Genomic DNA, 57,671 nt, shown 5'->3' with positions numbered 1-57,671 from the left:
GAAAACAAATCCGGGAATCGCCATCAAAGTGGTGCTGTTGACTCCAGTGAACATTCTCTGGATAACCGTATTCAATGAAAAATCCACCATATAGAGACCAATAATGCTGGAAACCGCTAAGCTGATAGCAATCGGCACCCGCAAGAAAGCAAAAACAAAAAGTAAAACGATTACGACTACAGCTGCTTCCATTCTGCATCTCCTCCGCCCGTCACATTTTCTTTCTTAACAAAGTATCGATAAGCTTTTTCACAAAAACGAATAAACAGCAGGGTTCCTGCAATTGGCATGATCAGGTAATTGATCCAAATCGGGAAGCCGACATCAATGGTTTTGATATCTTGGCTAAAAGCTGTCGTCACCATATCCATACCAGTCCAAATAATGAATAGGCTGAAAGCTACACCGATTAGCAAAGTGATGACCTGGGAAAAATGGCGCATTTTGGGACCGAACCGATCGTAGACTACATCTATCGCAATATGTTTATCTTCTTTTAAAGCTGATGAAAAGCCAATAAAAATGGCCCAAACTAAAAGCATGGTATAGATTTCCGTCGCCCAGCTTTGGGAACTGCCCATAATGTAGCGCATGAAGACCGAGTAGAGACTAATACCGATGCCAAATAAGAACAAGATAACGGAGAAAGCGCTTTCAATACGATTCAGATATTTCATTTGAATCCTCCTTAACCACTTTGTATTTTGGATACGAAAAGAATTAGTCAAATCATAATACAAGTCTTAATCAATAACAAGTAAAATTTTGAATTAAAAGAAAACTTAAATATGGATATCGGCCGATTAATCGACTTTTAGATAGAGTTATATGAATTATTATTTATTAAAGAAACCTTAATTTTATTTTTTTTAATAAAATTAGAAAATTTAAATTTTTCTTTACAATAGTTTTCTTCTATGCTAATTTTGTTGTGAGTTGTATCCAAAAATCATTAAAAGGAGCGCAGCTTAAAATTTTTTGTGTGTCAGGTGAATAGGGCTGAAAGAAAGGAAGGTGCGATTCAGAATGAAAGCCCTTACAAAAATTTTTTAAGTATGTTACAGAATCAAAAAACAATAGGGGGTTCTTTTAGATGAAAAAGTATATTTTATCCTTACTTCTTTTAATGGCTGTACTGGTATTGGCTGCTTGTGGCAGTGATGAGGCTGACAGTGGCGGGGAAAGCGGGGCTGAAGGTGTCGAGGAAATGACGATTAAGTTTTCTCACGTTGTAGCTGAAAATACGCCGAAGCACCAAGGTGCACTGGCTATGAAAGAGTATATTGAAACAGAATCAGATGGGGCAATCGAAGTGGAGATCTATCCTAATAGTTCGTTGTTTGGGGATCAGGATGAGTATCAAAACCTGGTGTCAAATAACGTGCAGTTCATTGCACCGGATTTAACAAAATTTGTCGGTAACAATCCACAATTCAATGTGCCAGCTCTTCCGTTCATGTTCGATAACGATGAAGAGGCAATTGCATTTTGGGACGGTGAAAAAGGCCAGGAGATTTTGGGGAGTCTAGAAAGCGATGGAGTGCTTGGCTTAGCCATGTGGCCGAATGGCGGTAAACATATCACTAATAATGAACGGCCAATCGATTCACCTGATGATTTCCAGGGATTGAAATTCCGTACACAGGGTGGACAGGTATTGGAAGCTATTTATTCTGCACTGGGAGCTGGGTCTGAATCCATTCCGTTTGGCGAACTTTATACAGCACTGGATCAAGGCGTTGTAGAGGGACAGGAAAATACGTTCAGCAATATCGAATCCAAGAAGTTTGATGAAGTTCAGGAATACATGACAATCATGAACCATACGCGAGTAGATTATGCTGTTTTCACCAATACGGAATTCTGGGAGAGCATGAATGAAGAAACGAAAGAAATTGTGGAGGCAGGGTTGGAAGTAGGAACAGAAGTGGCACGTGAAGAAGCCACAAGTCTCAATGAAAAAGCTCTTGAATTGATTCGCGAAAGAGGGCTGGTCGAAATCATTGAGTTAACACCTGAACAGATTGAAGAGTTCCGTACAGAACTGGAACCGATCTACGATGAGTTCGAAGATGAAATCGGTGCAGATGTATACGAAGCGGCACGTGAAGCAGCTGGAGAATAATACTTAAAGAGAACTAAAAAAGTTGGCTTTCTCCATAGCCAGCTTTTTTCAGTTTAAAGTTTGGCTAAAGACAAAAAACGCTTTGAAAGAGGAATTTTTTTCAAAACAGAAGTGCTTAAGCAAACCAATACCTTACAGACAGGAGAATGGATATGAACAAAGAGAAGTTTGAACAGGGACTGGAAATACGCAGAAGTGTATTAGGAGCGGAATATGTAGATAAATCGATTCAAAATGCGACGGAATTTAATATGCCGATGCAGGAGTTGGTGACAGAGTATTGCTGGGGAGAGATTTGGGCACGTCCCGGGTTGCCAAAAAAGACGCGGAGCATGCTGAATCTCGCCATGATTACGGCGTTGAACCGGCCGCATGAACTGAAGCTGCATGTCAGGGGAGCCATCAATAACGGCTTAACAAAAGACGAAATCCAGGAGGTTTTCCTGCAAGCTGCCATTTATTGTGGCGTGCCGGCTGCAATTGACAGCTTTAGGACAGCAAAAGAAGTATTTGATGAAATGGATAAAGAGCAGTAACCCGAACTTTCTTAAACAAAAAGGATCCGCGACAGGAAAATTACAATCGTTACGGACAAGGCACTGAAAATAGTTGATGCAAGAACAGCTTGAGCAGCAAATGCGGTTTCATTGTCATATTCCTGTGCAATGATGGCACTGTTTACGGAACTTGGAACGGCAGAAGCGATGAACATCGCTTGAGCTGTGATGGCATCGACGTTAAGGAATTGAATGATGATAAAGGCCAGAAGCGGACTGATAATAAGTCTGACTCCTACGCTCAAATAGACCGTGAGCATATTTTTAGTGAAATTCAATTGAACGACCTGCGCGCCCAGAGTCAAAAGTGCCAATGCAATCAAGGCATCTGCAATATAAGAGCCTGGAGTATAAAGGAACTGCGGAAGTGTAAGATCGAATGCATTCAATATCAGACCGAAAAACATCGCATAAAGCACCGGCATTTTAAAATAAGGGACGGTAGCTTTGATCTTTGATTTGTCCAACCGCTGCAAACTGATGATCCCGTAGGAATAGACCAGCAGATTTTGAAAAGTAAGCACTAAAACCTGGACTGCCATGGCAATCGGATCCTGGCGAAAAGCCAGATCATTTACGGAAATGCCGTAATTGCCCGAGTTGTAGAATAAAGAGCTATGGGAAAAAGCAATATCCAGTCCTTTGCTGAAACCGAGGAACTTACTGATTAGTTTGGATACAAAATACAAGAATAAAGACAAAAAAATAAAAAACGCCAATACTTTAAAGAACATTTCCCACGCTAAATCAGTTTCGTAGAGGCGGATAAAAATCAGGCCTGGCACCAAATAATAAATATTGATTTTTGCCAGCGTATTCAGATCAAAGCGGAACTTTAAATGCAAAAATGCCCCGAGTCCTATCAAAATGAGGATGGGGACAATGATATTTAAGAAAATATTGAAAATCTCCATGACACTTTCTCCTTTCAAACTTAAGGTAGTTCTTACTGATTATTGTTTCTGTACAATAATACACTATTAAGAAAATTATACCAATCAATTATAGAGCTGAGGAGAATCGAAATGAATCTGCCTAAAAAAGTGCAAATAAACGAAGTGGTATTAAGGGATGGATTGCAGCTGGAAGACAAGGTGCTGACCGTAGACGAAAAAAAGATTTTGTTTGATCTATTGGTGACAGCCAATGTCCAATCATTGGAATTTGGTTCTTTTGTCCATCCGAAATTGGTGCCGCAAATGGCAAATAGCGGAGACTTGTTCGAGCTGATTTCGAAAGAATACGATCATCTGAAGCTGATTGCGCTGATTCCGAATTTAAAAGGGGCAAGAAACGCGCATGAAAAAGGCGTTGCAAAGGTGAATTTCGTCTTTTCAGCAAGCGATACGCATAACCAGCAAAATGTTCAAAAAAGTACAGAAGAGTCCTTGCGTGAGCTTAAAGAAATTCTTAGTTATTGCGAAGAGCATGCGGTGTTGTTGAACGTATCGATTGCAACAACTTTTGGCTGCCCGTTTGAAGGTGAAGTGAAGAAAGATAGAATCCATTGGATCCTTGAGCAACTGATGCCATTGAAGATAGAAACCATTACCCTGGCGGATACTACAGGCATGGCGAATCCGCAGCAGGTTTACGATTTGGTCTCGGAGCTGAGAAACAGGTTTCCAGAGCAAGCGTTTAATCTTCATTTCCATAATACAAGAGGTATGGGACTTGCCAATATGCTGAGCGCAATGGAAGCCGGCATCACGAGTTTCGATGCTTCCTTGGGCGGTCTGGGCGGCTGTCCATTTGCCCCAGGAGCAACAGGGAATATTTGTACAGAAGATGTGGTCCATATGCTTCACAGCATGGGAATCGAGACCGGTCTGTCGTTGGAAGGATTGCTTTCCGCTTCTCGGACGCTTCAACAATTTGTAGGCCACGAAACACCAAGCTACGTCCTCAAAGCAGGGCCATACGACCGAAAATATCCAGCTCCAGTAAAGAAATAGATAGACAATTTAAACTTAAGAATCACTATTTTACACAGCGCTTCGGACGCTTTGGGCATCCCTCACACGATAAGCCGGGAATAACACCGTCTTATCGCTCCGCCCAGCCCGTGGACGCGGCAAGTACAGCTATAAAAACCTGGAGGATGCCACTATGACCAATTGGGAAACCTTGATCTTAAATGAAGAACACAGCGATGAACATGTCTATGTGATCGAATTGAACAGACCCGAAGCGATGAATTCGCTTAATACGAAAATGGCGGTCGAATTGATTGAATGCTTGACATCACTGGAGCAGCAAAAAGGCTTGCGTGTGCTGGTGCTTACCGCAAAAGGAGAAAAAAGCTTTTGTGCGGGAGCGGATTTAAAAGAACGGAAAGGAATGACCAATGAACAATGGAAACAGCAGCATGACATTTTTGAAGCTGCCTATGAATTGCTGCGGAACTTCAAGTTCCCTGTGATTGCAGCAGTCAACGGCTTTGCTTTAGGCGGTGGCATGGAAATGCTGCTGAGCTGCGATTTACGCTATGCGGCCGGACACGCCAAAATGGGGTTGCCGGAAGTAAAGCTGGGCATCATCCCAGGTGTGGGAGGAACGCAATTACTGCCGCGTGCCATTCCGGTCGGTTTGGCAAAAGAGATGCTCTTTAGGGGCAACCAGGTGGATGCGCATAAAGCACTGGAAACAGGGATTTTGAACGGCGTTTTTTCGACAAAGGAGCTGATGCCAAAGACGCTGGAAATTGCCAGGGAAATTGCGCAAAATGCACCGTTATCCTTGCAGTCCATAAAGAAATCCATTTCTACAGGGCTTCATACGGATATCAACACAGCGTTGTCGATTGAATTGGATCAATATTATAAATGTGCAAATTCAGAAGATCGCCTGGAAGGAGTTTTGGCCTTCAATGAAAAAAGGAAACCAGACTGGCAAGGGAAATGACAAGCAGCGAGGCATTCGAATCAGCAGTGGAAGGAGCAGCCAAAATGGAGTTAAGCAGACAATTGGCAAGATACAGCTTGGATCTTTCATACGATGATCTGCCGGAAAGAGTCGTTTCGTTTACAAAACTGTGCATTCTTGACTATTTTGGATCAGCGATTGCGGGATCAGATAAAAAACCTGTTCAAATGATCAGTGATCTTGTGGACGAGATGGGAGGCTATGAACAAGCAAAGCTGTTTACCGGGGGGAAATCCAGTGCCATTAATGCGGCTTTGGTAAATGGAGCGGCGAGCCATGTGATGGAACTGGATGATATCCATAAAGGATCGATTATCCATGCCGCCACAGTAGTCATTCCGGCAGCGTTGGCGATTGCCGAGTGGAAACAATTGAGTGGAAAAGAACTCATCACTGCTGTCGTGGCCGGATATGAAGTTTGTTTCAGAATAGGAGAAGCAGTATCGCCTTCCCATTATTATTACTGGCACAATACAGCTACTTGTGGCACTTTTGGCGCCGCTGCCGCTGCCGGAAAACTGCTCGGTTTATCGGAAGATGAGATGGTCAGCGCCCTAGGGAATGCAGGTTCTCAGGCAGCAGGACTGTGGGAATTCATCGTAGATGGTGCCATGACCAAGCAGCTGCATACCGGAAAAGCGGCAATGAACGGGACGATGGCGGCTTTGTTGGCGCAAAAAGGTTTTACGGGACCAAAGAAAATTCTCGAAGGTGACCGTGGCTTTTTCAACGCCATGAGTGAAGAGCATGATGTTTCAAGAATAACGGAAAATCTTGGACAAGAATTCAAGATTCTGGAGAACTCTTTTAAAATTCATGCATCCTGCCGGCATACACATCATGCCGTTGATTTATTGATCGATATATTCAAGGAACAGCATCCCGCATTGGAAGACATCGAATCGGTAGAAGTAGATTCCTATCAAGTCGCACTTAATATTACGGATGACGTTGATCCTCAGACAGAATATGCGGCTAAATTCAGTCTCCAATTCTGCTCAGCCTTAGCCTTGTTGAACGGCCGTGCAAGTTTGGAGGATTTCAATGGGGACAAACTATGGGATGAAGAGATTCGATCGTTGGTGAAAAAAGTCAATGTCCACATGGATCCTGCAATTGATGGCAGCTATCCGAAACAATGGGGAGCGGCAGTCAATGTCCTGTTAAAAGGTGGGGAGAAGATCCAAAAGCAAACCGATTTTCCAAAAGGAGACCCTGAAAATGCAGTTACTTCAGAAGAACTGCTTGAAAAATTTATGGGGATAGCTACGAAGCTCCCAACCAAAAAGCGGCAAGCTTTGGCAAAGAGTTTAATGGAATTGGAGTCGATAGGGAATATCAGCGACTTAATGGCTACATTGTAATGAGGATTGCCATCACCATTGAATGAAGAGCTATATAAGTTGAACTAAAGAAACTAGCTTTTACACAACGCGTCGCCGTCGCCTATCCCCTGGACGCGCCGGCGCTGGTTTGCAGAATATCCGCAGGCGAATATTATCTAGAATGAAAAAGAATTCACGCAAAGAGGGCGTTGCTATGGAACATAATGTTGAACCATCAACAAAAGTCGCAAGCCTGCACAGGCAATTGCAAACTTTTAATCCAACTGAACTGGAACAGGCTGCTTATTTACTATCGCTTTTGCAGGAGCCACAGGCTGATTCAGCCGATAATGCCGTACCGATGCATTTGCTTGGCCGGTTTTTAGGGATGGTGCAAAATCAGGACGGAACGACTGAAATGGCATTGGGGTTCCAGAATGAAAATACCTATGGCGTGGCGCAAGGCGGCTCTATCTATACATTGGCTGACGTCGCAATCGGCTTCAGCATTCTGCAGAATTTAACAGGAGGAGAAAAAGTCTTTACTTTGGAGCTGAAAGTGAATTTTATTGAAAAAGGCCAAGGTTCCCGTTTGATCGCTACTCCCCTTATTTTAAGGCAGGGCAGAACCACGGTCGTTTCTGAATGCACCGTTCATGATGATTCTGGGAAATTGGTGGCAAAAGCGCTGGGCACTTTTTATATCAGTGGATCATCAAAAAGACAGGAGGGAGACAGTTGAAGGAGATCACTTACGAAAAAATTGTGAAAGAAGTAAAGACTATGTGCATGGAGTCTAATTACAACCTTGGGGAAGATGTTTATTCGGCGTTTAAGCAAGCGCTGCAGACAGAACGTTCGGAAACCGGCAAAGAAGTGCTGACGCAGCTGATTGATAACGCAGATATTGCCAAGGCAGAAAGAGTGCCGATGTGCCAGGATACCGGAACTGCAGTCTTTATGGTCGAAGTGGGGCAGGATTGCCACATTACCGGAGGCAGGTTGATGGATGCCATCAATGAAGGCGTAGAAAAAGGATACGGGGAAGGCTATTTAAGAAATTCCATGGTCTACAATCCGATGAACCGGAAGAATACAGGAAACAATACGCCAGCCATTGTCCATATCGATTTGGTTGAGGGAGAAGAATTGACGCTCCATATGACCGCTAAAGGCGGCGGCGCAGAAAATATGAGTGCATTGAAAATGCTGAAACCATCTGATGGCATGGAAGGGGTCAAGGAATACATTTTATCAATCGTTAAAGAAGCGGGACCGAATGCCTGTCCGCCACTGGTCGTCGGCATTGGAATCGGCGGAAATTTCGAGCGCTGTGCTTTTTTAGCGAAAAAATCATTGTTCCGCCCTTTAGGTGTGCGACACGAAGATCCGGCAGTTGCAGAGCTTGAGCTGGAATTGATGGAACAAATCAACCGGCTCGGCATCGGCCCGCAAGGCATGGGTGGCAGCACGACTGCCCTGGACGTCAAAGTGGAACTGGAGTCCTGCCATATTGCGGCGTTGCCGGTGGCCGTCAATTTGAATTGCCATGCCAGCCGCCACCAAACGATTTTGATGAAATGAGGTGAATGCCATGCAGAAGAAAATCCATCTGCCTTTACGGGATGAAGACATTGAATCGCTTAAAGCTGGAGACCGTGTATTGCTTTCTGGTGTCGTTTACACCGCGCGGGATGCGGCTCACAAGCGAATGGTGGAACAGGAAAAAGAAGGCATACCGCTGCCTGTTGAACTAGATGGACAGGTTTTGTATTATACAGGCCCGACTCCAGCAAAACCCGGTGAAGTGATTGGTTCTGCGGGACCGACGACGAGCGGCAGAATGGATCTTTATACGCCAACTCTTCTTGAAAAAGGCTTGAAGGGAATAATTGGAAAGGGGTATCGAAGCGAAGAAGTCATCGCTTCCATGTTGAAACACAATGCGGTTTATTTTGGGGCTGTTGGGGGGGCTGCTGCTTTGATTTCCCGCTCGATCAAAAAGGCTGAAGTGGTTGCCTACGAAGATTTAGGGACAGAAGCCATCCGGAAATTGACCATTGAAGATTTTCCGGTGTTTGTCATCAATGATGTCCACGGTGGTAATATCTACAAGGATGGAGTCGCGAAATACAAGCAATGAAGGGGAACGATAGGATACCCAAAAGGGGGCAGGCAAAGATGAAAGCAGGAATTATCGGATTGGGCAATATGGGCGGCCGAATGGTGAAAAGGCTGCTCGAACAAGGAGTGGAAGTTGGGGTTTTTGATCTCAATAAAGACTTTGTCCGAAAATTTGTAGAGATGGGGGCGGAAGAGGCAAAAAGCCCCGCTGATTTAGCAAGGAAATATTCATGCGTTCTTACGGTCTTGCCGAATGTTTTCATTGTAAAAGAAACGGTGACAGGTTCGGAAGGGTTGATGGAGGGCATGAATGCCGACAGCCTGCTGATCGAGATGACTACATCCATCCCTTCTGTAACAAAAGAACTTAATGCTTTATTAAAGGAGAAAGGGCTGAGGATGATTGATGCGCCGGTTAGTGGGGGCGTCAAAAAGGCGGAAGAAGGAACTTTATCCATCATGGTCGGTGGCGAAGAAGCAGATTTTGAAAGAGCAAAACCGCTGCTTGAATGTATGGGAGCCAATATTTTTCATGTCGGGGAAGCGGGAGCGGGGCACACAATCAAGGCATTGAATAACATGATCTCTGCAACCACTTTAGCTGCCACTGGGGAAGCGATGGCGCTTGGGGTCAAATTGGGCCTGGATCCGGAAAAAATGCTCAATGTTATCAACGCGAGCACTGGCAGAAGCTTTTCAAGTGACTTCAAATTTCCCAATCAAGTGCTGACGCGAAAATTCGAAGTCGGCTTTACTTTGGATTTGATGGTCAAGGATCTGAAAATCGCAATGGCAATGGCGGAAGAAGAAAAGGTGCCGATGTTCATTTCAAGTGCATCGTTCCAGCTTTGGAAGCATGCTTGGTCTCAGGGTGGCGGGGACCAGGACCATACAGCGATAGTGAAGTATATTGAAGAAATGTTCTCTGTTGAAATCAAGGGATCCTAATGTTCCTAATACTCGAAGGTGGTCTTTAATGATAAAATACAATTATTCTTTCCTGCTTTTAAAAGGAAACGTATTTAAGGGGTGCCATATGGAGAAATTTAAATTAACAAACCAGGATCGGGCCACGTTACAGTATAAAGTGACAAATAAACTGAGAGAATTGATCCTTAAAGGCGAGTTCAAGATGGGTGAGCGCTTGATGCAGGAAGAGTGGGCCCAAAAATTAGGCGTCAGCCGAATGCCGCTTAGGGAAGCATTGCACCAACTGGAAGTAGAAGGTTTGGTCAGGATTGAACCAAGAAGAGGCGCAGTGGTTACACCGATTTCAGTCGAGGATATTGAAGAAATCTACCAATTGAGAGCCCTTCTGGAAGGACAGGCCGTTGTGAAATCACTTCCTTATTTGGGAAATGAAGAAATACAGGAGCTTGAAGATCTCTATAATGCAATGATCAAGCTGAAAGCTGACGAAAGCGATGTTGAAGTCTTTATGAAGCTGAACGCTGAGTTCCATCGGATCTTAAGGGAAAGTTGTCCATGGAGAAGAATCCAGGGATTTATCGAAACTTTATGGAAAGGGATCCCTCCCTATACCCCGAGCCTCTTGTCGAATCACTTGGCGGATTCGCACGAAGAACATCGCTTGATGTTGGAATATGTAAAACAGAAAGATGAAGTCCAATTAAGAAAAGTGACAGAAAAGCATATTCTGAGAACCAAAGAAAATTTAATTGAAATGATGATGAAAGAATAAAGCTTCGATTTATATGAAGTTCGACAAGAAGAGAGGGGCAAACTGTATGAAACAAATGGAATTAGCGGTTATTCCAGGAGATGGCATCGGAAAAGAAGTTGTTCCTGAGGCATTGCGGGTCCTGGATGTGATAGCAGAAATTCACGGTGGCTTAAAATTCAACTCGACCCACCATCCGTGGAGCTCGGAATATTATGTGCAGCACGGGGAAATGATGCCGAAGAACGGCTTAAGCCAAATTGCACAAAGCGATGCGGTTTTTCTGGGAGCTGTCGGAGATCCTTCGTTAGTGGCTGACCATATTTCACTGGGCGGCTTGCTGCTGAAAATCCGCAGGGAATTTGAGCAAGTCATCAATATCCGCCCTGCCAAACAGCTGAAAGGCATCGTTTCTCCTTTAGCAAATCCGCGGGATTTCGATATTATGATTGTCCGCGAGAACAGCGAAGGCGAATACAGCAGTATTGGCGGCAGAGTCCACAGTGGCGAAGATGAAATAGTCATCCAAAATGCGGTATTTACTAAAAAAGGGGTTTCCCGCGTCATCCAATATGCATTTGAATTGGCCCAGCAACGAAACGGCCGCGTGACCAGCGCCACCAAGTCCAACGGAATTGTTCACTCCATGCCATTTTGGGATGAAGTCTTTAAAGACGTAGCAAAGAATTATGGAGATGTCCAAACCAATAGTGAGCATATTGATGCGCTATCTGCCTTCTTTATCACCAAACCGCAGACGATGGATGTTGTAGTGGCCAGTAATTTATTCGGAGATATTTTAAGTGATATCGGAGCTGCCATAATGGGAAGTATCGGAATAGCACCTGCAGGAAATATAAACCTGAACGGAAAATACCCATCCATGTTCGAACCGGTTCATGGCTCAGCACCAGATATTTTTGGCAAAGGAATCGCTAACCCCATCGGCCAGATCTGGACCGCAAAAATGATGCTTGACCATTTCGGAGAGTTTGAAATGGGCGCACTGTTGCTGGAAGCCATTGAATCCTCTATGCAATCCGGCATCAAGACAGCCGATATTGGGGGCAGTTCTTCCACCTCAGAAGTGACTGATGAAATTATTGCCAACCTTCAAAAAAAATAAGCATGTAGCGTGTTCTGAGTAGGGACACGACTGTCATTTTGAAAGAACTAAATTTTCTGAAAACAATTTACAATTCCCGGATTGTTTAGTAAGATGAGAATTAAATTAATATTGTATCCAATATCCAATGATTGGAGAGAGAGCAATGAATGCAGCACGCTCCTATTTGTTTGTGCCAGCTACAAATCCTTCCATAATAAAGAAAGCGGTCTCATCAATGGCTGATATTGTCATCGTGGATTTAGAGGATGCGGTAGCCTTGTCGGAAAAACAAGCTGCAAGAAGAGTAATGAAAGAAGCTTTGGCAGCCCATCAACATGAACAAAAGATCATTGTCCGCATCAACGGTTTGGACACCGATTTGTGGGAAGGCGATTTAGAAATAGCAATCACAAATGGAGCCGCAGGAATTATGATTCCAAAAGCGGAAGATCCGCAGGGAATTCAAAAAGTCTCCAATAAGATACGTGAAATTAGTGGGGATAAAGATGAAACGTTTGAAATGATTCCATTGATAGAAAGCGCCAAGGGCGTGCAGTCCGCATATGCTATTGCATCCGCAGATTCTCTGGTTTCGGTCTTGGCTTTCGGGTCAATCGACTTTTCACTGGATATCGACTGCGAACTGACGCCTGAAGGGCTGGAATTGCTGTATGCCCGTTCCCAATTGGTAATCGCTTCGAAAGCAGCCGGCATTGGTTCGCCGATTGATGCCGTTTACCCCGATTTAAGGGACGAAGAAGGACTGAAAAAGCAAACGGGTTTTGCGAAACAGCTTGGCTTTAAAGCCAAGCTCATCATCCATCCGAAACAATTGGATGTTGTCCACCAAGTATTTTCGCCGTCGAAAGAAGAACTCACACTGGCCAGTGAGATCGTCGAGGCATTTGAAAAAGCTGAAGAAAGCGGCATCGCTTCCATAAAAATAGGCGGACAGTTTGTCGATTATCCTGTCTATAAAAAAGCTAAACGAATCCTGCGAAATAGAGGCTCTTAGGCAATCTTCCCATTAAAAATGATGAGGTGAGCATAGTGGAAATAGTGAAAATCGATGTAAAAACAGTGCCAATCAGCAGTCCCATCCGGAACGCTTATATAGACTTCAGCAAAATGACGACTTCGGCATTGGCGATCACCACAGATGTCATCCGAAACGGAAAGCCTGTAGTCGGTTATGGGTTTAACTCGAACGGACGGTATGCCCCTACTTGTCTGCTGGAAGAACGCTTTATTCCAAGGCTGTTGGAAGCGGATCCAAAAGACACTGTGACAGACGACGGATCTAACCTGGATCCCCACAAAACACATAAAATCATCATGGCCAATGAAAAGCCGGGCGGTCATGGCGAGCGTGCAGTTGCGGTGGGCGTTATCGACATGGCTGTTTGGGATGCCGTGGCAAAAATCGAACAAAAGCCTCTATACCAGCTGTTGGCGGACCGTTATGGAACAGGGGAAACTGATGACAAGGTTTATATTTATGCGGCGGGCGGCTATTATTTCCCGGATAAAGGATTGACTGAGTTACAGGATGAGATGAAAGGCTATTTAGCACTAGGGTATCGTGACGTGAAAATGAAAGTTGGCGGCGCCTCATTAAATGAAGATTTACAGCGGATTGAAGCGGTTTTGGATATTTTGCCGAAAGGCAGTGGCTTGATGGTTGATGCCAATGGCCGTTTCGATTTGGGTTACGCCATCGAATTTGGTGAAAAAGTGAAGGGCTACGAATTGATTTGGTATGAGGAAGCAGGAGATCCCTTGGATTATCATTTGCAGGCTGAACTTTCCAAACGCTATCCTCATGCGATGGCGACAGGTGAAAACTTATTTTCACTCCAGGATGCGACCAATTTAATCCGCTACGCAGGGATGAATCCGGAAAAAGATTTTTTGCAATTCGATTGCGCACTCAGTTATGGGTTGGTTGAGTATCTGAAGATTCTCGACATGCTGAAAGAACATGGCTGGTCTTCGCGGCGCTGCATTCCACATGGCGGCCACCAGCTGTCCCTTAATATTGCGGCGGGTCTGAAGCTTCACGGCAATGAATCGTACCCGGGTGTCTTTGAACCTTTTGGTGGATTTGCGGATCGTTACGCAGTGGAGGATGGTTATGTCCGGCTTCCTGAAGTACCAGGAATCGGCTTTGAAGAAAAAGCCAATTTGTATGAATTGCTGTTGACGATTGGCAAATAGGTTTAGTTGGATTGATGGGAGGTGCAGAAGTGGCAGGGAAAATGGAGTTCAATCAGGAAATCGCGACAGAATATGATAAAGGAGTACGGCGGACATTACCGACCTATGACCCGATGCTGCGCTTGTCACAAACCTTTCTTCACAATGCGCTTAAAGAGCAGACAGAAGTACTGGTGATTGGCTGTGGTGGTGGAAATGAATTGAAAGCTTTTGGTGTACCGAATCCAGGATGGCGGTTTACAGCGGTCGATCCTGCAAAAGCCATGCTGGAAGCGGCTAAGATTAAAGCTTCACATGCAGGAATTGAGGACCGCATTGAGTGGGTGAATGGCACGGTAATGGATGTGCCGACAGAAAAGCGATTTGGTGGTGCGACCTGCATTTTGGTTTTGCATTTTGTCCCTGAAATAGAAGAGAAAAGGGCATTGTTGATGAAAATTAGAAGCCATTTGGATCCAGGAGCACCTTTCGTACTGGTCAGTAAATTCGGAGACCCGGACGATCCTGAATTTAAAGAACTGGTGGCTCTATGGAAAAACTACTGGATGGATATGACCAATCTGCCGGAACAGCAAGTGGAGGAACTGATGAAGGGGACTTTGACCGAATCATCAATTTCTGAATGCGAAATTCGTGGATTGCTGAAAGACTCGGGGTTTCACCGTGTTGCCAACTTCTTTAGAACCAACCATTTCGGCGGTTGGATCTGCTATGCGGCTTAAGAATGAGCAGAAACCAATTCTCTCTGTGTTAATGGAAAGTGGTTGGCTGTAAAAAGGGAGGGAAGGGAACATGAAAAGCAATCCGGCGGCAAATAGGAGAACACTCCTGTTTATAGGCATTGCAGTTTTAGGTTTCCTTGTTGCCTATTTTTTATTGCCAGATGAATTTTCCTACGAGGCTAAAGTGATGACCAGCATCATTACGCTCGGAATTATCTTATGGTCATTGGAGCCGATACCGATTGGGTTGACGGCATTGATCATTCTATTGCTGATGCTGTTGTTCGGTATTGCGGATATATCGATTATCTTCAGTGGATTTGCGTCACCGGCAACTTATTTGATTGTTGGGGGCATGATGCTTGCTACCGCGGTCAACGAAACTGCCTTGATTAAACGAATGAGCTACACGATCCTGAAGAAATGGGGCAGCCGCTCAGCCGGCTTGCTCGGTAGCATCATTATCATTCAGCAGATCCAGGCTTTTTTTATTCCTTCCACCGCTGTACGGTCTGCGCTGATTCTCCCGGTTTCAACCATGATCATTGAAACGACCCATGCCGAGCCGGGTGGGAACTTGCGGAAAATGATCATGCTCGGTGTCGCTTTCGGTGGCATCATCAGCGGAACATCTGTTATGACTGCGGCAATCGGCAATATTTTGACAGTGGAACTGCTCAATCGTTTTGCGGGAATCAATATCACGTATTTTCAATGGTTCTACTACACATTTCCTATCTGGCTGATATTGATTCCGGCAATATGGCTCATGCTGTTGAAAGTTTTTCCATTGCCTGAAGAACAGCAATACTTTCCGGCAATCAAAGATGAAATGACGGAGAAGCTCGAGGAATTAGGCCCCATCAACGCACGGGAAATCCGCTGTTTGGCCATACTGTTGGCGATTGTGATTTTTTGGCTGACGGAACCTCTTCATGGATTACATCCGAGTGTTCCAGCACTGGCAGGGGTAGTGTTGATGACCTTGCCCGTTGTTGGCGTAGCTGCCTGGGAGCCTGTTGTGCGCATCAACTACAATACCGTTCTGTTGATCAGCGTCACCTTATCGATGGGCTATACATTTGTGGATTCAGGGGCAGCAACCACCATCAGCCAATATTTGAGTGTCGATTGGTTTATGCAGCTTATTCAAAATCCATTTTCAGCTGTGGTGATCGTCATTGTTCTGGCTCAGATTTTCCATAAAATGATTTCCAATGTCGCCACTGCCGTTGTTGTCCTGGTGCCGATTGTTATAAGCGTTGCCCAAAATGCCGGCATTGATCCTCTGGCAATTGCTTTTACAACAGGATTGACCTGTCTTTTCGGATTTGTCCTAATTGTTGAATCCATGCCGAATTTGATCGCCCACAGCACTGGAATGATTTCACAGAAAGATTTTTTGAAGCCTGGCTTATACGCCACCATCATTTCAATGGCAGCAACGGTTCTTGTAGCTGCTACCTGGTGGAACTGGATTGGGTTAATTTGACCAGGTTTTTAAATCGACGCTATTTTGTTGTGGATATTCCGCAAACCAGCTCCGCTTTCGGGCCCACAGGATGTGGGTCATGCAGTTGTCGCGACAACTGCCCAGGGCTTACTGCCCGATTGGATTTTGCCACTTCGCTTCTCCGCGGAAAGCGTCCGCCTGGAGCGATCTCTTCTCACTAGCTTAGATAAATAATTGTTAATTCACTAAGAGAGTCTAAAAGGAGGAATTTATATGTTGCCATTGGAAGGCATAACCGTTGTTTCTTTGGAGCAGGCTGTAGCAGCGCCTTTCGCGACAAGGCAGCTAGCGGATTTAGGCGCCCGGGTCATTAAAGTGGAAAGGCCAGGAGTCGGAGACTTTGCCAGAAACTATGATAAAACGGTTAAAGGGATGGCCAGCCATTTTGTCTGGATCAACCGTTCCAAAGAATCATTGGCGCTGGACCTGAAGCAGGAAGAAGCCAAAGAGGTTTTGCATAAACTGTTGGCAGAAGCAGATGTGTTCCTTCATAATCTTGCACCTGGCGCAGTGGATCGCCTTGGATTTAGCGCAGAGGAACTGAAGGTCAAATATCCGAAGCTGATCATTTGTTCCATCTCAGGGTATGGCACTTTCGGGCCGTATACTAATAAAAAAGCCTATGACTTGTTGATCCAATGCGAAGCAGGCTTGGTCTCCGTCACAGGAACAGAAGATACCCCATCCAAAGCAGGAATTTCCATCGCGGATATTGCGGCAGGAATGTACGCCTATACAGGTGTGTTAACCGCCATCATTTCACGCTATAAAACGGGGAAAGGTGCAATCATTGAAGTATCGATGCTTGAAGCATTGGCCGAGTGGATGGGCTATCCTCTCTATTATTCCGCATATGGAGAAAATGAACCGCCTCGAACCGGTGCGAGCCATGCCACAATTTATCCTTATGGCCCTTTTAAAGCAGGAGATGGCAAAATGGTCTTTATGGGCATTCAAAATGAACGCGAATGGGGCGAGTTTTGTGAAACTGTACTGAATAACTCAGAGCTGGCTTCTGATCCGTTGTTCAACAGTAATTCTCAGCGTGTGGTTAACAAAAACGCATTGAAAAGCATCATCGAAGACGTTTTTCAGGCAATGGATTCTGGGCAAGTGATCGAGCGGCTGGAGCTGTCGCGGATTGCCAACGCACGACTGAATACCATGAATGAACTCGTCGAGCATCCACAATTAGCAGCTCGCAACCGCTGGCGTGAAGTGGATTCGCCGGTAGGTAAATTAAAAGCGCTCATTCCACCCGTCACATCAGATGAAGTTGATACGGTTATGAAGCCGATTCCGCATGTGGGCGAACACACAAACTCCATTCTGTCAGAGCTGGGATTTTCTCAAGAGCAAATAAGCAAATTGACCACCTAACGAAAAGACGGCATTCGAAAGGGGAAAATGACAATGGCAAAGTTAACACCAGAGGAAAGAGAGCATTTACGGCAGGAAGTGGGGAAGTTATGTTCGGAATTTCCGAATTCCTATTGGAGAAAGCTGGATCTTGAACGGGAGTATCCGTATGAGTTTGTGGATGCATTGACCAAAAGCGGCTACCTGTCTGCATTGATTCCTGAAAAGTATGGCGGCAAAGGCTATGGCATGACAGAAGCGACAATTATTCTTGAAGAAATCAACCGTTCCGGAGGCCATGCTGCTGGCTGCCACGCCCAGATGTATACGATGGGCGCCTTATTGAAACACGGCAGTGAAGAACAGAAGCAGCAGTATTTGCCGGGCATCGCGGACGGTTCGATCCGGTTCCAGGCTTTCTCGGTGACGGAAGAAAAGGCAGGATCCAATACGACTGCCATCGAAACTTTTGCTAAAAAAACAGCAAATGGCTATGTGGTCAATGGCCATAAAAACTGGACAAGCCGGCTGCTGCAGTCGGATTTGGTGATGCTGCTGGCACGCACCACACCAATAGAAGAAGTAGGCGAAAAAAGGGCAGCAGGGCTCAGCCTGTTCCTGGTGGATTTGCGGATTATCCGGGAGCAGCAGCCGGAATCCCTGGTCGTTGAACCGGTCCGTGCCATGTTCAATTACGCAACAAACCAAGTCTGGTATAAAGATATGGAGATTCCTGCAGAATGCCTGATCGGAGAAGAAGGCAATGGTTTCCGTTACGTGCTCGACGGCATGAACGCAGAGCGGACTTTGCTGGCGGCAGAAGCGATCGGTGACGGTTATTTCTTCATCGATAAAGCCACCAGCTATGCCAACGAACGCGTGGTCTTCAACCGAAAAATCGGGGAAAACCAAGGCATTCAGTTTCCCATTGCCCGGGCTTACGCGGCGATTAAAGCGGCTGACTTGATGCGCTATGAAGCAGCAAGAAGATTTGATGAGGATGAGAAATTTGGTGAGCAGGCCAATCTGGCGAAATTCCTGTCGAGTGAAGCAAGCTGGCAGGCGGCCAATGTCTGCCTGGATACGTTTGGTGGCTATGGCTTTGTGGACGAATATGACGTGGAGCGGAAATTCAGGGAAACCCGGATGTATCAAGTAGCGCCGGTCAGCAACAATATGATTTTGGCCTATCTTGGGCAGAATGTACTGAAGATGCCACGCTCTTACTGATGTCCATTCCAACGGACGCCTTCTTATCATTAGTCAAGGATCTTTATCGAAAAAGCAAGGAGGTCTTCTGGATTAGTAAAAAAAAGATGATGGTGTTTTCCATAGCTTCAGAAGACAGCAGCACGCCGTTGCTGGCAAAAACTTCTTTGGAATAAATTCATAATTATTACAACACAAATATGTTCTATTTTGAAAAACTGCACGAATTGATCAACTTCATCGAATTGTGAAAATATTTTTCGGTTTTCTTAGAGCCATGAGGCTTCTGGGTTTATGAAAGATGGAAACGCTTGCAAAGAAATCTAAATATTTTTTCTATATTGACAACGAATTTTTGACTGTATATGATGGAGTCAATTCAAATATACAGATTAACTATGTTGATGGAGATACACTTCATGCAGAGAAATCTTAAGAGAGCTGATGGTTGGTGGAAATCAGTGGTTTCGGCATTGGGCAGCACTCCTGAATAGGTGGATTGAATACCCCAGTAGGTCCATTCGCTTCATGTCCGTTACGCATGTGAACCAATGAGGCTGTCAGTTTATTGACAGTGAATTAGGGTGGTACCGCGAAATGGAAGACTCTTCGCCCCTTGCATCTTTATGTAAGGGCGAAGAGTCTTTTTTTGCGTCTTTATACAATCACTGCCCGCAAAAGCGGGAAATCGAGAGGGGAATGAGTTTCATTATGCTGACAGACCAACAAATTTTACGAATCCCAGGACCAACACCAATTCCACCAAGTGTGCAACGCGCGATGGCACAGCCGATGATCGGGCACCGAGGACAAAGTACATCGGAAATGATCAGTGACATCAGACCAAGGTTAAAACGTGTTTTTGGAACCAAGCAGGAAGTGATCATCTTAACAGGCAGCGGGACTGCAGGACTGGAAACAGCTGTAGTTAATACGGTTGCTCCTGGAGAAGAAGTAATGGTTCTCGTAACAGGCGCATTCGGAGATCGTTTTGCGAAAATTTGTAAAGCATATGGAATTCAGACTCATGTTTTCGAAGTGGAGTGGGGCCAGGCGGTTGACCCGGAAGCGGTGAAAAACTTCCTTATGGAGCATCCCGAGATCAAAGTGGTCTTCTCGACCTTCTGTGAAACCTCTACGGGCGTCCTGAACCCAGTCAAAGAGTTGGCTGCTGCCGTTAAAGAGGTATCGGATGCCTTGGTCATCGTCGATGGCGTATCTTGTGTAGCAGGTACGGAAACCCAGATGGATAAATGGGGGATCGATGTAGTGGTCACCGGTTCACAAAAGGCCTTTATGCTTCCGGCAGGTCTTGCATTCATTGCAGCAAGCGACCGGGCATGGAAGAAAATCGAAGCCAACCCACAGCCGCGCTTTTATTTGGATCTCAAAAAACACAGAGACAATATTTTAAAAGATACAACGCCTTTCACTCCTGCATTATCGATTTTATTCGGTTTGCAGCAAGTGCTTGTATTATTGGAAGAAGAAGGACTGGAAGCAGTATACGCAAGACATCACCTGATGAAGGATATGACCCGGGCGGCTTTCAAAGCATTGGGCATCCCATTGCTGACTTCCGATAAAGATGCATCACCGACAGTGACAGCTGTGAAACCGGATGACTTTGATCCGGAAGAGTTCCGTAAAGTGATGAAAAAAGAATTTGCTTTGGAAGTGGCAGGCGGCCAACAGCATTTAGCGAAAAAGATTTTCCGCATCGGCCACATGGGCTATTGCTCTCCGGCAGATATGCTGCAGACTTTGGCAGCCATGGAAATCGGCTTGATGAAAGTAGGAAAAGAAATTGAACTCGGCAAAGGAATTGCCGCTGCACAGCTAGTTTATTTGACAGAAGGGAAGGGAAACAAATGACTTTTCACGTCTTGATCAGCGATCCACTCAGCGAAGAAGGAATTTATCCCCTGCGTCAGGCAAACGGCGTAAACATCGTCATGGAAACCAACTTGACGCCGGAACAATTGGGCGACCGCATTGATGGCTTTGATGCTTTGCTTGTCCGGAGCCAAACGCAGGTGACACGGGAGTTGATTGAAAAAGCTTCGAACCTGAAAATTATTGGACGTGCAGGTGTCGGCGTCGACAACATCGATCTGGAAGCTGCTACCGAGCATGGCATTATCGTCGTCAATGCACCGGATGGCAATACGAATTCGGCCGCTGAACATACAATGGCGATGCTGATGTCTATGGCACGCAAAATTCCACAGGCGTTCCACGCGTTGCGCAATCAAAAATGGGACCGTAAATCGTATGTGGGCGTCGAGTTGAAGAATAAGACGCTTGGAGTAGTCGGTTTTGGCCGGATTGGCCAGGAAGTGGCAGCTCGTGCAAAAGGACAGCGAATGAACATCATCGCTTACGATCCTTTCCTGACTGCTGAAAAGGCAGAAAAACTGGGTGTGGAATTTGGATCAGTGGAGGATGTGCTGAAAGTGGCGGATTTTGTTACTGTCCATACGCCATTGCTGAAAGAAACCAAGCATTTGATTAATAAAGAAGCATTCGCCATCATGAAAGACGGCGTACAGATCGTCAACTGCGCACGCGGCGGGATCATTGATGAAAGCGCATTGTTCGACGCAGTGAAATCAGGGAAAGTAGCCGGTGCAGCGCTTGATGTATTTGAACAAGAGCCGATGGTTGATTTTCGGCTATTGGATTTACCGGAAATTATCGCAACGCCTCATTTGGGCGCAAGTACTTTTGAAGCGCAGGAAAGTGTAGCAGTGGATGTCAGCATGGACGTGGTCAGCTACTTCACGACAGGGACTGTCCGAAATTCAGTGAATTTGCCATCTGTACCAAAAGAAATCATGAAGAAAATCGAGCCTTATTTTGATTTGTCAGAGCGTTTGGGCGCATTTTTGACTGATTTGACCGGTGCGGCTGCAGAAGAAGTGACTGTACGCTATGCTGGGGATTTGGCCAATATGGAAGTGGGGCCATTGACGCGCAATATGCTGAAGGGCATGCTGAAGCGCCATCTTGGCAAGCACGTCAACGATGTTAATGCGATGTATATTGCCAATCAAAAAGGGATTGTCGTCAGCGAACAAAAGACTACGGAATCGAAAGGGTTCACGAGCCTGATCACCGTAGAAGTGAAAACTGCAAAAGGCACAAGAAAAGCAGCCGGAACCTTGTTGAATGGACAAGGTGCACGTATTGTCAAAGTGGATGATTATTTGGTGGATGTCGTGCCAGAAGGCCATCTGCTGTATGTTCGCCATAATGACCGCCCGGGCGTCATCGGACGTGTCGGAACTTTGCTTGGACAAGAGAATGTCAACATTGCTACTATGCAGGTAGGGCGTTCGATTGTCGGTGGAGATGCCATCATGATGCTGTCAATTGATAAGCCTGCGCAAACAAGCAGCTTGGAGCAATTAGCAAAACTGGATGAAATTCAGGGAGTCACACCCATCAATCTATAAGAAACACAAAAGAGGTCCTCACAGAGAGGACCTCTTTTGTGTTTCAGGCTGTAGATAAAGTCTTTCCGAAATGGATAGCGGTGCATAACCCCAACTGCTCTGGCCACTTCGCTTTCCGTGGGCTCAGCTTCTCTGCTCCCACAGGAGTCTTTGTAGCCAGCCCGGTTTGAAGAACACGGCTTAAATGAAAGAGAGAAACTTGCTAGTCGATTCCAAAAGGAAAATAGTTCCGAAAAATCTAGTAATCCCGTCACTCAAGGATCCCGAGCGCAAGGCGGCGAAGGGCAAAGATGTGCTCCTGCATCGCTGCGCTAGCTTCGTCGCAAAGACTGGTCTCGCAGGCTTCGACCAATGTCTTTCCTGCGGAAGAACACCCCGCAGGAGCTTGCGACGAGGAGGCTCAGCGCTTCGTCCGCGGAAACATACTAACATTAGTAGCACAAACCATGGCCATGGTTTGTGCTACTATTTTTTTGTAGAAGTGGAGTGAAGTCGTGCGGACGCGGGGATCTGAGAATCCGAAACAGGAAACAGACTCGCTTCACACCCTTATCCGAATCAGGTTAGTATGTTGGGTCCCGAGAGACCGTATAAGAAAGTGGAATCGATAAGGCACTGTGAAGGCTTCTATGAAAACAGAACAGGAGGAAAAGGATGAAGTATGTGATTGCGTTTGACGTCAGTATGGGAAAAAGCGCCATGGTGGCCTTATCGCAAGAGCGAGTGGAATTTCAGGTGCTTAGGTCATTCCCTGGAATTGGGGATCAAACTGCTGTCCAGATCATCGCAGAACTTGGTGACATCCGCCGCCATCAGTCGGACAAACTCCAGTACCAGGACAAAATCAATAAACGGGGAAACAAGCGGCTGCGGACCATCCTGTATTTTATGGTGATGACCATGATTTCCCTCCGCAAAAAAACGCACAACACCATTGCCGACCATTACGACCAATTAAAAAAGCAACCCAATGGAAAGCCCCATCAGGTTGCAGTGATCGCCTGTCTGAATAAGTTCGTGAAAGTTGCATTTCACCTTATTCGCCACGGGCTTCTTTACCAGTACGAATCTGGCAAGGCTTCGTAAACACAATTCCTTTTCACTATAGCACAGACAACCTGGTGAAAAAAACAGGAATCACCAGGTTTTTTTGGCATGCCCTTTTTGGCACGATCAGATAGCTTGTAGTGCAGGTGCATGACTCCTGCGAGCCCGCGGAAAGCGTGCACCGGAACGAAAAGCAACCGTTCCTCAGCCCACTCCCTCTATTTTTTAATAAACTACGAGAAAAAACTTGACTGCAGATAAGAAAGCGTCCGTCTGGAGCGCAGGATTCGGTATAAATCCCATGAAATGTGTAATCATTCTGTAAAAGTCATAAATATTCTTTTGTGTTTAAATTTGTTCCAGCAGCTGAAGCAATTCCTCCAAATGCTGAACTTCGTATGTCGGGATGATGGATTCGTGTGGAGCCTTCTCTTCCCGGTTGACCCAGACAGAGCGGATTCCGGCTTTTTCAGCACCGATAATATCGGTCATTAGGTTATCACCGACCATCAGCACCTCACCTGCGGCAAAATCGAATTTTGATAAGGCATGGTGAAAGATGCTCGGATCTGGTTTCCCTTTTCCAAATGCACCCGAAATTACGATGTGATCAAAAAAAGGCGCGATTTCCGGTGTGATCTCAAGTTTGGTCTGCTGCAGGCTTGGCGACCCATTGGTCAATAACAGCAATTGATAATGGCCTTTTAAGTCTTCAAGTACCTTTAAGCTTTCTTCATACAGAATGGGGTTTCTTTTCCGTGCTTCAGGAAAAAACTCAGCAAGCTGGCCGGCGATTCCCGGGTTGTCGATTCCAATTTTTTTCAGTCCGAGAGTCCAGGCTTCCCGGCGATAAGCCGGAACAATGGTTTTCATCTGCTGGAAATCTGTTCCTTTATCGTCAAAGGTTCCCCATAACCCTTCGAAAGGGTTGATGCCGATCATTTTGGTGAAATCATATGTATCATAGCCTGCATAGAGCTCAGTTGCTGCAGCTCTCACTGCTTCTTCCAGGCCGGAACAGTCACGGGCTGTTAATTCTTCAGCCAACTGGCACGTTTCCTCGAATGCTTTCTCAACACTCTTCTTGTCCCATAACAAAGTATCATCTAAATCGAAAAAAATTGCTTTGACCATCGGTGTGAGCTCCTCATGATAATATTTTTACTTTGCTCCAGTGTACTGGAAAAGCCAGTAAAAACATAGGGTGTTCAGAGTTCTGTCACTGAAAAGAACAATGCCTGAGTGATATGATATGAGCAAGGAGTGAAAACAATGACGATAAGCAATTCGACGATGCTTTTAATGGAAGAAGCCACTGACTATATAGGAATTTGCTACGACGAATTGGGTAAGAGCGACCACCAGAAAGCAGGCAGGCTGCTTGAAATCAAAAAGGAAATCGAATACACAGGAACTTATACGCACAGCTTCGAGGAATTGGAGCACGGAGCACGCATAGCCTGGCGCAACAACAATCGCTGCATTGGCCGGTTATTCTGGAATTCGCTGACAGTCTTTGATGAACGGCATCAAACTACAGCAACTGGAATATTTGATGCTTTGGTTCAGCACATCAACTTTGCAGCAAACAACGGAAAAATACGCCCTACCATTACTGTATTCCGCGCCGCACAGGAAAATGAAGACTCCATGCGTTTATGGAACCATCAGTTGATCCGTTATGCTGGATACGAAACTGCAGGTGGCATCATCGGCGATTCCAGTTCAGTGGAGCTGACAATGCTTTGCCAGGAACTTGGCTGGCAGGGAGAGGGAACCGCTTTCGATATTTTGCCCTTGGTCATCCAATTGCCAGGAGAAGAGCCTTTCCTCAAAGAAATTCCGCGGCAGTCGATTACGGAGGTCGAAATTGGCCATCCCGAAATTCCAGAGTTTTCACAGCTGGGCATCAAGTGGTATGGGATTCCAATCATATCAGATATGATGCTGGAAATTGGCGGCATCCAATACAGGATGGCACCTTTCAACGGATGGTATATGGGCACTGAAATTGGCGCCAGAAACCTGGCAGATGAAGACCGGTATGATTTCCTGCCTGCTGTAGCAGAACTGATGGGGTTGAATACGCAGTCGAACCGTTCCCTATGGAAAGACAAAGCTTTAGTCGAATTGAATATCGCTGTGCTGGAATCGTTCCAGGAAGCAGGTGTGACCATCGTCGACCATCACACGGCAGCCAAGCAATTCAAGAATTTCGAGAAAAAAGAAGAAGTGGAAGGGCGCGATGTTACGGGAAACTGGGCATGGTTAATCCCGCCGATGTCTCCGGCCACAACTCATATTTTCCACAAGCCCTACAAGAACAAAGTGGTCAAACCTAATTATTTCCATCAAAAAGCTCCCTATCAATCCTAAGGAGGGGATAATGATGAAAGAATTCAAAGTGACCTACTTTTTTGATGAGGAACATTATATCCGCCGTTTCATCCACGTGGAGTCGCAGGCAGAAGTGGAAAAGTTGGTGCAAAGTGAGCGCGATCAGCACATTTCGTTTCATGACAGCCGTGGGATCTATCATGAGCTGAATACACAGGATGTCCGGGTCATCCAGATTTCAGAATATCATCGGACGGATAAAGTATAAGGCGCAAAGGGTGGTATCCATTGCCAGCAGCTGGTTCTAATCAAAAAGCCTGTATATGAAATTAGCGGAATAAAAACAGATTAGTTTAGCGAAAGCGGGATGGGAGAAACTTCGGTTGCTCTCATCCCGCTTTTACTAATTGATAGAAAGTCTGTTGCCCAATTCCGCTGTCCCCACCCAAGCGAAAGGCTTTACTGAATAGTAAGCAGCGTGTTGTTTTCTCTGTTCTTATGAGAGATATCTCTCGTTTGAGGATAATCAGTTCAACTTATATAAATTGCGATTGTTTCTGCACCTTCACCGTCTAACCTGTTTATCTGTAATTCAGAGTATTTTGCAGACGAAAACTGCAGGTTTTGTCTGCAAAATACGTTACATCCGAAAGATATGTATTATAATAGTACATAGTGAACTTTATAGAGAATGAGAATTTATAGAGAGAAGGAAATTTAATGGGACGCAAATGGAACAATATTAAAGAGAAGAAAGCATCAAAAGATGCCAACACAAGCCGGATTTACGCGAAATTCGGACGTGAAATATATGTAGCTGCCAAACAAGGAGAGCCGGATCCAGAATCGAATCGGGCCTTGAAAGTAGTTTTGGAACGTGCCAAGACATACAGTATTCCAAGAGCGATTATCGACCGTGCAGTGGAAAAAGCCAAAGGCGGATCGGAAGAAAGCTATGATGAATTGCGTTATGAAGGATTCGGTCCGAATGGTTCGATGGTAATCGTAGACACGCTGACAAACAACGTCAACCGTACAGCTTCAGATGTCCGCGCGGCTTTCGGCAAAAACGGAGGCAACATGGGAGTCAGCGGATCTGTTGCTTATATGTTTGACCATACGGCAGTGTTCGGCATCGAAGGCAAAACAGCTGACGAAGTGCTGGAACTGATGATGGAAGCGGATATCGATGTCCGTGATGTCATGGAAGAAGAGGACAGCGTCATCGTCTATGCTGAACCGGATCAATATCACCTCGTGCAGGAAGCATTCAAGAATGCTGGCATCACGGAGTTTACAGTAGCAGAATTGACGATGCTCGCGCAAAATGAATTGCCGCTGCCGGAAGACGCACAGGAACAATTCGAAAAAATGATTGATGCCATCGAAGATCTGGAAGACGTACAGCAGGTTTATCATAATGTGGATTTAGAGGGATAATAAAAAGAGGCGCTTTGAGTAATTCAAGGCGCCTCTTTTTTTGCGAAAAAAATATTCTGATAATTAGGAATTTGACTTGTAATTCAAAAAAAGAATGACTATACTAACTTTGAATCATTAGTAGAAGTGTTTTGACTAATTATGTAAGGGTTTTCATTTAACTTTAAGTAAGTATTGGATGAATCATTGCCGAAATTCAAAATTCTGTAAGAATTTGAACTAGTCGATAGTCTGCAGAAAAATCTAAGAAAATACTTTTAAAAAAATTGGAGGAAAAACAAATGCTAAAAGAATTATCACCGAAAGCCGAAGATTTACAGGAGAAATTACTGAAGTTCATGGATGATTATGTTTATCCAAACGAAGCGACTGTCGAAAAACACTTGCAGGAAGCAGCAGACCGCTGGACGATTCCGCCGATCGTCGAGGAGTTGAAGGAAAAAGCGAAAGAACAGGGCTTATGGAATTTATTTTTGGATGATCCGGAATATGGAGCTGGCCTTTCGAATTACGACTACTCGCATCTATGCGAAATCATGGGCCGTTCGTTGATTGCGCCGGAACTGTTCAATTGCAACGCACCAGACACCGGCAATATGGAGGTCTTCGTCAAATACGGAACAGAAGAGCAGAAAAAGCAATGGCTGGAACCTTTGCTGCGCGGGGAAATCCGTTCCTGCTTCTCGATGACCGAGCCGGCTGTGGCTTCTTCCGATGCCACCAATATCCAAAGCAGCATTGTCCGTGATGGCGATGAGTATATCATCAACGCGAAAAAATGGTGGACCACCGGAGCAATGGATCCCCGCTGCAAAATTGCGATTGTCATGGGAAAAACAGATTCAAATGCGGCAAAGCATAAGCAGCAATCAATGATTTTGGTGCCTTTTGATACACCGGGTGTGGAAATCATCCGTCCACTGACGGTATTCGGCTATGACGATGCCCCCCAGGGACATGCCGAGGTTCACTACACTAATGTCCGTGTACCTGCTTCCAACATGCTGCTGGGCGAAGGGCGTGGCTTTGAAATTGCGCAGGGCCGTCTTGGGCCAGGGCGCATCCATCATTGCATGCGTGCCATCGGAGCAGCCGAGCGTGCGCTCGAGCTCCTGTGTAAACGCGCTGACAGTAGAGAAGCGTTCGGTTCCACCTTGGCTGAAAAGGATGTTATCAGAGAAATTATTGCTGAAAGCCGGATTGAAATTGAGCAGGCACGTTTGTTGACCTTGCATGCGGCCCATAAAATCGATATAGAGGGTGCAAAAGCGGCACGCAAGGAAATTGCGATGATCAAGATTGCAGTCCCACGGGTTGCATTGAATGTCATCGATCGTGCAATGCAAGTTTTCGGCGGTGCCGGCTTGACCGAAGATTTCCCGTTGGCCGCACATTATGCTTATGCCCGGACACTTCGGTTGGTTGATGGGCCGGACCAGGTCCATCTGCGAGATGTCGGCCGTCTGGAACTGAAGGATCAGTTGAAAGAAAGTTCGATTATGAAATAGAGAGCATATATAAAAAAAGTGCCCATTAACATAAAGGAGATGGTGGATATGAGTCTCCGAGAAAAAAAGGCAGCCCGGAAAAAAGAAGAAATCCTTCGCTCTGCCAGCCTGGTTATTGCCCGGAACGGATATCAAAATGCGACGATGGAGGATATCGCAGCTGAATTGCTTATGACAAAAGGGTCGCTTTACTATTACTTTAAAAATAAAGAGGAACTGCTGTATAAATGCCATGAACTGATTTTATCGTGTGCTATGGAGCGTATAGAAGGACTGTTTTTTGAAAATCTGTCTTCTAAAGAAAAAATGAAGCGAGCAATCAAAATACATCTGGATATTGTAATCCGGGAAAAAGAAGTGTTCAATCTTATCGGTAAACCGGAGCAGATATTTTCTGAAGAGAATATTCGGAAAGTCCTTAAGAAACGAGATGAGTACGCCAGCATTTTTGACAAAATCATCGATGAAGGTGTAGCCGGAGGGGAATTTTCCATCAATCAAAAGAAGATGGCCCGGATGATGATTTTGGGTGCCGCCAATTGGGTACAAGTCTGGTATTCACCGGAAGGAAAATACGGAAAAGAAGAGGTAGAAGAGATTTATGCTGATAATTTATTGAAAATATTATTGTGACACCATGATTGCCTTAATCCTATGGAAGTTTGGTTATTATAGCCTTTTTGCTTATTTGTTAGAGGGATAAGGAGGGATAACTTGAAAGCAATCATCGTTAAAGAGACTGGTTCGCCTGAAGTATTGAAACTGCAGGAAGTGAAAAAACCAAAACCTTCCGCAGACCAGGTGCTGATCCGGGTTGAAGCCATCAGCGTCAATTTTGCGGATATCAAGGCTCGCCAAGGGCAGTATCATGGAGTTGCAGCAGATGCCGCTTTTACACCAGGCCTGGATTGTGCAGGAGTAATTGTGGAAATCGGAGATCAAGTGACCCGGTTCCAGCTTGGAGAGCGCGTCATGGCATTTCCGGCAGGCGGTTCCTACGCTGAATTTGTTGTGGCGCCTGAGAATTTAACGTACGCGGTACCTGATGACATCAGCAGCGAAATGGCCGCGGCATCATTGACCGTCGGCATCACCGCTTATAATGTCATCCGAAAGATGGCGAGGCTGGAACAAGGTGAAACCATTTTGATCCATGCAGCAGCTGGAGGCATTGGATCAACCGCAATTCAATTGGCCAAGCTTTTCGGGGCTTCCAAGATTATCGGGACTGTCGGCAGCGATGAAAAGATAGACAGAGCTAAATCTTTTGGGGCCGATGAAGTGATCAATTACCGGTCAGTGGATTTCGTGGGTAAAGTTAATGAGTTGACGGCAGGAAAAGGGGCAGATGTCATTCTGGATACGGTGGCAGGCGAGAATTTTGATAAGAGTTTGAAATGCCTGGCCACATTCGGCCGGATCGTCTCTTTCGGGCATGCCAACGATGGATCGGTTCCAGGAATCGCAAAAACGGATCAGCTCCACTCAAGATGCCGCTCAGTCATTGGATACAGTACCGGCACGTATCGTAAGAACCGCCCTGAATTTCTTAGAGAAGGTGCGGAAAAGATCACCGAGTACCTGCTGCAGAAACAGTTGAAGACTGTCATTTCCAAAAGCTTCGCATTGGCGGATGCTGCGGATGCACATGTACATATCGAGAGCCGGTCAAGCATCGGCAAGGTATTGCTGATTCCTTGAATCCGGCATGTGCCGATCTATTAAAACTTAGTTTGGGATAAAGATGGTTCTATAGAGCTGCAACTCTGAAAATGCAAATAAGGAAGGGGAAGTCGAAGTATGAATAATGTCTACTTAATAGATGGAGCAAGAACTACTTTTGGAGGATTTCACGGAGGCCAAGGAATTGCGGTGGTGATTGAACATGCTTAAACTGCCTGTTATTGTGGCGCCGATGTTTTTGGTGTCAACACCCAAAATGGTCATTGAATCATCAAACGCAGGTGTCATCGGGTCCTTTCCTTTGCTGAATGCGCGACCGATTGAGGCCTGTGCGGAGTGGTTGAAAGAAGTAAAAGAATCACTTGGAGAAAAGCCATGGGCAGTCAATTTTATCTGCCACCGGGGATCGAACAAGCGATACGAAGAAGATTTTGAGCTGATCCGCCATTACGAACCGCCGATTGTCATCACCTCTCTTGGTTCGCCGGGCGATGTCATCGAAATCGTCCATGCTTACGGCGGTCTGGTCTATTCGGATGTCGCCAATATCCGGCACGCGAAAAAAGCGGCTTCTAGTGGAGTGGATGGGCTGATTCTTGTCTGCGCAGGAGCAGGAGGGCATGGCGGCACAATCAACCCCTTCGCCTTTATTGCGGCTGTCAAAAAATTCTATAGTGGAACGATTATTTTATCGGGCTCTTTATCCACGGGAGCGGATGTGGCTGCAGCTAAATTGATGGGAGCCGATTACGCTTATATGGGTACGCGTTTTCTGGCAGCTGAAGAAAGCAGTGCGCCGGAAGAGTACAAGCAGATGGTCATCGATTCGTCAGTGGAAGACGTTCTCTATACCGATTCTTTCAGCGGCGTTCCGGTCAACGTGCTGATTCCAAGCTTAGTAAAGCAGGGAATCGATCCGAAAACCTTAAAGCCCAAGGATGAAATTGATTTGTCGCATTTGGTCAATGCCAAAGCCTGGCGGGATATCTGGTCAGCAGGCCACGGAGTCACCACCATCACCAAACGAGAGACGACAAAAGAAATCGTGGACCAATTGCTTGCTGAATATGAGGAAGGGGTGGCTGGGCTTGTACGAAACGATTAAAACCGAGCTGCAAGACGGAATCCTGACGCTGACTTTGAACCGTCCTGAAAACATGAACGCTTATACGGAAAAAATGAATGAAGAGCTGCTGCATTTCTATAAGGAAGTCAACCACGATGACAGCGTACGCGTCATTGTGGTGACGGGTAGTGGCCGGGCATTCTGCGCGGGCATGGACTTGTCGGAAGGAGGCTCGACTTTCTCTACTGATCAATCTTCCGACGAGTACCGGGACCTTGGTGGCCAGGTCAGCCTTCAGGTATACGATGTCAACAAACCGATTATTGCCGCCATCAATGGGCCGGCTGTCGGAATCGGCATGACGATGACACTGCCGATGGACATCCGGATCGTCAAAAAAGACACCAAAATCGGCTTTGTCTTCGGCCGCCGCGGCATTGGTCCAGAGGCCGCTTCCGGTTGGTTTCTGCCAAGAGTTGTAGGAATCGGCAAAGCGCTCGAATGGACTTTGACAGGCCGTTACATACCGACTGCCGAAGCGGTGGCAACCGGATTGATGCAATACGAATCGGAAGATCCGTTGGCGAAAGCCTATGAAATTGCGCGGGAGATCGCGGGAAATACAGCTGCAACTTCCAATAGCTTCACCCGCCAGCTGCTGTGGAAAATGCTGGGGCAGGAGCATCCGCATGCATCACATTTAGTCGAATCTAAATTCCTCCACTGGGCTGGCCAGAATGCGGATGCTGATGAAGGCATTGGGTCCTTTGTCGACAAGCGCAAAGCCGAATTTCCGATGAAGGCGAGTGAGTTGCCGGATTTTTTTGAAGAGCAAAATTAACGGATCAACTATTCATAGACTGGATCAAAATGTCATGGGAATGGCTTTTGGGTCCAGCTTTTTTTTATAGAAGAGCCCAGGCAACTTGTCCAAAAGCAGAATATTTTACATTGTATACCCCTGGTGGTATATTAAGGTTAATCAAATTGTTGAAGGGGATTGATGAGATGTTATTACGATATTTCTATGATGAAAACTTAGCTCATGCTTCATATGTAGTAGGCTGTCAGGCGACCGGAGAAGCGGTAGTAGTAGATCCGATGCGTAATATTGCTGTCTATGAAGAGCTCGCTGCAAAAGAGAACCTGAACATTGTCGGGGCTCTGGAAACGCATATACACGCTGACTTTGTTTCCGGTTCGCGCGAATTGGCAAATCGTTTCGGAGCGACATTGTATGTATCTGATGAAGGTGATGCAGATTGGAAATATCAGAATATCGATCACTTAGATCATCAATTATTGAAGGACGGCGACCAGTTTAAGGTCGGAAATCTGGTATTTGACGTGATGCATACACCGGGCCATACGCCTGAAAGCATTTCATTCCTATTGACGGACCGTGGTGGTTCCGCTGATAAGGCGATGGGTATTTTCACGGGAGATTTCGTCTTTGTCGGAGATGTGGGAAGGCCAGACCTGCTCGAAAAAGCGGCAGGTATGCTAGGAACTGCTGAAGCCGGGGCAAAAGAGTTGTTCAAGTCACTCGAACGCTTTAAAAAGCTACCCGATTATCTTCAAGTCTGGCCGGCACATGGAGCAGGGAGTGCCTGTGGTAAAGCGCTCGGCGCCGTGCCTTCAACTACTGTCGGTTATGAAAAAATGTTCAACTGGGCTTTGCAATACGACGATGCCAAGGCATTCCAGAAAGAATTATTGGATGGCCAACCGGAACCGCCTTATTATTTTGCGGTCATGAAAGCTGTTAATAAAACAGGGGTGAAATTATTGAAAGATCTCCCTGAACCAAAAGTTGTCGGGTCAGTCAAAGAACTCGAGGCGTTGCTTGCAGAGGGCCATCAAGTTCTGGATTTGCGCCCTGCACCTTCATTCAGCAATGGCTATATTTCAGGAACCGTCAATATTCCATTCAATAAATCGTTTGCCAATTGGGCAGGATGGATTGTGGATTACAAAAAACCGCTTTATCTGCTGCTGGAGCCTGAATCCCTGAACGAGGTGCTTGAGGCCCTGCATTCAATCGGGATCGATGATGTAGCGGGCTACGCGGATGCTTCAAAGGCAATCAACGAAGCAGCGCAGCTGGATTCATATAAAAATGTCTCTCCGGAACAGGCAAAACAAATGATCGAGAACGGAGAAGGCTACGTACTGGATGTCCGCAGCCAAACTGAGTATGATGAAGGGCATATCGAAAAATCCGACCACATTATGGTCGGTACCTTAAAAAATCGGTTGGAAGAAGTCGATACCGACAAAACTGTAATCGTCCAATGTGAGGCCGGCGCTCGTTCTGCGATTGCGGCCAGCATTCTCAAAGCAAAGGGTATCGACAACCTGGTGAATCTTACAGGCGGCTATTCAAAGTGGAAAGAAGAAATGCCGGTTTAATTGAGTTCACTGCTTTGAATGGTGTTTAACTTTGTTTTGCATAAGAGCAGCAGTCAAAAATTTAGGTTCACTCTATATATGAAGGAGAAATAAAATGATAACAAGTGTAATGCTGGCTGGCTTCCCGATTTCTATAGCGGTTTATGGTGCTTATAAAAGGTTTGTTCCAGCTCTTGGAGTAAAGCAGGAGCGGCTCAATCACTTGGACGGCGACTCCTATGCATTACTGGATGTCCGTGCCTATAATGTGTCCAATAAAAAACCGGCTCCTGAAGCTTTTAATTTACCCATCTCATATTTCACAAGAGGCTATGGAGAAATACCGAAAAAGCCCATCCATCTGATCGCCGAAAACAAGTTAGAAAAAAACTTGGCAGTCCGACTGCTTCGTCGAAAAGGATTTAGCGTGGCAAGCTATAGTTTAATGGGAGAAAAAAGCCCTGATAAACTGAATACAGCATGTTGTTAACCTGAAACCTGTGTAAATGGAAACTCATTTACACAGGTTTTTTCTATTTTAAAATAATTTTTTATTTGGAATACCCAGTAGATTTTGTGAATTAATTAAAACTTGTAAAAACGAGATACTTTCCTATAAAATAGTTTTTATGTCTAGAAACGAAAGAGGGAAATGAATGAAAAAGCCTGGATTAACTGTAAAAGTACTGACTGGACTAGTTTTGGGAGCCATCGTTGGGTTGCTGATCAACCTATTCGCCCCCAATTCATTTAACGTGTTAAATACATATTTATTTGTGCCGCTTGGCCAAGTATTTTTAAGTTTGATTAATATGCTGGTTGTCCCGCTTGTTTTGTTTTCCATTATTCTTGGAACAGCCGGACTTGGCGATCCTGCCAAATTGGGACGGATCGGCATTAAAACGGTCAGTTATTTTCTGGTGACCACCACTATTGCGATTGTGATCGGCTTGTCGTTGGCGGCTGTTATTCAGCCGGGACTTGCCGGAAACTTTGATCTGGAAACTGCAGCGTTTGAGGCAGAAGAAGCACCATCTGTTGGCGAAACTTTGTTGAATATGATTCCAACAAATCCAATTGCGGCTTTAGGGGAAGGCAATATGCTGCAGATTATCGTGTTTGCTGTCTTTATCGGTTTGGCATTGACGGCTCTTGGTGAAAAAACCAAAGGACTGGTACATTTGTTTGAACAGGGCAATGACGTCATGATGTACCTGGTAGGCATTGTCATGAAATTTGCTCCTTATGGGACATTCGGTTTAATCGCCACGGCGGTAGGGTCTCAAGGATTCTCAGCGATGAAAGCGATGGGCTCCTATATGCTGGTTATTGTAGCGGCTCTTTTGGTCCACGCGGTCTTCACGTATGGAGGAACCATTAAATTTTTGGCGAAGAAAAGCCCAATCTGGTTTTTCAAAAACTTTGCACCTGCGATGAGTGTCGGCTTTAGTACGTCAAGCAGTACGGCGACTTTGCCGATTTCGATGGAAGTGGCACAGGATAAATTAGGTGTACCGAAATCTGTCAGCTCGTTTGTGCAGCCTTTGGGTGCTACGATCAATATGGACGGAACAGCCATTATGCAAGGGGTTGCAACAATGTTCATTGCACAGGCTTATGGCATTGAATTATCTGCGGTAGACCTTGCAACGGTCGTTCTGACGGCTGTGCTGGCAAGCATCGGTACGGCAGGCGTTCCGGGCGTTGGATTGATCATGCTTGCCATGGTATTGGGCAGTGTGGGCCTCCCCCCAGAAGGCATCGGCCTTGTAATCGGTATCGACCGTCTACTGGATATGACGCGTACGGCAGTAAATATCTCTGGAGATGCGGCATGTGCAGTTTATGTGGCGGAAACTGAGAAAGATAGAGATTTGCGAATGGAAAATATGAACGCTTAATCAAAAAGAAGTTCTCGCAATGCTGCGGGAACTTCTTTTTGATGTCAAGAAAAGAAACAGTTATATTTGCTTAATCAATTGGGAAAATTCTGCATTGACAAGTAATAGGCTCCATTATATATTATATGTAACCGGTTACACACTGAAGAAAGAACGGAGTCGTTTTTGATGACCACGATTAAAGATGTAGCAAAAAAAGCAGGGGTCTCGGTGGCTACGGTTTCCCGATTTTTAAATGATAGCGGATATGTCGGCGCAGAAGCCGCCAAAGCAGTGACCGCTGCAGTAGAAGAACTGAAATACGAATTGAATCCGGTCGCGCGTTCGTTGAATACCAAGAAATCGAACTTAATCGGCTTGATCCTGCCGGACATTACTAACCCTTTTTTTCCAGAACTTGCAAGGGCAGTTGAAGATGTTGCTTTAACATATGGTTACACTGTGGTGTTATGCAACTCAGATGAAAATCCTGAAAAAGAGAAAAACTATATCGAAACCTTGAAGAAAAAATACATTGCGGGTTTTATCGTGACTTCCAATCAGTTGGATGCGCCGCATTATGCCAATGCCAATGTGCCGATCGTGGCACTTGACCGGACCATCAATGAAAAAATTCCAACCGTATCCTCCAACAATAAAGAAGGCGCGGTTATGGGTACGAATGCCCTGCTTGAAAGAGGGTGCCGAAATGTCCTTTTTCTCAGAGGTCCTGCAGAATTGAATCCGGCGAACGATCGATATGACGGATTTATGGAAGCCATTCAAAATACGGATGCACATTATCAAGTAGTCACTTGTCCTTTTCATTTTGCCGATTCGCAGAAAATTGTGGAGCGTGCGCTGAAGGATGACCCATCAATCGATGGCATTTTTGCCAGCAGTGACGTTTCGGCGGCGGGTGCTTTAAAAGCAGCAAGCACAATGGGCAAGCATGTACCGGATGAACTGCAGATTGTCGGCTTTGACGGAGTGGCCATGGGAGAGATGCTGTCACCAGGATTGACCACTGTTGCACAGGATGTTTACAAGATGGGCGCAATAGCGACCCGCGTTCTGATTAAACAAATTGAAAATAAGAAAATCGATCAAAGTTTTTATGAAGTTCCCGTAAAATTGGTCATTCGTGGAACAACAAGGAGTGTGGCGGAATGATTACAGTAGTTGGCAGCATCAATATGGACTTGGTTGTCCAGACAGAACGTTTCCCAAAACAAGGTGAAACGGTGTTAGGCAATCTCTATACGACGGTTCCAGGAGGAAAAGGAGCCAATCAGGCAGTCGCAGCTGCCAGGCTCGGAAGCGATGTCCACCTGATCGGAGCAGTTGGCCAGGATGCATTCGGGACTGAGCTATTATCAGGGTTGAAGGATGAAGCAATTCATGTGCAGGATGTTAAACAAATTGACGGAGCAAGCGGCATTGCAAACATTCTTTTGTCAGAAGGAGACAATCGCATCATTGTAGTTCCTGGTGCCAACCACAGGGTTACAGTTGAAGAAATTGATGCTTTTGCAGAAAAATTAGGGGCCAGTGATTTGGTCGTTATGCAGTTGGAGATGCCGATTCCGGTTATTCAACGGACATTGGAAATATGCCATCGAAATGGAGTTCCTACTATCTTGAATCCGGCACCGGCGAATGGATTTACAACTGATTTTCTCCCATATTGCACGTATCTGACACCGAATGAAACAGAAGCGGCAGAAATTTTCGGCGAGAATTGGGAGCAGGCGCTGCTTGATTATCCAAACCGTCTTGTAGTGACACTTGGGGAAAAAGGTGCAAAGTTTTACGACGGAGAAAAGCACGTCATCGTTGAAGCATTCCCAACAAAAGCAGTGGATACTACAGGAGCAGGCGATACTTTCAACGGTGCACTTGCAACAGCGCTGGCGGAAGGACAGGCTTTCGACAGAGCAGTACGATTTGCAAATGCAGCAGCATCCTTATCCGTAGAAAAATTCGGGGCACAAGGCGGCATGCCCGACCGGACAGCCGTTAGTGAGCGAATGGCAGGTGGGCACTCATGAAAAAGCATGGCATCATCAACCGTGACATAGCATCAGCCTTGGCTTCATTCGGACATACCGATCTGTTGGTCATCGGTGATTGTGGTTTGCCGATTCCAAAGGGTGTTCCCTGCATCGATTTGTCCTATAAAATAGGCAAGCCAGCCTTCTTAACGATACTGGAAGCCATACTGGATGATTTTGAGGCGGAAGCAGCATTTATTGCCCAGGAAATAACTGATGGCAACCCGGTAGTGGAAAAAGCAATTATGGAAAAAATGAAAGCGGATTATATTACGCACGATGAACTGAAAGATCTCAGCAAACAGGCAAAACTGATCATCCGTACAGGAGAAGCGACACCTTATGCTAATATTGTCCTTCGTTCCGGCGTTATTTTTTAAAAGAGGCAGGTGATTCTAATGATCAAAATGACCGATATCTCCAAGTCGTTCAGTGGCAATAAAGTCTTGAAAAATGTCGACTTCACTTTGGAAAAAGGTGAAATCCATGCATTGATGGGTGAAAATGGTGCGGGAAAGTCGACTTTGATGAAAGTCATGTCCGGAATCTATACACGGGATTCGGGGATTATCGAAGTGAAAGGCCAAAAAGTCGATTTTACTTCCCCTAAACAAGCAGAGGAGGCAGGGATTGCAGTCATCCATCAGGAACTGAATATCCTGCCTCACCTGTCGATTGCGGACAATTTGTTTCTGGGGCGTGAAGAGACGATAGGCCGTACGGGAATATTGAAAACCAAACAGATGGAAAAAAAGACGCACCAAATTCTGCTGGACCTTGGACTGGATGTGGATCCCTCGGACCCTGCAAGCACATTGTCAGTCGGAAAGCAGCAAATTGTTGAAATTGCCAAAGCGATTTCGGTAAATGCGGAAGTGATTATTATGGATGAACCAACTGCGGCGTTGACAGACCGTGAAATCGACAATTTGTTCAAGACCATCCGTGAACTTCAAAAACGCGGTGTATCCTTCATTTACATATCCCACCGGATGGAAGAGATTTTCTCGCTGTGCGATCGGATTACGATTTTGCGTGACGGCGAATTTGTTGGAGAGCGGAAAATCAGTGAAACGTCTTTTGATGAAATTGTACAAATGATGGTTGGCCGGGAACTTGGAGATCGTTTTCCGCAACGGAAATCGACGATTGGCGAAATCAAACTGGCTGTTAAAGGTTTAAACCGAAAAGGTTGCTTTGAAGATATTTCTTTTGAACTTCGGAAGGGTGAAGTGCTGTCGATTGCTGGCTTGATGGGGGCAGGACGAACAGAAGTGGTGCAATCGCTGTTCGGCTATAAAAAATTGGATAGCGGCAGTATTGAATTTGATGGCAAACAAGTCAAAATTGATACGCCGAAAAAAGCCAAGGAAATGGGCATCGGCTACGTAACTGAAGACCGCAAGTCAGAAGGGTTGATTGTGGATTTTTCAGTGGAAGAAAATGTAAGCATGACGAACTTAGCTGCCATCTCTAAAAATGGATTGATTTCCAAAGACAAGGAACGTAAGCTTTATGACACGATGGTCAAACGCCTTGGAATTCGGACATCAGGTCCTCACCAGGCAGCCAAATCCCTGAGCGGCGGCAATCAGCAAAAAGTGGTCATCGCGAAATGGCTGGGCATCGAGCCGGAACTGCTGATTTTGGACGAGCCGACACGCGGCGTCGATGTCGGGGCGAAAAAAGAGATTTACTCGATTATCAACGAACTGGCTGAACGCGGAGTAGCGATTCTGATGATTTCTTCGGAATTGCCCGAAGTCATCGGCATGGCTGACCGTGTCCTGGTGATGCACGAAGGAAAAATAACCGCGGATTTATCGAAAAATGAAATGACGCAGGAACGAATTATGCATTTTGCTACAGGAGGTGAAAAACTTGCAGTTGAAGAACAATAATCAATCGGTGCTTCAAAAGATAGCTCCATTTATCGGTTTGATCCTTATTATCGTGATTATTACTATTTTAAACCCCGGCTTTTTATCCGTATCCAACTTAATGAACGTACTTCGGCAAGTTTCTATTAATGCGCTGATTGCCTTCGGAATGACTTTTGTTATATTAACAGGAGGCATTGACTTATCGGTTGGAGCGACTCTCGCATTGACGGGAGCTGTTTCGGCAGGAATGATGGCAAGCGGGATGGACCCGATTTTCGCCATGCTGCTTGGGCTTTTGCTTGGAGCTGTACTCGGAGCAATTAACGGAATCATTATTGCAAAAGGGAAAGTGGCACCATTTATCGCAACATTGGCGACAATGACCATTTATCGAGGTCTGACACTGGTGTATACGGATGGGCGTCCAATTTCAGGACTAGGCGACAGCTTGACTTTCCAGATGCTTGGCAAAGGGTATTTCTTTGGAATTCCGATCCCGGTAGTGACCATGATGGTCAGTTTCGGAATTCTGTATTTCATTTTGAAAAAGACGACGTTCGGTCGTCGTGTCTATGCAGTAGGCGGCAACGAAGAAGCGTCGATCCTATCGGGAATCAATTCAGACCGCATTAAGATCTATGTTTACTCACTGCTCGGTTTATTGGCCGCATTGTCAGCATTGATCTTAACGTCGCGGCTGAATTCAGCTCAGCCGACTGCTGGTGAAATGTTTGAACTGGATGCCATCGCTGCTGTAGTACTTGGCGGCACAAGCCTTACCGGTGGCCGTGGATGGATTGTCGGTACCTTGATTGGTGCCTTGATCATTGGAGTACTGAACAACGGTTTGAACCTGATCGGGGTTCCTTCCTTCTTCCAGCAAGTGGTGAAGGGTGCAGTTATATTATTAGCGGTTCTTTTGGACCGTAAAAAAACAACATAAGGGGTGCAGAAAAATGAAAAAAATGCAATTGGGGTTCATGTTAGTAGCAATGATGATTTTAGCGGCTTGTTCGATGGAAGCTCCAGAATCAAGTTCTGAAGAGGAAAGCGGCGATGGCGGAGAAGCAAGCGGCGACTACACAATCGGTTTTTCTATTTCCACTTTGAACAACCCGTTCTTCGTTACATTGAATGAAGGTGCTGAAGCGAAAGCTGAAGAGCTGGGCGCTGATTTAATGGTAGTCGATGCACAGGACAACGCTTCAAAGCAGGCAAGTGACATAGAAGATTTGATCCAGCAGGAAGTGGATTTGATTATGATCAACCCTGTCGATTCTGAAGCGGTTGCAGCTGCAGTAGAATCAGCCAATATGGCAAACATTCCGGTCATCACAGTAGACCGTAGTGCTGCAGGCGGCGAAGTGGTTTCCCATATCGCATCCGATAATATTGCTGGAGGAGAAATGGCTGGAGAGCATTTGGTATCGCTTGTTGGGGATGGCGCGCAAGTTGCAGAACTTGAAGGCGTTTCAGGATCTTCGGCTGCACGTGAACGTGGAGAAGGCTTTAATAATGTCGCGGCTGACAGCCTGGATGTAGTAGCTAAGCAAACAGCGAACTTTAACCGGGCAGAGGGCTTGTCTGTTATGGAAAACATTCTTCAGGCGAATCCTGACGTTACAGGAGTTTTCGCTCATAACGATGAGATGGCTTTAGGTGCTCTTGAAGCGATTGAAGCTTCGGGCAAAGACATTACAGTTGTCGGTTTTGATGCTACTGACGATGCCGTTAAAGCTGTAGAAGAAGGCCGCCTGGCTGGGACGATTGCACAAAAGCCTGAAATGATCGGTGAAATGGCAATTGAGACGGCAGTACAGTCACTAGATGGAGAAGAAGTTGAAGCATCGATTCCGGTGGAGTTGGAATTGGTTCAGTAAGCATTCAAAAAGACAAGCATGCGTTATGGATATTTCAGGCTGTAGACCCACTCGAGCGATTCGAATGGGTCTACAGTTTTATTAGGGATTGGGGTGAAGAAATTCAGTGTGGTACTTCGCTCTAACAGACCGGTGAGCACGCCGGTGTTGGATAGACCGAAAGAAAGATGGATGAGCGGGTCTGTTGCAGTCGCTTTTTTCTTTTTCTGTTATACTATTGTCAAAAGCAGGAACAGGAGGCTAGCATATGAAGGATGTATGGATAGTGAAGTACGGTGAACACACGATCCGAGTCGTCAATACATGGACCAATGAAAAACTATTTGTAGACGGAGTTTTACAGGATGAGCAGGTCGGTTTGCATTTTACTTCCCGTCTGTTTGGAAAAGTGAAAAGTGAAGATAATGAATATGAAGAAATCAAGGTATCGATCGGAGCTTGCTTCTGCAGAATGCAATGCCGGATTTTTGTGGGAGACCGCTTAATTTACACGACAGAACTGCAAACGGGCGGATGAGCCTGTAGTGTTGAGAATCAGATTTAATTCGCTTCATAAAAAAGCTCAGCAGAAAATTGATTTTTCTGCTGAGCTTTTTTATGAAGCCGCCGGCAAGCAGAAGCTGCTGAAGCATAAGTCGATGACGCACAACGATTTGTTGTAGCACCTTGCAGGATTCGCGTTTTATAAGAGCCAGCACCAATGCTTGATGGGTGCTGGTATTCTGTCAGAAATTTCTGTATGTTTATTATAGATAATTTTTACAAACAGAAAGTTTTCCATAGGTAAAGCCAATCATTCGATTTGATATGCCGTTTCTATTTCCTTTTTTAACAGAAGACTATGGCACTAACCCCATGTTATTCGGAAGAGCGAACTTTGAAAAACAGCTTTATCCAGATATTCTGAGGAGAAGGGGGTGACTAAATGAAGATTTTTGACACACATTGCGACGCGCTGCTGAAGCTGCAGGTGACGAAACGAAATGCGCTATTCAAGGGAGAATTGCTGGACTACCGGAATGGTGCGGAATTGGAAACCAATTTTGGGCGGCTCCAGGCAGGAGGTGTGAAAGTTCAATTTTTTGCCATCTTCGTCCATCCGGAATTGCCATCCGATGAAAAGTGGCAGCATGCGCTGGAGCAGGCAGATTTGTTCTACAGTGAAATCCTGGAAAAAAACCCGTTGATGAAGCATATAAAGAATTGGAAGGATATTGATTTATTAAAGCCGGCCGAAATTGGCGCTGTTTTGACTTTGGAAGGGGCGGATGCGTTCGGCAATGATCTGGCGAAGCTGCGCCACCTCTACCGGTTAGGGGTGCTGTCGATTGGATTGACCTGGAATAATGCCAATCTGTGTGCCGATGGTGTCGGTGATCCAAGAGGCGCAGGGTTGACAGTGCTGGGGAAAGAAGTCATCCGCCTGAATAATGAATATCATGTGTTTACCGATGTCTCCCATTTGGCCGTCAATGGATTTTGGGACGTCATGGACCTGGCAAAATATCCAATTGCGAGCCATTCCAATGCGCGTACCCTTTGTGATCATCCGCGCAATCTCGACGATCAGCAAATCAAGGCAATGTTCGCAAATAAGGGAATGATCGATGTGGTGTTCTGTCCAGAGTTTATCAATCGAGACAGTGAGAGGGCGACGATAGCAGATTTGGTCCGCCACATCGATCATCTCTGTTCGCTCGGTGGAATTCACCAAGTCGGCATCGGATCGGATTTTGATGGCATATCCTCACATATTACGGAACTTAAAAATGCCTCGGAATTCCCCAATTTGATCAATGAGCTGCAGAAACATTATACAGAAGCGGAAGTTGAGGGGTTTGCGTACCGTAATTTTCTGGAAAACCGTCCCGGAATGTAAAGGAGAAGAAGTATGGATAAGACGACAAAACAGAAAGTAAAAAAGTCTTCGGAAAAAATGTCGATAAGTATGTAACCAGCGGCAGCCACGCCAAAGGAGATGATTTGTTTTTGCTCGTCGAATGGTTCCAACTGGAGAAGACGAGAACTGTGCTCGATATTGCCACTGGCGGGGGACACGTGACAAAAATTCTGGCTCCTCGTGCAGGAACGGTGTTTTCTACAGACCTGATAATAGCGATGCTGGAAAACACGGCAAAGCATCTGTGCGGCAGTTTCAACAATATTCACTATGTGGTGGCAGATGCCGAAGCATTTCCTTTTTTGAAGGAAACTTTTGATGCGGCCATTTGCCGGATTGCACCACACCATTTTCCGAATCCAGAACGGTTTATCTCGGAAATGTCACGTGCCTTAAAGAAGGGCGGCCAATTCATCCTGATCGACAATGTTGCTCCTGCTGATCCGGAGTTGGCAGAATTTATGAATACCACTGAAAAACTGCGGGATGACAGCCATTCACGATGCCTGACCAAAGAAGAGTGGGCAAGGCTGCTGAAAAAGAATGGGATGGTGGAGCGGAAGTCTGCGGATCTTCGGAAAACATTCGACTATCCATCATGGGTAACACGCACAACCGAAAATGACGGGCAAGTGGAACGAGTTTCCCAGCATTTGCTGGGTGCTGATGAAAAAACCGCTGAGTATTTCTCGATAGAAGTCTTAGATGGAAAAGTCCAACACTTCACAATTGATGAATGGATGGCGCTGTACGAGAAAGCTGGACATGAGTAAGCTAAAAAAAGCCCCTTCACCAAACGAGTGAAGGGGCTGCGTATTTAATATTTGTTCATTGATGACTCTGTATTCTTCGCCTCTTTTTGATTGGCTTCGCTTTGTGCGACAGGGTCAGAGGAGGTTTCTTTTTTTGCCATTTTTCGTCTATGAAGAATGGCGTTTATTTCAGCGCCGATAACTAAGATCAGACCAGTAAGGAAGAACCACAGCATCAGTACGATTAACCCGCCAAGACTTCCGTATGTAGCGGAATAACTGCCGAAATTAGAAACGTAAATTGAGAATCCTAATGATACGACCTGCCATAAGACTGTTGCGATTATAGCTCCGACAATAACTTCCTTGAATGGAAACTGCTTATCGGGAGCGAATTTATACATAAATGCCAAGACAATGCTCATTACTGCAATGGAAATGACCCAGCGCAGAACTTGGAAAATGATTTCAGTTTCCTCAGGAAGACTGAAGAAAGATTTGATCATATCAATAATCGTACCACCGAAGATCGGTAGGATGAGGGCGACGATGACAGCAACTAACATACCCAGCGTTAAAATGATGGCTGTTGCTTTCAGTTTAATGAATGATCGAGTTTCTTCGATGCCATAAGCTTGGTTGGTGGCATTGATAAAGGCGGTCAACGCGTTGGAAGCGGACCACAGTGTACCCAAAATACCGAATGTCAACAAACCGCCTGATGGTGTGGTGACAACACTGATAATTGTGTCTTCAAATGTAGTGGCCACAGCTCCTGGAAGAATGGTGCCAATAAATTCCACGGCGCGATCCGGATTGATTTGAAGATACGGCAAGATAGCCAGCAGCAAAATCAATAAAGGAACGATAGCTAAAAGGTAATAATAAGCTTGTGCTGCAGCAAGGGTTGTTGCTTTATCTTTCTTGAATTCACTGCCAAGTTCTTTGGCAAATCCTGTAGCTTTACTCATCCGATAACCTCCATTTAAAAATTAGTTACTCTTTATATGCCCCGTTATAGACAGAGTTAATCCTAAAATGAAAAACTAAAGGCCATTTGGAAAACAGCAGAAGTTTTTTGAACGTAAAAAAGTGCCCGGTAAACGGACACTCTTTTCAATATTATTTTGGCAGTATATCACAGGCGACTTTTAGAATATGGTGATTTTCCATTTCCACAATGGACCATTGACAACCCTCTTTTACAAAAAGGTCTCCAGTTTCAGCTTCAATCAACTGGTGCTGGATCCAGCCGGCGATCGTATCAATATCTTCACTGTCTTCAAATCTAAAACCGAAACGTTCATCCAGATCTTTTAAAAGGACACGCCCGTTGAGAAGGTAGCGTGTATCACTTTCCTTAATGATTTCTTCATCTTCGTCTTCATCGAATTCATCACGGATTTCCCCGACAATTTCCTCCAATATATCCTCCATCGTAATCAATCCTGAAGTGCCGCCATATTCATCGATGACCAGCGCGATATGCGTACGATCTTTTTGCATTTTCACTAAGGCATTTTGAAGCGGCGTTGTTTCGTGGAAGTAAGGAAGGTCATGTATAAGTTCTGACATTTCAAATTTACCATTGAGAGCGTAATGCGTCAGTACTTCTTTGGCGTTGATAAAACCGATCAGGTCGTCTTTATCGCCATCTCTGGCAATGGGGTAACGCGTGAAACGATGTTCACGGATTTGAACCAGCAGTTCCGGATTCGATAGATCATCTGAAAAGGCCACCATCTGAGTGCGCGGAATCATAACGTCTTTGGCACTGCGCTCATCGAAAGCAAAAATATTCTGCATATAGGACAGTTCGACCTCGTTGATTTCTCCGCTTTGGAAGCTTTGCGCCATGATGATCTTCAGGTCTTCTTCTGAATGGGCCTGTGCTTCTTTGGCAGGCTCCACGCCAAAAATCCGCAAGAGTATGTGAGCCGCACCATTTAGGATGGAAATGAAGGGATACATGATTTTACCGAACCAATACAGGAATGGTGACAGCAGCAATATCATCCGCTCCGCAAATTGAAGAGCCAACGACTTCGGAGCCATTTCCCCAATGACAACATGCAGGAAAGTCACCAGTGAGAAAGCCAGGACAAATGAAATGATGGCAGAAGCAATGGAAGGAACATCGAACATTTCAAACAATGGATGCAAAAGCTGTTCAACTGTCGGTTCACCCAGCCAACCTAGTCCAAGGGCGGTGACGGTGATGCCAAGCTGGCACGCTGACAGATAATAATCAAGATCACTGGTGATCTTTTTGACCAATACAGCTTTTTTGTTTCCTTCATCGATCAATTGGTCGATGCGTGCCATACGGACTTTAACGACGGCAAATTCCGAACCGACAAAAACGGCCGTTAACGCAATTAGTAAGAAGAGCAGAGCTAAATTCAATATAAGTATGGGGTCCAATAAATTCCCTTAAATAAGGGATTCACCTCCGGAAGTAGTTATTGATGTTAAATTTACCATAATTTGAGCGCGAGATATAGGGCGATACCTAATGATCGGCAATGATCTGACGTGTAATTTCTTTTACATCAATGGCAGTATCTTCGTTGATGACATCGTCAAGCATGACATTCTTAAAATAGCCGACGCTTGCAGGCAATGGAAGATCCAGCAATTTAGTCAAAGCAATCCGATACATCACAACAAATTCCTTGTCTGTATTGCCGCGTTTCAACTCTGCGAACGCTTCATAAAATTGGTCCAACTTGTCTGCCATTTCGAGCAAACGCCCTTCAATGGTGGCGTCCTTTCCTTCTTTCATGCGATCAAAAAAGACCTCTTGAAATTCTTGAGGAATCTCACGAAGGATGAATTTCTCCATCATGCCCTCTTCCACTTTTGCGATCATTTCCTTTAACTCAGGTGAAGCATATTTGACCGGTGTTTTAATATCGCCTATAAACACTTCAGCAAAATCATGATTGATGGTTTTTTCATATAATGCTTTCCAGTCTACTTCACGGCCGGCACGCTCTTCGATCGTTGCAAAAAACATCGCGTACTGGCTTACTTTCCACGAATGGGCTGCAACATTATGATCTTCAAATTTGAATCTGCCGGGTGCCCGGATAATCCGTTCTAGGTCGTTCAATGAAGTGAAAAAACGGTGAATTCCCATAATGACGCCTCCTTTGATAACTTGAATTTTAATTTGTAACATCAACTATTCTACTGTGGATATTCCGCAAACGAGCGCCGCTTTCGGGCCCACAGGATGTGGGTCATGCAGTTGTCGCGACAACTGCCCAGGACTTACGGCCTGAGTGGATTCTTGCCATGACGCTGCGCTTTTCCCGTAGAAAGTTTCTGCCTGGCGCGAATTCTTCATGTTCTTACTTTTTGATAATAAAATTCCCTGTCTTCAGCATACACGATTTTTAGTATAATAAAAATGACATTGATACAGCATAATGAAGGAGAAGAAAAAGTATGACGGGCAAGACTCACATCATAGGCGGCGTAGCAGCAAGCCTTGCATTTGCACAAATAACAAATTATGAACCAGCTATTTTACTGGGAGCAGGGGTAATAGGCTCGCTGATTCCGGATATTTGCCATGGCAGCAGCAAAATCGGCCGTGCCCTGCCGATTCTTTCAAAAATGATCAGTGGCTTGTTCGGACATCGGACATTTACGCACAGTCTGTTGTTTTTATTGTTGTTCGCAGTTTTATTGCATAATTTCATGCCGATGGAAGCAATTTCAGCAGGGTTGCTTGTTGGAATGGCAAGCCATATTGTATTGGACATGGCGACGAAAAGGGGAGTTAAGCTGTTCTTTCCGTTTAGATGGACCATCCGATTTCCAGTAACTGCTACGACCGGGGGGACTTCAGAATACATGGTTTTCGCATTGCTGTCGCTTCTCTGTGTTTACTTTGGCTATGACGTTTTTCTTTCCCTATAAACGTTTCACTCTATGACAGAAGGGAAATGAAAGAACAAATGCTCATAGGAGGAATGATCTTAATGGCTAAAAATGATTTTTCAAAAGATGCAAATCCGCAAAGCAGCCATAATAGGCGACAGCGTGAAGAGTTTGAAAGCATCGATCAGGAGTCAAGAGAAGACGGCGAAAAAATGAACAAAAAAGGCGCCCACAGCAACACGGGAGTCGGCGACGAACAAAACCAGATTGGCGAATCGGAAGAAAAGTGAGCGGATCGTGAAAAGAATATATTAAAACAGCGATTGAATAAAAGGCCAGGGACTTCCAGTTCCTGGTCCTTTTTATTGGTTTTTTAGAAAGTGTCAAATTCGTTTTTTGTCAGCTTGTTAATCGGCACATAAACCGGTACACTGATAAAGGCAATTATTGAAAAATTCGTTTTTTTAAGACAATGGAGGGATAAGATGATTTCAGCAACATGGAACTGGATGTGGGAAAAACACGACCAGGCAAAAGATACGTTCCGACTTTTTACTAACCCTGGAGCTGGTATACCCGATGACCGTGATCGGGCAGAAGATGCTGGATCCTATGATGAACGCCAAAAAAACCGCAGTTATAATACTCCTCAATTAATTGGGCTGTTCCTCGGTCCACTGTTGTTTATCCTGACCTTACTTTTCTTTAATCCCGATGGACTGTCGCCTGAAGCGAAGGCTATATTGGCCAGCACAATATGGATTGCGACCTGGTGGATTACGGAAGCTATTCCGATTCCGGCAACGTCGCTTCTGCCTATCATTCTTTTTCCAATGACCGGCGGACTCGATGTAAGCGCTACAACTTCGGCTTATGGCAGTGACACCATATTCCTCTTCATGGGTGGTTTCATGATTGCCCTGACAATGGAGAAATGGAACTTACATAAACGGATTGCCCTTACCATTATTTCTGTGATCGGCACCAACACCGAACGCATCATTCTTGGCTTCATGGTAGCTACTGGATTCTTATCGATGTGGATTTCCAATACTGCTACGGCCATGATGATGGTGCCGATCGGTTTGGCAATCATCTATCAAGTATCTGAAGCGCTGAAGGATGATACTACAATCGATACTTCAAAAGAAAACTTCGGTTTCGGTAAAGCACTGATGCTCGGGATTGCCTATTCCGCCTCACTGGGGGGGATTGCAACCTTGATCGGAACTCCGCCGAATACATTATTAGCGGGGGCAGTCAATGAAATCTACGGTATTGAAATCACCTTCGCACAGTGGATGCTGTTTGGCGTTCCACTGGCCTGGATTTTTATTGTAATTGCTTGGGTGTATCTGGTGAAAGTCGCTTATCCGCAAAAGTTGAAACATTTGCCAGGAGGAAGCGAAGTGATTCGCCAGCAAAAAACTGACTTGGGCACTGCATCCTATGAAGAAAAAGCGGTTTTTGTCGTTTTCATAGCCGTTGCACTTGCTTGGATCAGCCGCTCGTTTGTTTTGGATGCGTTTGCACCTGATTTAGAAATGACGGATGCGATGGTCGGTTTAATCGCCGCGATGATCCTATTTATCATTCCTTCCAAAAACAGAAAAGGCGACCATTTGCTGGACTGGGCAACCGCGGTTAAATTGCCTTGGGGAATTTTACTGCTATTTGGTGGTGGACTTGCCATTGCTGCCGGTTTTACAAATTCCGGTCTGTCTGAATGGATTGGAGGCCAATTGATTGGATTGCAGGGCGTCAATGTCCTTATCATTATTCTCGTAGTAGCTGCGTTTGTGTTGTTCCTAACTGAAATCACGTCTAATACTGCAACAGCTTCAATGATGTTTCCGATTATGGCATCTCTTGCAGTAGCTCTCAGTATCCATCCTTATGCGTTGATGGTGACTGCAGCTGTAGCGGCATCATGTGCATTTATGCTGCCAGTTGCGACACCGCCGAACGCTGTCGTGTTCGGCTCCGGATATTTAAGAATTGCAGACATGGCCAAAGCAGGATTTGCACTTAACATTTTCGGGATTTTCTTCGTAGGGCTAGCGGTATTCTACTTCCTGCCGCTTGTTTGGGGAATTGATCTGATGTCGATTCCATCGGACTTTCTGAAATAAGATTTAATGAATAGAAAAAAAGCAGGCTCACCTTCCGGTGGAGCCTGCTTTTTTTCTATAGAGAGTGACTGCCAGTATGTAAAGAAGCGGTAAAATTGCTGTAAAAAGAACCAAGCCCGTCCAGCCGGCAGAGGTCCATAAAGGGCTTAAGAGAGAGCTTCCTGCTGCCACACCGATATAATACGATACTAAATAGAGACTGGAAGCACTGCCTTTATGATGGGCTGCCTGCTGGCCAACAGAGGCGGCGGTCAGGGAATGGGAAGTGAAAAAGCCCAGGCATGTCACGCAGAGTCCGACGACGATCATCCAAAGATATGGACTGAGTGTCATGAAAATACCCGCGGACAGGATAAACACCCCTGCCAGACGGACGGTACGCAAACCGAATTTTTCGGCGGCATGGCCGGCTATCGGGGAACCGATAACACCAATCCCATAGGCAAAGAATAAATACGAGATTGCCTGCAGGGACATAGAGTATGGAGGGGCTCCCAGATAGAAGGGCAAATACGTCCAAATGCCGGTAAAGGAAATCTGTAAAACAGCACCAAGGCCGAAGACAACGAGAAGTGCCGGATTTTTCAAATGGAACAAAAATCCTTCGACATCTTTTGCAAAGCTTAATTGGCTGGAATTGAAGTTCCGTGAGGGCGGCAGCAGATAGACGACAGCTGCAAATAAAACAAGGCCGGTCACAGCAAAGGCATAAAAGGAAACTTGCCAGGAGAAATGATCTGTCAGATATCCAGTTAAAAAACGACCGAGCATTCCGCCCAATGCATTACTGGAAATATAAAGCGCAGTGGCGTAAGCGATGTTCTTTCTATCGATTTCTTCGCTGATATAGGCAAGAGCAGCAGCGGGTACGCCTGCCAGCGCAAAGCCCTGGATGAAACGAAGAATCAGCAGCATGGCAAATGAATCAGTCAGCGGAATGATGAAAAAAGGGATGGCAGAGCCGAGCAAGGAATAGATGATATAGGATTTTCTGCCATTGCGATCAGAAAAAAATCCAAGAACAATCAAGCCCAGTATTAAACCGATGATGGTCAGTGACAAAGACAGGCTGGCTGTAGAAACAGAAACCTGAAATTCGTCAACAAAAACAGGGAGCAAGGGCTGAACCGCATACATGTTTGCAAAAATAAATAAAGAAGCAAACAGCAGGCTGAGGATGATTTTCCAAAACTGGCGGTCTTTTACGGTGTATCGCTGAGATTCCATAGGTCACGTCCAATCAATAATCACTTTCCACGCCAAGAGAGCCATAATGCATGGCATTGCCGTTGAGCGGAGGTGTTCATGCTATTCCCTAGTTTAACATTAAAAATGAACAATCCACCTTGTTATAAAGCAAACGAGGATAATAGGAAACTTGAGGCAGCCAAAGTTCGTTGGATGTTATGGTGGAATTAAAAAACCCGCATGCACATAGGCAGCGGGAAGAGCTTATAATTTGTTGAAGAAAGATAAAATCTGTTTTTTTGTCGGTTCCTGCAGGCGGTAACGCAGTTCCTTGTTTTGCGTATTGACGATATGATAGGCCGGATTTTCAGCAACTGTGAATTTCCAGTGTGGTTTTGTATTTTTCTTTTTAATCTGAAGTTCAGGAAGCATCATTTTTTTCGTAAAGCTTTCAAGTTTTGCCATTAAAAAGGTATCCATGTACCGTACGAGCAAAAAGCCTTGTTGACGTTCCGGATTGAACTTTGCCAAATTGAATTCACTGACATCAAATCCTTTTTCATATCGCTGAACAGATGGGGATAATACAAAACAATCTTCATTCATAAAGATAGTTGAGTTTCCTTGTTGTTTCAGCCCTAATTCTTCAACCAGAAAATCCTTGTTGACGAGACTCATTTCGCGTGCAGTAGCCATGTGATTCCTCCTAATATAACTCGTTGTTCTTCTATTATAACACTATTTAGCGATTTAAGGGACCTTAACGAACTTTCCATGCATTTTGAGTCTTAACGAGTGTAAAGGCTTAGGGCTATGGATTTAACAGAATAAAGACAGGTGCGGAAATTTTCTGGAACATCAAGACGGAAGGTCATGGTAAATGGCAGCTTTTGTATCGGTGTCCAGCCAGATATTGTCTGAATACTTTCAGGGATAAAGACAATAAGGCAGTAGGAGTTAGAATTATCTGTTATATTTAGGGGGAGTAAACCAGTGCTGAGAGGAGTGTTTAGAGTGTGTGGAAGATATTCACTGTTCACCGATTACACGGTCTTGATCGAGCGGTTTCATATTGAAGAAGCAGCGATAAATGAAGATGACTATTCAGCAAGCTATAATATTGCCCCTTCCCAGCAGGTGGTGGCGGTAGTAAATGACGGAAACAAAAACCGCCTTGGCAAGCTTCGTTGGGGACTGATTCCTCCATGGGCCAAAGATGCAAAAATTGGTTATAAGATGATTAATGCCCGGTCGGAGACAGCGGCGGAAAAACCCAGCTTCCGCAATGCCTTCAAAAAGAAACGCTGTCTGGTCGTAGCGGATTCTTTCTACGAATGGCAGCACAAAGACGGAGAAAAAAATCCGATGCGCATCAAACTGAAAACAGGGGAACCTTTTGCTTTTGCGGCGCTCTGGGAATCATGGAAATCCCCGGATGGCCAAACTGTCAACAGCTGTTCCATATTGACGACCGGCCCGAATGCCTTGATGGAATCGATTCATGACAGGATGCCCGTCATCCTGACGAAAAAAGGAGAGGAAATCTGGCTGGATCCCAATGTGGACGATATCGAAACACTGAAAGGTCTTCTGAAGCCCTATAAAGCGGAAGATATGGAAGCCTATCGTGTGTCTGGAGAAGTCAATTCGCCAAAAAATAATAAACCGGAATTGATTGAAAAAATCGGTTGAATCAGCCGGACCCTTTGCTGATTTTGCCAGCCATAGGGGGGATTAACATGAAGAGCGGCTTGGTATTGGAGGGTGGCGGAATGCGGGGAGTTTATACTGGAGGCGTTCTCGAAAAGTTATTGGAAGAGAAGATTTTCCTTGATTATGTAATAGGCGTTTCAGCAGGTGCCTGCCATGCATCTTCTTATATTTCCAGACAAAATGGCCGTAACCGAGAAGTGACAATCGGCTATGTCAACCACCCTGAATATATCTCAGTAAAGAACTTGCTGGTAAAACGGGAACTTTTCGGAATGGATTTGATTTTTGATGAAATTCCGAACAGCTTGGTGCCTTTCGATTATGAACGTTTCAATGACGCAACGGAAGAGTTTGTAGTCGGCGTGACAGAGTGCCTGACAGGGAAAGCTGTTTATTTTGAAAAACAGAATCGGCCGGAAGACGTGCTGGCCATTGTCAGAGCTTCAAGTTCTCTTCCCTTGATGTCGCAGCCGGTTGAATTCAACGAAAAACTATTGATGGATGGCAGCATTGCCGATCCGCTGCCGATTCGCAAAGCCTTGTCGGACGGGGTGACCAAACCGATAATTATCCTGACCAGAGAAAAAGGCTATCGGAAAAAAAAGAGCCGATTCGCTAAAATCATGCCGTCATTTGTCCGCCAGTATCCTGCGATTGCGAAGACAATGGAGAACCGGAATATCTATTACAATGAAACAATGGAATTTATTGAACAATTGGAAAGCGAAGGCTTGGCTTTGGTGATACGGCCATTGAATCTGTATAAGATCAGAGGGGTAGAGCGGAATCCGATAAAGCTGGAAACCTTGTATAATCAAGGCTACCAGGATGCGACAGCCAAACTCGATGAACTGCTCGATTTTCTTCAGAAATAAATTTTGTGAACTTCAGAAATGGCATCGTGGTAAAGTTAGGATGAGGTGATGAAGTATGATTCTCAAACTAGATCATCAGGACAAACAGATCGCCAAAGAAATCCAACAAATCCAGCAGGCTGCCTACCGGGTAGAAGCTGAGCTGATGGGGTTTGATGCAATTCCACAGCTGAATGAATCAATCACTGAAATTCAAAAAAGCACCGAAACTTTTGCAGGTTACAGTGAAGGGCAATTGCAGGGTGTAATATCGTATCAAATCAACGAAGGAACTGTCGATATCCATCGGTTGGTGGTAAGTCCAGGCCATTTCCGGAAAGGCATCGGCAAGCAGCTGGTGGGATATTTGCTGAAGCATTGCAAAGGCTATGAGTTCACGGTCAGCACTGGCACCGCAAACAAACCGGCGATTGCCCTTTATAAAGCATTCGGTTTTCAGGAACAGTGCTTAATAGAAGTGGCTCCCGGCATCTATTGCACGTTATTTTACTTAAGCAATTGAGGCAATCATAAACTCTTTAAGAAAGACAGGAAATTGGATAATTGAGTCTTAAAATAAAAGCATGAGGTGTATTCATGAAATTAGATCATATCGACCGTAAGATATTAGAGCTATTGACAATAAATGGCCGGATTTCGTATGTGGATATTGGCAAAGAACTGAATTTGTCGCGCGTGGCTATTCGTGAAAGAGTCCACCAATTAACAGAAGCAGGTGTCATCGAAAGCTTTACAGTAGTCATCAACAGCGAAAAAGTCGGCAAGAAAGTATCCGGTTTTTTTGAAGTGGACTGTGAACCGGCTTCCTTAGTTGAAGTGGCTCAAAAATTGGCGGATAACCCCAGTGTCGCCAGCTGCTACCAAATGACAGGCCCATCCACTCTTCACATGCACGTACTGGTGGATGATTTTACCGATCTCGAAAAGTTTATCAATGAAGAACTCTATGCGCTCGAAGGCATAACAAGAGTCGAAAGCCATATTCTTCTCCGGCGCTTTAAGAGTCGTACCGGTATGAAACTATAAAAGCCTGCAGCTGAAAAAGCTGCAGGCTTTTATTTTTGAGAATTTTTTTGTTTTCATCACAGTTGATCAATAGTTAGTCGCAGTAAGTAAATTACGTAACAAAAGTTAGGCGGAATATAAGATTGCTAACTTTATGTAGGATATTTAACGATAAATTCGTATTTTCGAAAATATATATAGATTTATTCAAAGTCATGCTCTATAATCAAAATTATCAAATTATTTACTTTTGGTAAGCGAATTTAAATAAATGCTTAACAAATGTTTAGGAGGTAGAGAATTGATTGCTTTAATAGTACGTCGGGCTTTGCAGTTACTATTCTTATTGTTCGGTATTTCATTTCTGGTATTTTCTTCAATGTACATTGCTCCTGGAGATCCAGCCGCTGTTATTGGGGGACCAACCGCTACAGAATCAGACATTACTGCAATTCGGGACAATTTGGGATTGAATGATCCATTCCTCACGCAATATGCAAGGTATGTAGGAAATGCAGTCCAAGGAGATTTCGGCTATTCCTATCAAACCGCTCAACCGGTTGCAGATGCAATTATGGTTCGGTTCCCAAATACTTTGAAATTGGCAATCGCCAGTATGATTGTAGCGGTGATCATTGGCGTTATTACAGGCCTGATTTCCGCATTGAAACAGAACTCATTATTGGATGTTTCAGCAACCACGTTTGCTCTTGCTGGCATTTCGATTCCGAATTTCTGGCTAGGTGCTTTACTGATTCTGGTGTTTGCTGTAAATCTTCAGTGGTTGCCTGTAGGCGGAATGTCGAATCCCTTTTATACAATTGATGGCATTAAAGAATTAATCTTGCCGGCAATTACTCTCGGAACAGGATCGGCAGCTATGATTGCACGAATGACCAGATCATCCATGCTGGAAGTGATTCGTGCTGATTATGTCCGAACTGCGCGGGCAAAAGGTGTCAAAGAGAAAAATGTGATATGGATCCATACTTTAAAAAATGCCATGATTCCAATCATCACAGTTATTGGATTGAATTTTGGATTTTTACTTGGAGGCACAATTATTACTGAAAAAGTATTCGCCATTAACGGCGTGGGCCGTTTAATGATTGATGCTATTGCAGCCAGGGATTTTCCGATGGTGCAAGGGTCTGTGTTACTTGTAGCAACCTTATTCGTAATCGTCAATTTAATGGTGGATATCGTTTATACGTATATTGATCCACGCATCAAGTATGAATAGAGAGGAGGGGAATCCATGACAACAGCGGATGCTGTCGACTTGAAACCGAAAAAAAGAGAAAAGTACTACATTACAACAATTCGGCGTTTGTTGAAAAACAAGTTAGCTGTTATTGGGCTTGTGATTGTCATTCTTCAGGTTCTTATTGCCATCTTTGCCCCATTCATCACAATTCACGATCCCGTCAGACAAAATTTGGCTAACAGCGAAATGCCGATTTTCAGTGAGGGTCACTGGTTGGGGACAGACAATTATGGACGTGACGTATGGAGCCGTATTGTCTACGGTGCACGGATTTCCCTTGTTGTAGGGAGTGTTGCTGTAACCTTAGGCCTCATTGGCGGCATTATACTTGGAATGCTGGCAGGTTATTATCGGAAAATGGATGCGGTCATCATGCGGTTTGTAGATTTGTTGTTTTCATTTCCTGGTATTTTGTTGGCAATGTTGATCATTGCCATTCTTGGCACAAGCCTTGTAAATGTGGCAATCGCCATCAGTATTTGGTCGATTCCGACCTGTGCCCGCATCGTGAGAGGATCGGTCTTATCAATAAAAGAAAAAGAGTACATCATGGCAATGCGTTCGATGGGTGCATCGGATCTTCGGATTATGGTTCGGCATATTTTACCGAACGCTTCGGCACCGATTATCGTTTTTGCTACCATGCGAATGGCAACAGCCATCTTATCAACAGCGGCTCTCAGTTATTTAGGGCTCGGTGCTCAGCCGCCAACACCTGAATGGGGGGCGATGATTTCGCAGGGACAAGATTTCATGTGGTCTTCACCGCATTTGACGGTTGTGCCGGGAATCGCTATTATGCTGACGGTTTTCGCTTTTAACGTATTGGGCGATGGCCTGCGGGATGCACTTGATCCGAATATGGATCTACAACAATAAAACATATAGGGGGACGTTATTAATGAAGAAACAATGGCTGCTTTTATTAACATTAATCGGAATACTGATTTTAAGTGCTTGTTCAGAAAGTACAATTCCAGAAGGTGCAGAAGGCGCAGAAGGAGAAGGCACAACTTCTCCGGAAGCTGCAGAGCAGGAAGTAATTTATGCTTCTACGACAGACGCAGTAGGGCTTTCACCAACTATGACGAATGACTCAGTATCTTCAAGTGTGATGTCACAGATCTATGAAAACCTGTTTGAACGCAACCCCGAAACAATGGAAATCGAACCGCAATTAGCCGAGTCTTATGAAAATACAGACGAGCTGACTTGGGTCATTAAACTGAAAGAAGGAATTGAATTTCAGGATGGCACACCATTCAATGCGGAAGCAGTAAAGTATACATTTGAAAAATTGATTGATCCTGCTACTGCCGCTCCGCGTGCTTCTTTGTTGGAGCCGATTGATACTGTGACTGCAGTTGACGAAACGACAGTGGAAATCAAGACAAAATATCCATATGGACCGTTATTGGCGGCTTTGTCCCACTCAAACGCAGCAATTATTTCGCCA

General features: G+C 45.1%; 59 protein-coding genes and 1 other annotated feature (2 of these 60 cut by a window edge). Of the genes, 50 read left to right on the top strand and 9 right to left on the bottom strand.

Annotated features, from left to right (window positions below; translation table 11 throughout):
• Both J7I83_RS02275 and J7I83_RS02270 read right to left on the bottom strand, forming a co-directional pair.
• A protein-coding gene (locus J7I83_RS02275; RefSeq protein WP_215099062.1) for a TRAP transporter large permease crosses the window boundary here: on the bottom strand, positions 1 to 192 show its start. Its footprint begins 1,074 nt before the window's first position; 192 of the gene's 1,266 nt are visible here — the first part of the coding sequence; its start codon is at positions 190 to 192; the stop codon falls past the left edge of the window.
• Positions 177 to 677, bottom strand: coding sequence for a TRAP transporter small permease (locus J7I83_RS02270; protein ID WP_215099061.1), 501 nt, complete (start codon positions 675 to 677; stop codon positions 177 to 179). The genes J7I83_RS02275 and J7I83_RS02270 overlap by 16 nt, the downstream gene beginning before the upstream one ends.
• A 416-nt stretch (positions 678 to 1,093) precedes the next feature.
• Between J7I83_RS02270 and J7I83_RS02265 the strand changes: the two genes are divergently transcribed.
• Both J7I83_RS02265 and pcaC read left to right on the top strand, forming a co-directional pair.
• The gene (locus J7I83_RS02265; protein ID WP_215099060.1) at positions 1,094 to 2,125 is read left to right on the top strand and encodes a DctP family TRAP transporter solute-binding subunit; all 1,032 of its coding nucleotides are present in this window, start codon (positions 1,094 to 1,096) and stop codon (positions 2,123 to 2,125) included.
• 152 nt (positions 2,126 to 2,277) lie between these two features.
• Complete coding sequence (gene pcaC, locus J7I83_RS02260; RefSeq protein WP_215099059.1) at positions 2,278 to 2,661, top strand: 4-carboxymuconolactone decarboxylase; 384 nt, start codon at positions 2,278 to 2,280, stop codon at positions 2,659 to 2,661.
• 11 nt (positions 2,662 to 2,672) lie between these two features.
• On the opposite strand, the gene J7I83_RS02255 is transcribed toward pcaC, so the two are convergent.
• Positions 2,673 to 3,596, bottom strand: a complete 924-nt coding sequence (locus tag J7I83_RS02255) for an AEC family transporter (RefSeq protein ID WP_215099058.1) — start codon at positions 3,594 to 3,596, stop codon at positions 2,673 to 2,675.
• 111 nt (positions 3,597 to 3,707) lie between these two features.
• On the opposite strand from J7I83_RS02255, the gene J7I83_RS02250 reads away from it, so the two are divergent.
• The 18 genes from J7I83_RS02250 (at position 3,708) to J7I83_RS02165 (ending at position 23,409) form a co-directional block, all read left to right on the top strand.
• On the top strand, positions 3,708 to 4,637 hold the full coding sequence (locus J7I83_RS02250; protein ID WP_215099057.1) for a hydroxymethylglutaryl-CoA lyase: 930 nt from the start codon (positions 3,708 to 3,710) through the stop codon (positions 4,635 to 4,637).
• Positions 4,638 to 4,791: 154 nt separating this feature from the next.
• Complete coding sequence (locus J7I83_RS02245) at positions 4,792 to 5,586, top strand: enoyl-CoA hydratase/isomerase family protein (protein ID WP_215099056.1); 795 nt, start codon at positions 4,792 to 4,794, stop codon at positions 5,584 to 5,586.
• A gap of 44 nt (positions 5,587 to 5,630) precedes the next feature.
• The gene (locus J7I83_RS02240; RefSeq protein ID WP_215099055.1) at positions 5,631 to 6,971 is read left to right on the top strand and encodes an MmgE/PrpD family protein; all 1,341 of its coding nucleotides are present in this window, start codon (positions 5,631 to 5,633) and stop codon (positions 6,969 to 6,971) included.
• A 175-nt stretch (positions 6,972 to 7,146) separates the two neighbouring features.
• A complete protein-coding gene (locus J7I83_RS02235) occupies positions 7,147 to 7,674 on the top strand; it encodes a PaaI family thioesterase (RefSeq protein WP_215099054.1) in 528 nt (175 codons plus the stop codon).
• A complete protein-coding gene (locus tag J7I83_RS02230) occupies positions 7,671 to 8,516 on the top strand; it encodes a fumarate hydratase (RefSeq protein WP_215099053.1) in 846 nt (281 codons plus the stop codon). Before J7I83_RS02235 ends, J7I83_RS02230 begins: the two co-directional genes overlap by 4 nt.
• A 10-nt stretch (positions 8,517 to 8,526) precedes the next feature.
• On the top strand, positions 8,527 to 9,075 hold the full coding sequence (locus tag J7I83_RS02225) for a Fe-S-containing hydro-lyase (protein WP_215099052.1): 549 nt from the start codon (positions 8,527 to 8,529) through the stop codon (positions 9,073 to 9,075).
• A 38-nt stretch (positions 9,076 to 9,113) separates the two neighbouring features.
• Complete coding sequence (locus J7I83_RS02220; protein WP_215099051.1) at positions 9,114 to 10,004, top strand: NAD(P)-dependent oxidoreductase; 891 nt, start codon at positions 9,114 to 9,116, stop codon at positions 10,002 to 10,004.
• An 88-nt stretch (positions 10,005 to 10,092) separates the two neighbouring features.
• Complete coding sequence (locus J7I83_RS02215) at positions 10,093 to 10,758, top strand: GntR family transcriptional regulator (protein ID WP_215099050.1); 666 nt, start codon at positions 10,093 to 10,095, stop codon at positions 10,756 to 10,758.
• 46 nt (positions 10,759 to 10,804) lie between these two features.
• Positions 10,805 to 11,863 (top strand): tartrate dehydrogenase, encoded by a 1,059-nt coding sequence (locus J7I83_RS02210; protein WP_215099049.1) that lies wholly within the window; start codon positions 10,805 to 10,807, stop codon positions 11,861 to 11,863.
• Between the two features lie 145 nt (positions 11,864 to 12,008).
• A complete protein-coding gene (locus tag J7I83_RS02205; RefSeq protein ID WP_215099048.1) occupies positions 12,009 to 12,860 on the top strand; it encodes an HpcH/HpaI aldolase/citrate lyase family protein in 852 nt (283 codons plus the stop codon).
• 35 nt (positions 12,861 to 12,895) lie between these two features.
• Positions 12,896 to 14,062, top strand: a complete 1,167-nt coding sequence (locus J7I83_RS18055; protein WP_353048218.1) for a mandelate racemase/muconate lactonizing enzyme family protein — start codon at positions 12,896 to 12,898, stop codon at positions 14,060 to 14,062.
• A 29-nt stretch (positions 14,063 to 14,091) separates the two neighbouring features.
• Positions 14,092 to 14,784, top strand: a complete 693-nt coding sequence (locus tag J7I83_RS02195) for a class I SAM-dependent methyltransferase (RefSeq protein WP_353048217.1) — start codon at positions 14,092 to 14,094, stop codon at positions 14,782 to 14,784.
• A 70-nt stretch (positions 14,785 to 14,854) separates the two neighbouring features.
• Entirely contained in the window at positions 14,855 to 16,276 is a 1,422-nt protein-coding gene (locus tag J7I83_RS02190) for an SLC13 family permease (RefSeq protein WP_215099047.1), read from the top strand.
• A gap of 234 nt (positions 16,277 to 16,510) precedes the next feature.
• On the top strand, positions 16,511 to 17,677 hold the full coding sequence (locus J7I83_RS02185; protein ID WP_215099046.1) for a CaiB/BaiF CoA transferase family protein: 1,167 nt from the start codon (positions 16,511 to 16,513) through the stop codon (positions 17,675 to 17,677).
• Between the two features lie 33 nt (positions 17,678 to 17,710).
• Positions 17,711 to 18,886: an acyl-CoA dehydrogenase family protein gene (locus J7I83_RS02180; RefSeq protein ID WP_215099045.1), complete on the top strand. Its 1,176-nt coding sequence runs from the start codon at positions 17,711 to 17,713 to the stop codon at positions 18,884 to 18,886.
• A gap of 371 nt (positions 18,887 to 19,257) precedes the next feature.
• Positions 19,258 to 19,485: a binding site (T-box leader), on the top strand.
• Positions 19,486 to 19,576: 91 nt separating this feature from the next.
• Positions 19,577 to 20,740, top strand: a complete 1,164-nt coding sequence (locus J7I83_RS02175) for a pyridoxal-phosphate-dependent aminotransferase family protein (RefSeq protein ID WP_215099044.1) — start codon at positions 19,577 to 19,579, stop codon at positions 20,738 to 20,740.
• Positions 20,737 to 22,323: a phosphoglycerate dehydrogenase gene (gene serA, locus J7I83_RS02170; RefSeq protein WP_215099043.1), complete on the top strand. Its 1,587-nt coding sequence runs from the start codon at positions 20,737 to 20,739 to the stop codon at positions 22,321 to 22,323. Before J7I83_RS02175 ends, serA begins: the two co-directional genes overlap by 4 nt.
• A gap of 654 nt (positions 22,324 to 22,977) precedes the next feature.
• Complete coding sequence (locus J7I83_RS02165) at positions 22,978 to 23,409, top strand: transposase (protein WP_251047389.1); 432 nt, start codon at positions 22,978 to 22,980, stop codon at positions 23,407 to 23,409.
• Between the two features lie 309 nt (positions 23,410 to 23,718).
• Here the strand turns inward: J7I83_RS02165 and J7I83_RS02160 are convergent, their stop codons facing one another.
• The gene (locus J7I83_RS02160) at positions 23,719 to 24,504 is read right to left on the bottom strand and encodes an HAD family hydrolase (protein ID WP_215099042.1); all 786 of its coding nucleotides are present in this window, start codon (positions 24,502 to 24,504) and stop codon (positions 23,719 to 23,721) included.
• A 138-nt stretch (positions 24,505 to 24,642) separates the two neighbouring features.
• Between J7I83_RS02160 and J7I83_RS02155 the strand changes: the two genes are divergently transcribed.
• From J7I83_RS02155 to J7I83_RS02060, 20 genes are all read left to right on the top strand, one after another.
• Entirely contained in the window at positions 24,643 to 25,746 is a 1,104-nt protein-coding gene (locus J7I83_RS02155) for a nitric oxide synthase oxygenase (protein ID WP_215099041.1), read from the top strand.
• A gap of 13 nt (positions 25,747 to 25,759) precedes the next feature.
• Complete coding sequence (locus tag J7I83_RS02150; protein WP_215099040.1) at positions 25,760 to 25,975, top strand: hypothetical protein; 216 nt, start codon at positions 25,760 to 25,762, stop codon at positions 25,973 to 25,975.
• Positions 25,976 to 26,427: 452 nt separating this feature from the next.
• Positions 26,428 to 27,147 carry a YebC/PmpR family DNA-binding transcriptional regulator gene (locus tag J7I83_RS02145; protein WP_215099039.1) on the top strand — a complete coding sequence of 240 codons (720 nt, stop codon included), beginning with the start codon at positions 26,428 to 26,430 and terminating at the stop codon, positions 27,145 to 27,147.
• Between the two features lie 281 nt (positions 27,148 to 27,428).
• Positions 27,429 to 28,655 carry an acyl-CoA dehydrogenase family protein gene (locus tag J7I83_RS02140; protein ID WP_215099038.1) on the top strand — a complete coding sequence of 409 codons (1,227 nt, stop codon included), beginning with the start codon at positions 27,429 to 27,431 and terminating at the stop codon, positions 28,653 to 28,655.
• Between the two features lie 48 nt (positions 28,656 to 28,703).
• A complete protein-coding gene (locus tag J7I83_RS02135) occupies positions 28,704 to 29,288 on the top strand; it encodes a TetR/AcrR family transcriptional regulator (RefSeq protein ID WP_215099037.1) in 585 nt (194 codons plus the stop codon).
• Between the two features lie 81 nt (positions 29,289 to 29,369).
• Positions 29,370 to 30,356, top strand: a complete 987-nt coding sequence (locus tag J7I83_RS02130; RefSeq protein WP_215099036.1) for a quinone oxidoreductase family protein — start codon at positions 29,370 to 29,372, stop codon at positions 30,354 to 30,356.
• Between the two features lie 184 nt (positions 30,357 to 30,540).
• Entirely contained in the window at positions 30,541 to 31,443 is a 903-nt protein-coding gene (locus J7I83_RS02125) for an NAD(P)H-dependent flavin oxidoreductase (RefSeq protein WP_215099035.1), read from the top strand.
• Positions 31,427 to 32,245 carry an enoyl-CoA hydratase-related protein gene (locus J7I83_RS02120; protein WP_215099034.1) on the top strand — a complete coding sequence of 273 codons (819 nt, stop codon included), beginning with the start codon at positions 31,427 to 31,429 and terminating at the stop codon, positions 32,243 to 32,245. The genes J7I83_RS02125 and J7I83_RS02120 overlap by 17 nt, the downstream gene beginning before the upstream one ends.
• A gap of 167 nt (positions 32,246 to 32,412) precedes the next feature.
• Positions 32,413 to 33,816 (top strand): MBL fold metallo-hydrolase, encoded by a 1,404-nt coding sequence (locus tag J7I83_RS02115; protein WP_215099033.1) that lies wholly within the window; start codon positions 32,413 to 32,415, stop codon positions 33,814 to 33,816.
• Positions 33,817 to 33,910: 94 nt separating this feature from the next.
• Entirely contained in the window at positions 33,911 to 34,285 is a 375-nt protein-coding gene (locus J7I83_RS02110; RefSeq protein WP_215099032.1) for a rhodanese-like domain-containing protein, read from the top strand.
• Between the two features lie 166 nt (positions 34,286 to 34,451).
• Entirely contained in the window at positions 34,452 to 35,696 is a 1,245-nt protein-coding gene (locus J7I83_RS02105; protein ID WP_215099031.1) for a dicarboxylate/amino acid:cation symporter, read from the top strand.
• A 168-nt stretch (positions 35,697 to 35,864) separates the two neighbouring features.
• Positions 35,865 to 36,848 (top strand): LacI family DNA-binding transcriptional regulator, encoded by a 984-nt coding sequence (locus J7I83_RS02100; protein WP_215099030.1) that lies wholly within the window; start codon positions 35,865 to 35,867, stop codon positions 36,846 to 36,848.
• Positions 36,845 to 37,726, top strand: a complete 882-nt coding sequence (gene rbsK, locus J7I83_RS02095; protein ID WP_215099029.1) for a ribokinase — start codon at positions 36,845 to 36,847, stop codon at positions 37,724 to 37,726. Before J7I83_RS02100 ends, rbsK begins: the two co-directional genes overlap by 4 nt.
• Positions 37,723 to 38,109, top strand: coding sequence for a D-ribose pyranase (gene rbsD / locus J7I83_RS02090; protein ID WP_215099028.1), 387 nt, complete (start codon positions 37,723 to 37,725; stop codon positions 38,107 to 38,109). Before rbsK ends, rbsD begins: the two co-directional genes overlap by 4 nt.
• Positions 38,110 to 38,127: 18 nt before the next feature.
• Complete coding sequence (locus J7I83_RS02085) at positions 38,128 to 39,630, top strand: sugar ABC transporter ATP-binding protein (protein WP_215099027.1); 1,503 nt, start codon at positions 38,128 to 38,130, stop codon at positions 39,628 to 39,630.
• The gene (locus J7I83_RS02080; RefSeq protein ID WP_251047388.1) at positions 39,611 to 40,555 is read left to right on the top strand and encodes an ABC transporter permease subunit; all 945 of its coding nucleotides are present in this window, start codon (positions 39,611 to 39,613) and stop codon (positions 40,553 to 40,555) included. The genes J7I83_RS02085 and J7I83_RS02080 overlap by 20 nt, the downstream gene beginning before the upstream one ends.
• 13 nt (positions 40,556 to 40,568) lie before the next feature.
• Positions 40,569 to 41,492, top strand: a complete 924-nt coding sequence (gene rbsB / locus J7I83_RS02075) for a ribose ABC transporter substrate-binding protein RbsB (RefSeq protein ID WP_215099026.1) — start codon at positions 40,569 to 40,571, stop codon at positions 41,490 to 41,492.
• Between the two features lie 247 nt (positions 41,493 to 41,739).
• Positions 41,740 to 42,009: a hypothetical protein gene (locus J7I83_RS02070; protein ID WP_215099025.1), complete on the top strand. Its 270-nt coding sequence runs from the start codon at positions 41,740 to 41,742 to the stop codon at positions 42,007 to 42,009.
• Between the two features lie 408 nt (positions 42,010 to 42,417).
• Positions 42,418 to 43,371 (top strand): dipeptidase, encoded by a 954-nt coding sequence (locus J7I83_RS02065; protein WP_215099024.1) that lies wholly within the window; start codon positions 42,418 to 42,420, stop codon positions 43,369 to 43,371.
• Between the two features lie 110 nt (positions 43,372 to 43,481).
• Positions 43,482 to 44,165 (top strand): class I SAM-dependent methyltransferase, encoded by a 684-nt coding sequence (locus J7I83_RS02060; protein ID WP_251047387.1) that lies wholly within the window; start codon positions 43,482 to 43,484, stop codon positions 44,163 to 44,165.
• Between the two features lie 44 nt (positions 44,166 to 44,209).
• On the opposite strand, the gene J7I83_RS02055 is transcribed toward J7I83_RS02060, so the two are convergent.
• From J7I83_RS02055 to J7I83_RS02045, 3 genes are all read right to left on the bottom strand, one after another.
• Positions 44,210 to 45,115, bottom strand: a complete 906-nt coding sequence (locus J7I83_RS02055; RefSeq protein ID WP_215099022.1) for a YihY/virulence factor BrkB family protein — start codon at positions 45,113 to 45,115, stop codon at positions 44,210 to 44,212.
• A gap of 151 nt (positions 45,116 to 45,266) precedes the next feature.
• Positions 45,267 to 46,568, bottom strand: coding sequence for a hemolysin family protein (locus J7I83_RS02050; RefSeq protein WP_251047386.1), 1,302 nt, complete (start codon positions 46,566 to 46,568; stop codon positions 45,267 to 45,269).
• An 88-nt stretch (positions 46,569 to 46,656) separates the two neighbouring features.
• Positions 46,657 to 47,286 (bottom strand): YfbR-like 5'-deoxynucleotidase, encoded by a 630-nt coding sequence (locus tag J7I83_RS02045; protein ID WP_215099089.1) that lies wholly within the window; start codon positions 47,284 to 47,286, stop codon positions 46,657 to 46,659.
• Positions 47,287 to 47,597: 311 nt separating this feature from the next.
• Here J7I83_RS02045 and J7I83_RS02040 point away from each other — a divergent pair, with 311 nt between their 5' ends.
• The 3 genes from J7I83_RS02040 (at position 47,598) to J7I83_RS02030 (ending at position 50,167) form a co-directional block, all read left to right on the top strand.
• The gene (locus J7I83_RS02040) at positions 47,598 to 48,074 is read left to right on the top strand and encodes a metal-dependent hydrolase (RefSeq protein ID WP_215099021.1); all 477 of its coding nucleotides are present in this window, start codon (positions 47,598 to 47,600) and stop codon (positions 48,072 to 48,074) included.
• A 62-nt stretch (positions 48,075 to 48,136) separates the two neighbouring features.
• Positions 48,137 to 48,325, top strand: a complete 189-nt coding sequence (locus J7I83_RS02035) for a hypothetical protein (protein ID WP_215099020.1) — start codon at positions 48,137 to 48,139, stop codon at positions 48,323 to 48,325.
• A gap of 195 nt (positions 48,326 to 48,520) precedes the next feature.
• Positions 48,521 to 50,167 carry an SLC13 family permease gene (locus tag J7I83_RS02030; RefSeq protein ID WP_215099019.1) on the top strand — a complete coding sequence of 549 codons (1,647 nt, stop codon included), beginning with the start codon at positions 48,521 to 48,523 and terminating at the stop codon, positions 50,165 to 50,167.
• Positions 50,168 to 50,194: 27 nt separating this feature from the next.
• Here the strand turns inward: J7I83_RS02030 and J7I83_RS02025 are convergent, their stop codons facing one another.
• Both J7I83_RS02025 and J7I83_RS02020 read right to left on the bottom strand, forming a co-directional pair.
• Positions 50,195 to 51,394, bottom strand: coding sequence for an MFS transporter (locus J7I83_RS02025; RefSeq protein WP_215099018.1), 1,200 nt, complete (start codon positions 51,392 to 51,394; stop codon positions 50,195 to 50,197).
• 225 nt (positions 51,395 to 51,619) lie between these two features.
• A complete protein-coding gene (locus J7I83_RS02020; protein ID WP_215099017.1) occupies positions 51,620 to 52,051 on the bottom strand; it encodes a hypothetical protein in 432 nt (143 codons plus the stop codon).
• Between the two features lie 318 nt (positions 52,052 to 52,369).
• On the opposite strand from J7I83_RS02020, the gene J7I83_RS02015 reads away from it, so the two are divergent.
• The 7 genes from J7I83_RS02015 to J7I83_RS01985 all read left to right on the top strand — a co-directional run.
• On the top strand, positions 52,370 to 53,047 hold the full coding sequence (locus tag J7I83_RS02015) for an SOS response-associated peptidase (protein ID WP_215099016.1): 678 nt from the start codon (positions 52,370 to 52,372) through the stop codon (positions 53,045 to 53,047).
• 41 nt (positions 53,048 to 53,088) lie between these two features.
• On the top strand, positions 53,089 to 53,943 hold the full coding sequence (locus J7I83_RS02010; RefSeq protein WP_215099088.1) for a patatin-like phospholipase family protein: 855 nt from the start codon (positions 53,089 to 53,091) through the stop codon (positions 53,941 to 53,943).
• 55 nt (positions 53,944 to 53,998) lie between these two features.
• Positions 53,999 to 54,445: a GNAT family N-acetyltransferase gene (locus J7I83_RS02005; RefSeq protein WP_215099015.1), complete on the top strand. Its 447-nt coding sequence runs from the start codon at positions 53,999 to 54,001 to the stop codon at positions 54,443 to 54,445.
• Positions 54,446 to 54,519: 74 nt separating this feature from the next.
• A complete protein-coding gene (locus tag J7I83_RS02000; RefSeq protein WP_215099014.1) occupies positions 54,520 to 54,969 on the top strand; it encodes an Lrp/AsnC family transcriptional regulator in 450 nt (149 codons plus the stop codon).
• Positions 54,970 to 55,249: 280 nt separating this feature from the next.
• A complete protein-coding gene (gene nikB, locus J7I83_RS01995) occupies positions 55,250 to 56,191 on the top strand; it encodes a nickel ABC transporter permease (protein ID WP_215099013.1) in 942 nt (313 codons plus the stop codon).
• Positions 56,192 to 56,206: 15 nt separating this feature from the next.
• The gene (locus J7I83_RS01990; RefSeq protein WP_215099012.1) at positions 56,207 to 57,094 is read left to right on the top strand and encodes an ABC transporter permease; all 888 of its coding nucleotides are present in this window, start codon (positions 56,207 to 56,209) and stop codon (positions 57,092 to 57,094) included.
• 22 nt (positions 57,095 to 57,116) lie between these two features.
• A protein-coding gene (locus J7I83_RS01985) for an ABC transporter substrate-binding protein (RefSeq protein WP_215099011.1) crosses the window boundary here: on the top strand, positions 57,117 to 57,671 show its 5' portion. The gene runs 1,005 nt beyond the window's last position; the window shows 555 of its 1,560 coding nt (coding positions 1-555); its start codon is at positions 57,117 to 57,119; the stop codon falls past the right edge of the window.

Source organism: Planococcus sp. ISL-110 (assembly GCF_018613575.1).
In the GTDB taxonomy this organism is placed as follows: Bacteria; Bacillota; Bacilli; order Bacillales_A; family Planococcaceae; genus Planococcus.
The sequence above is the reverse complement of the archived record's forward strand: the minus strand, read 5'-3'. Positions and strand labels throughout refer to the sequence as shown.

What these genes read in the sequence shown, in the direction of transcription:
- J7I83_RS02270 (WP_215099061.1), bottom strand. Translation starts at nt 677, where the DNA reads ATGAAATATCTGAATCGTATTGAAAGCGCTTTCTCCGTTATCTTGTTC.
- J7I83_RS02265 (WP_215099060.1), top strand. Translation starts at nt 1,094, where the DNA reads ATGAAAAAGTATATTTTATCCTTACTTCTTTTAATGGCTGTACTGGTA.
- pcaC (WP_215099059.1), top strand. Translation starts at nt 2,278, where the DNA reads ATGAACAAAGAGAAGTTTGAACAGGGACTGGAAATACGCAGAAGTGTA.
- J7I83_RS02255 (WP_215099058.1), bottom strand. Translation starts at nt 3,596, where the DNA reads ATGGAGATTTTCAATATTTTCTTAAATATCATTGTCCCCATCCTCATT.
- J7I83_RS02250 (WP_215099057.1), top strand. Translation starts at nt 3,708, where the DNA reads ATGAATCTGCCTAAAAAAGTGCAAATAAACGAAGTGGTATTAAGGGAT.
- J7I83_RS02245 (WP_215099056.1), top strand. Translation starts at nt 4,792, where the DNA reads ATGACCAATTGGGAAACCTTGATCTTAAATGAAGAACACAGCGATGAA.
- J7I83_RS02240 (WP_215099055.1), top strand. Translation starts at nt 5,631, where the DNA reads ATGGAGTTAAGCAGACAATTGGCAAGATACAGCTTGGATCTTTCATAC.
- J7I83_RS02235 (WP_215099054.1), top strand. Translation starts at nt 7,147, where the DNA reads ATGGAACATAATGTTGAACCATCAACAAAAGTCGCAAGCCTGCACAGG.
- J7I83_RS02225 (WP_215099052.1), top strand. Translation starts at nt 8,527, where the DNA reads ATGCAGAAGAAAATCCATCTGCCTTTACGGGATGAAGACATTGAATCG.
- J7I83_RS02220 (WP_215099051.1), top strand. Translation starts at nt 9,114, where the DNA reads ATGAAAGCAGGAATTATCGGATTGGGCAATATGGGCGGCCGAATGGTG.
- J7I83_RS02215 (WP_215099050.1), top strand. Translation starts at nt 10,093, where the DNA reads ATGGAGAAATTTAAATTAACAAACCAGGATCGGGCCACGTTACAGTAT.
- J7I83_RS02210 (WP_215099049.1), top strand. Translation starts at nt 10,805, where the DNA reads ATGAAACAAATGGAATTAGCGGTTATTCCAGGAGATGGCATCGGAAAA.
- J7I83_RS02205 (WP_215099048.1), top strand. Translation starts at nt 12,009, where the DNA reads ATGAATGCAGCACGCTCCTATTTGTTTGTGCCAGCTACAAATCCTTCC.
- J7I83_RS02190 (WP_215099047.1), top strand. Translation starts at nt 14,855, where the DNA reads ATGAAAAGCAATCCGGCGGCAAATAGGAGAACACTCCTGTTTATAGGC.
- J7I83_RS02185 (WP_215099046.1), top strand. Translation starts at nt 16,511, where the DNA reads ATGTTGCCATTGGAAGGCATAACCGTTGTTTCTTTGGAGCAGGCTGTA.
- J7I83_RS02180 (WP_215099045.1), top strand. Translation starts at nt 17,711, where the DNA reads ATGGCAAAGTTAACACCAGAGGAAAGAGAGCATTTACGGCAGGAAGTG.
- J7I83_RS02175 (WP_215099044.1), top strand. Translation starts at nt 19,577, where the DNA reads ATGCTGACAGACCAACAAATTTTACGAATCCCAGGACCAACACCAATT.
- serA (WP_215099043.1), top strand. Translation starts at nt 20,737, where the DNA reads ATGACTTTTCACGTCTTGATCAGCGATCCACTCAGCGAAGAAGGAATT.
- J7I83_RS02165 (WP_251047389.1), top strand. Translation starts at nt 22,978, where the DNA reads ATGAAGTATGTGATTGCGTTTGACGTCAGTATGGGAAAAAGCGCCATG.
- J7I83_RS02160 (WP_215099042.1), bottom strand. Translation starts at nt 24,504, where the DNA reads ATGGTCAAAGCAATTTTTTTCGATTTAGATGATACTTTGTTATGGGAC.
- J7I83_RS02155 (WP_215099041.1), top strand. Translation starts at nt 24,643, where the DNA reads ATGACGATAAGCAATTCGACGATGCTTTTAATGGAAGAAGCCACTGAC.
- J7I83_RS02150 (WP_215099040.1), top strand. Translation starts at nt 25,760, where the DNA reads ATGAAAGAATTCAAAGTGACCTACTTTTTTGATGAGGAACATTATATC.
- J7I83_RS02145 (WP_215099039.1), top strand. Translation starts at nt 26,428, where the DNA reads ATGGGACGCAAATGGAACAATATTAAAGAGAAGAAAGCATCAAAAGAT.
- J7I83_RS02140 (WP_215099038.1), top strand. Translation starts at nt 27,429, where the DNA reads ATGCTAAAAGAATTATCACCGAAAGCCGAAGATTTACAGGAGAAATTA.
- J7I83_RS02135 (WP_215099037.1), top strand. Translation starts at nt 28,704, where the DNA reads ATGAGTCTCCGAGAAAAAAAGGCAGCCCGGAAAAAAGAAGAAATCCTT.
- J7I83_RS02125 (WP_215099035.1), top strand. Translation starts at nt 30,541, where the DNA reads ATGCTTAAACTGCCTGTTATTGTGGCGCCGATGTTTTTGGTGTCAACA.
- J7I83_RS02115 (WP_215099033.1), top strand. Translation starts at nt 32,413, where the DNA reads ATGTTATTACGATATTTCTATGATGAAAACTTAGCTCATGCTTCATAT.
- J7I83_RS02110 (WP_215099032.1), top strand. Translation starts at nt 33,911, where the DNA reads ATGATAACAAGTGTAATGCTGGCTGGCTTCCCGATTTCTATAGCGGTT.
- J7I83_RS02105 (WP_215099031.1), top strand. Translation starts at nt 34,452, where the DNA reads ATGAAAAAGCCTGGATTAACTGTAAAAGTACTGACTGGACTAGTTTTG.
- J7I83_RS02100 (WP_215099030.1), top strand. Translation starts at nt 35,865, where the DNA reads ATGACCACGATTAAAGATGTAGCAAAAAAAGCAGGGGTCTCGGTGGCT.
- rbsK (WP_215099029.1), top strand. Translation starts at nt 36,845, where the DNA reads ATGATTACAGTAGTTGGCAGCATCAATATGGACTTGGTTGTCCAGACA.
- rbsD (WP_215099028.1), top strand. Translation starts at nt 37,723, where the DNA reads ATGAAAAAGCATGGCATCATCAACCGTGACATAGCATCAGCCTTGGCT.
- J7I83_RS02085 (WP_215099027.1), top strand. Translation starts at nt 38,128, where the DNA reads ATGATCAAAATGACCGATATCTCCAAGTCGTTCAGTGGCAATAAAGTC.
- rbsB (WP_215099026.1), top strand. Translation starts at nt 40,569, where the DNA reads ATGAAAAAAATGCAATTGGGGTTCATGTTAGTAGCAATGATGATTTTA.
- J7I83_RS02070 (WP_215099025.1), top strand. Translation starts at nt 41,740, where the DNA reads ATGAAGGATGTATGGATAGTGAAGTACGGTGAACACACGATCCGAGTC.
- J7I83_RS02065 (WP_215099024.1), top strand. Translation starts at nt 42,418, where the DNA reads ATGAAGATTTTTGACACACATTGCGACGCGCTGCTGAAGCTGCAGGTG.
- J7I83_RS02055 (WP_215099022.1), bottom strand. Translation starts at nt 45,115, where the DNA reads ATGAGTAAAGCTACAGGATTTGCCAAAGAACTTGGCAGTGAATTCAAG.
- J7I83_RS02045 (WP_215099089.1), bottom strand. Translation starts at nt 47,286, where the DNA reads ATGGGAATTCACCGTTTTTTCACTTCATTGAACGACCTAGAACGGATT.
- J7I83_RS02040 (WP_215099021.1), top strand. Translation starts at nt 47,598, where the DNA reads ATGACGGGCAAGACTCACATCATAGGCGGCGTAGCAGCAAGCCTTGCA.
- J7I83_RS02035 (WP_215099020.1), top strand. Translation starts at nt 48,137, where the DNA reads ATGGCTAAAAATGATTTTTCAAAAGATGCAAATCCGCAAAGCAGCCAT.
- J7I83_RS02030 (WP_215099019.1), top strand. Translation starts at nt 48,521, where the DNA reads ATGATTTCAGCAACATGGAACTGGATGTGGGAAAAACACGACCAGGCA.
- J7I83_RS02025 (WP_215099018.1), bottom strand. Translation starts at nt 51,394, where the DNA reads ATGGAATCTCAGCGATACACCGTAAAAGACCGCCAGTTTTGGAAAATC.
- J7I83_RS02020 (WP_215099017.1), bottom strand. Translation starts at nt 52,051, where the DNA reads ATGGCTACTGCACGCGAAATGAGTCTCGTCAACAAGGATTTTCTGGTT.
- J7I83_RS02005 (WP_215099015.1), top strand. Translation starts at nt 53,999, where the DNA reads ATGATTCTCAAACTAGATCATCAGGACAAACAGATCGCCAAAGAAATC.
- J7I83_RS02000 (WP_215099014.1), top strand. Translation starts at nt 54,520, where the DNA reads ATGAAATTAGATCATATCGACCGTAAGATATTAGAGCTATTGACAATA.
- J7I83_RS01990 (WP_215099012.1), top strand. Translation starts at nt 56,207, where the DNA reads ATGACAACAGCGGATGCTGTCGACTTGAAACCGAAAAAAAGAGAAAAG.